This is a genomic window from Aureibaculum marinum, assembly GCF_003813905.1.
GTDB classification, from domain to species: domain Bacteria; phylum Bacteroidota; class Bacteroidia; order Flavobacteriales; family Flavobacteriaceae; genus Aureibaculum; species Aureibaculum marinum.
In genome coordinates this window covers 1-57,671 of sequence record NZ_RPFJ01000006.1, presented here as the reverse complement: position 1 = coordinate 57,671, position 57,671 = coordinate 1, and the positions used below count along the sequence as shown (strand labels likewise).

The 57,671-nt window shown below is 30.8% G+C and carries 46 protein-coding genes, 2 tRNA genes and 1 rRNA gene (1 of these 49 running past the window's edge); 16 read left to right on the top strand and 33 right to left on the bottom strand.

What is annotated here, in order from left to right; all coding sequences use genetic code 11:
• The 3 genes from EGM88_RS04780 to lysS form a co-directional block, all read right to left on the bottom strand.
• On the bottom strand, nt 1-343 hold the 5' portion of the coding sequence (locus EGM88_RS04780; protein ID WP_123896837.1) for an aryl-sulfate sulfotransferase. Its footprint begins 1,244 nt before the window's first position; the window shows 343 of its 1,587 coding nt (coding positions 1-343); the start codon lies at nt 341-343; its stop codon lies off the left edge, out of view.
• A 135-nt stretch (nt 344-478) separates the two neighbouring features.
• Nucleotides 479-1,081, bottom strand: coding sequence for a class I SAM-dependent methyltransferase (locus EGM88_RS04775; protein ID WP_123897176.1), 603 nt, complete (start codon nt 1,079-1,081; stop codon nt 479-481).
• A gap of 32 nt (nt 1,082-1,113) precedes the next feature.
• Nucleotides 1,114-2,805, bottom strand: coding sequence for a lysine--tRNA ligase (gene lysS, locus EGM88_RS04770; protein WP_123896836.1), 1,692 nt, complete (start codon nt 2,803-2,805; stop codon nt 1,114-1,116).
• 239 nt (nt 2,806-3,044) lie between these two features.
• Here lysS and EGM88_RS04765 point away from each other — a divergent pair, with 239 nt between their 5' ends.
• The 3 genes from EGM88_RS04765 to lipB are packed head-to-tail and all read left to right on the top strand — an operon-like array spanning nt 3,045 to nt 4,693.
• Complete coding sequence (locus EGM88_RS04765; RefSeq protein ID WP_123896835.1) at nt 3,045-3,203, top strand: YqaE/Pmp3 family membrane protein; 159 nt, start codon at nt 3,045-3,047, stop codon at nt 3,201-3,203.
• An 8-nt stretch (nt 3,204-3,211) separates the two neighbouring features.
• Nucleotides 3,212-3,943: a hypothetical protein gene (locus EGM88_RS04760; RefSeq protein ID WP_123896834.1), complete on the top strand. Its 732-nt coding sequence runs from the start codon at nt 3,212-3,214 to the stop codon at nt 3,941-3,943.
• A 45-nt stretch (nt 3,944-3,988) separates the two neighbouring features.
• Nucleotides 3,989-4,693: a lipoyl(octanoyl) transferase LipB gene (gene lipB, locus EGM88_RS04755; protein ID WP_123896833.1), complete on the top strand. Its 705-nt coding sequence runs from the start codon at nt 3,989-3,991 to the stop codon at nt 4,691-4,693.
• A 250-nt stretch (nt 4,694-4,943) separates the two neighbouring features.
• Here the strand turns inward: lipB and EGM88_RS04750 are convergent, their stop codons facing one another.
• The 4 genes from EGM88_RS04750 to EGM88_RS04735 all read right to left on the bottom strand — a co-directional run bounded on the left by EGM88_RS04750 (nt 4,944) and on the right by EGM88_RS04735 (nt 8,181).
• Nucleotides 4,944-5,471 (bottom strand): hypothetical protein, encoded by a 528-nt coding sequence (locus tag EGM88_RS04750; RefSeq protein ID WP_123896832.1) that lies wholly within the window; start codon nt 5,469-5,471, stop codon nt 4,944-4,946.
• Nucleotides 5,459-5,659, bottom strand: a complete 201-nt coding sequence (locus EGM88_RS04745) for a hypothetical protein (RefSeq protein WP_123896831.1) — start codon at nt 5,657-5,659, stop codon at nt 5,459-5,461. Before EGM88_RS04745 ends, EGM88_RS04750 begins: the two co-directional genes overlap by 13 nt.
• Nucleotides 5,660-5,957: 298 nt before the next feature.
• Complete coding sequence (locus tag EGM88_RS04740; protein ID WP_123896830.1) at nt 5,958-6,680, bottom strand: DUF6623 family protein; 723 nt, start codon at nt 6,678-6,680, stop codon at nt 5,958-5,960.
• A gap of 778 nt (nt 6,681-7,458) precedes the next feature.
• Nucleotides 7,459-8,181: a hypothetical protein gene (locus tag EGM88_RS04735; protein WP_123896829.1), complete on the bottom strand. Its 723-nt coding sequence runs from the start codon at nt 8,179-8,181 to the stop codon at nt 7,459-7,461.
• 724 nt (nt 8,182-8,905) lie between these two features.
• Between EGM88_RS04735 and EGM88_RS04730 the strand changes: the two genes are divergently transcribed.
• Nucleotides 8,906-10,810, top strand: a complete 1,905-nt coding sequence (locus tag EGM88_RS04730; RefSeq protein ID WP_123896828.1) for a sensor histidine kinase — start codon at nt 8,906-8,908, stop codon at nt 10,808-10,810.
• The gene (locus EGM88_RS04725; protein ID WP_123896827.1) at nt 10,810-11,565 is read left to right on the top strand and encodes a LytR/AlgR family response regulator transcription factor; all 756 of its coding nucleotides are present in this window, start codon (nt 10,810-10,812) and stop codon (nt 11,563-11,565) included. Before EGM88_RS04730 ends, EGM88_RS04725 begins: the two co-directional genes overlap by 1 nt.
• A gap of 66 nt (nt 11,566-11,631) precedes the next feature.
• Here the strand turns inward: EGM88_RS04725 and EGM88_RS04720 are convergent, their stop codons facing one another.
• The 3 genes from EGM88_RS04720 to EGM88_RS04710 all read right to left on the bottom strand — a co-directional run bounded on the left by EGM88_RS04720 (nt 11,632) and on the right by EGM88_RS04710 (nt 14,154).
• The gene (locus EGM88_RS04720) at nt 11,632-12,684 is read right to left on the bottom strand and encodes a nucleoid-associated protein (RefSeq protein ID WP_123896826.1); all 1,053 of its coding nucleotides are present in this window, start codon (nt 12,682-12,684) and stop codon (nt 11,632-11,634) included.
• 71 nt (nt 12,685-12,755) lie between these two features.
• Nucleotides 12,756-13,439, bottom strand: a complete 684-nt coding sequence (locus tag EGM88_RS04715) for a TapB family protein (protein ID WP_123896825.1) — start codon at nt 13,437-13,439, stop codon at nt 12,756-12,758.
• Between the two features lie 130 nt (nt 13,440-13,569).
• Nucleotides 13,570-14,154, bottom strand: a complete 585-nt coding sequence (locus EGM88_RS04710) for a ribonuclease HII (RefSeq protein WP_123896824.1) — start codon at nt 14,152-14,154, stop codon at nt 13,570-13,572.
• 94 nt (nt 14,155-14,248) lie between these two features.
• Between EGM88_RS04710 and EGM88_RS04705 the strand changes: the two genes are divergently transcribed.
• A complete protein-coding gene (locus EGM88_RS04705; protein WP_123896823.1) occupies nt 14,249-16,222 on the top strand; it encodes a putative porin in 1,974 nt (657 codons plus the stop codon).
• Between the two features lie 76 nt (nt 16,223-16,298).
• Here EGM88_RS04705 and nhaC read toward each other — a convergent pair whose 3' ends face one another.
• The gene (nhaC, locus tag EGM88_RS04700; protein ID WP_123896822.1) at nt 16,299-17,780 is read right to left on the bottom strand and encodes a Na+/H+ antiporter NhaC; all 1,482 of its coding nucleotides are present in this window, start codon (nt 17,778-17,780) and stop codon (nt 16,299-16,301) included.
• 169 nt (nt 17,781-17,949) lie between these two features.
• Here nhaC and EGM88_RS04695 point away from each other — a divergent pair, with 169 nt between their 5' ends.
• The gene (locus tag EGM88_RS04695; protein WP_123896821.1) at nt 17,950-18,528 is read left to right on the top strand and encodes a DinB family protein; all 579 of its coding nucleotides are present in this window, start codon (nt 17,950-17,952) and stop codon (nt 18,526-18,528) included.
• A 31-nt stretch (nt 18,529-18,559) separates the two neighbouring features.
• On the opposite strand, the gene EGM88_RS04690 is transcribed toward EGM88_RS04695, so the two are convergent.
• The 8 genes from EGM88_RS04690 to EGM88_RS04655 form a co-directional block, all read right to left on the bottom strand.
• Nucleotides 18,560-18,988, bottom strand: coding sequence for a DUF6526 family protein (locus tag EGM88_RS04690; protein WP_123896820.1), 429 nt, complete (start codon nt 18,986-18,988; stop codon nt 18,560-18,562).
• A 43-nt stretch (nt 18,989-19,031) separates the two neighbouring features.
• The gene (locus EGM88_RS04685; protein ID WP_123896819.1) at nt 19,032-20,123 is read right to left on the bottom strand and encodes an acyltransferase family protein; all 1,092 of its coding nucleotides are present in this window, start codon (nt 20,121-20,123) and stop codon (nt 19,032-19,034) included.
• A 17-nt stretch (nt 20,124-20,140) separates the two neighbouring features.
• Entirely contained in the window at nt 20,141-21,457 is a 1,317-nt protein-coding gene (locus tag EGM88_RS04680) for a sugar MFS transporter (protein ID WP_123896818.1), read from the bottom strand.
• A 372-nt stretch (nt 21,458-21,829) separates the two neighbouring features.
• Nucleotides 21,830-23,986 (bottom strand): alpha-galactosidase, encoded by a 2,157-nt coding sequence (locus tag EGM88_RS04675; protein ID WP_123896817.1) that lies wholly within the window; start codon nt 23,984-23,986, stop codon nt 21,830-21,832.
• An 84-nt stretch (nt 23,987-24,070) separates the two neighbouring features.
• Entirely contained in the window at nt 24,071-25,444 is a 1,374-nt protein-coding gene (locus tag EGM88_RS04670; protein WP_238988377.1) for an alpha-L-fucosidase, read from the bottom strand.
• Nucleotides 25,422-27,788 carry a glycoside hydrolase family 95 protein gene (locus EGM88_RS04665; RefSeq protein ID WP_123896816.1) on the bottom strand — a complete coding sequence of 789 codons (2,367 nt, stop codon included), beginning with the start codon at nt 27,786-27,788 and terminating at the stop codon, nt 25,422-25,424. Before EGM88_RS04665 ends, EGM88_RS04670 begins: the two co-directional genes overlap by 23 nt.
• Nucleotides 27,789-27,792: 4 nt before the next feature.
• On the bottom strand, nt 27,793-29,196 hold the full coding sequence (locus tag EGM88_RS04660) for a sialate O-acetylesterase (protein WP_123896815.1): 1,404 nt from the start codon (nt 29,194-29,196) through the stop codon (nt 27,793-27,795).
• Between the two features lie 64 nt (nt 29,197-29,260).
• Complete coding sequence (locus tag EGM88_RS04655; protein WP_123896814.1) at nt 29,261-31,423, bottom strand: alpha-L-fucosidase; 2,163 nt, start codon at nt 31,421-31,423, stop codon at nt 29,261-29,263.
• 428 nt (nt 31,424-31,851) lie between these two features.
• Between EGM88_RS04655 and EGM88_RS04650 the strand changes: the two genes are divergently transcribed.
• A complete protein-coding gene (locus EGM88_RS04650; protein ID WP_123896813.1) occupies nt 31,852-35,154 on the top strand; it encodes a glycoside hydrolase family 2 TIM barrel-domain containing protein in 3,303 nt (1,100 codons plus the stop codon).
• 146 nt (nt 35,155-35,300) lie between these two features.
• Here the strand turns inward: EGM88_RS04650 and EGM88_RS04645 are convergent.
• The 8 genes from EGM88_RS04645 to EGM88_RS04610 form a co-directional block, all read right to left on the bottom strand.
• Nucleotides 35,301-35,375 (bottom strand) — tRNA-Val (locus EGM88_RS04645).
• A 225-nt stretch (nt 35,376-35,600) separates the two neighbouring features.
• Nucleotides 35,601-35,675: transfer RNA gene (locus EGM88_RS04640), tRNA-Val, on the bottom strand.
• Nucleotides 35,676-35,775: 100 nt separating this feature from the next.
• The gene (locus EGM88_RS04635; RefSeq protein ID WP_123896812.1) at nt 35,776-36,993 is read right to left on the bottom strand and encodes a bifunctional folylpolyglutamate synthase/dihydrofolate synthase; all 1,218 of its coding nucleotides are present in this window, start codon (nt 36,991-36,993) and stop codon (nt 35,776-35,778) included.
• A gap of 3 nt (nt 36,994-36,996) precedes the next feature.
• Nucleotides 36,997-37,953, bottom strand: a complete 957-nt coding sequence (locus EGM88_RS04630; protein ID WP_123896811.1) for a cell envelope integrity protein TolA — start codon at nt 37,951-37,953, stop codon at nt 36,997-36,999.
• 1 nt (nt 37,954) lies between these two features.
• Nucleotides 37,955-38,347, bottom strand: a complete 393-nt coding sequence (locus EGM88_RS04625; RefSeq protein WP_123896810.1) for an ExbD/TolR family protein — start codon at nt 38,345-38,347, stop codon at nt 37,955-37,957.
• Between the two features lie 163 nt (nt 38,348-38,510).
• Entirely contained in the window at nt 38,511-39,212 is a 702-nt protein-coding gene (locus EGM88_RS04620) for a MotA/TolQ/ExbB proton channel family protein (protein WP_123896809.1), read from the bottom strand.
• A 281-nt stretch (nt 39,213-39,493) separates the two neighbouring features.
• Nucleotides 39,494-40,726 (bottom strand): Glu/Leu/Phe/Val dehydrogenase dimerization domain-containing protein, encoded by a 1,233-nt coding sequence (locus EGM88_RS04615; RefSeq protein WP_123896808.1) that lies wholly within the window; start codon nt 40,724-40,726, stop codon nt 39,494-39,496.
• 110 nt (nt 40,727-40,836) lie between these two features.
• A complete protein-coding gene (locus tag EGM88_RS04610) occupies nt 40,837-41,907 on the bottom strand; it encodes an anhydro-N-acetylmuramic acid kinase (RefSeq protein WP_123896807.1) in 1,071 nt (356 codons plus the stop codon).
• A 181-nt stretch (nt 41,908-42,088) separates the two neighbouring features.
• Between EGM88_RS04610 and EGM88_RS04605 the strand changes: the two genes are divergently transcribed.
• Entirely contained in the window at nt 42,089-43,231 is a 1,143-nt protein-coding gene (locus EGM88_RS04605; RefSeq protein WP_123896806.1) for an acyl-CoA dehydrogenase, read from the top strand.
• 106 nt (nt 43,232-43,337) lie between these two features.
• Here the strand turns inward: EGM88_RS04605 and EGM88_RS04600 are convergent, their stop codons facing one another.
• Nucleotides 43,338-44,120, bottom strand: coding sequence for a tRNA pseudouridine synthase A (locus EGM88_RS04600; protein ID WP_123896805.1), 783 nt, complete (start codon nt 44,118-44,120; stop codon nt 43,338-43,340).
• 441 nt (nt 44,121-44,561) lie between these two features.
• On the opposite strand from EGM88_RS04600, the gene EGM88_RS04595 reads away from it, so the two are divergent.
• From EGM88_RS04595 to EGM88_RS04570, 6 genes are all read left to right on the top strand, one after another.
• Nucleotides 44,562-45,581, top strand: a complete 1,020-nt coding sequence (locus tag EGM88_RS04595; protein ID WP_123897174.1) for an outer membrane beta-barrel protein — start codon at nt 44,562-44,564, stop codon at nt 45,579-45,581.
• Nucleotides 45,582-45,607: 26 nt separating this feature from the next.
• Nucleotides 45,608-45,958, top strand: coding sequence for a P-II family nitrogen regulator (locus EGM88_RS04590; protein WP_123896804.1), 351 nt, complete (start codon nt 45,608-45,610; stop codon nt 45,956-45,958).
• Nucleotides 45,959-45,966: 8 nt separating this feature from the next.
• Entirely contained in the window at nt 45,967-47,208 is a 1,242-nt protein-coding gene (locus EGM88_RS04585) for an ammonium transporter (RefSeq protein WP_123896803.1), read from the top strand.
• A gap of 213 nt (nt 47,209-47,421) precedes the next feature.
• Nucleotides 47,422-47,661: a hypothetical protein gene (locus EGM88_RS04580; RefSeq protein ID WP_123896802.1), complete on the top strand. Its 240-nt coding sequence runs from the start codon at nt 47,422-47,424 to the stop codon at nt 47,659-47,661.
• Between the two features lie 174 nt (nt 47,662-47,835).
• A complete protein-coding gene (gene gltB, locus EGM88_RS04575; RefSeq protein ID WP_123896801.1) occupies nt 47,836-52,347 on the top strand; it encodes a glutamate synthase large subunit in 4,512 nt (1,503 codons plus the stop codon).
• A 4-nt stretch (nt 52,348-52,351) separates the two neighbouring features.
• Nucleotides 52,352-53,806 carry a glutamate synthase subunit beta gene (locus EGM88_RS04570; protein WP_123896800.1) on the top strand — a complete coding sequence of 485 codons (1,455 nt, stop codon included), beginning with the start codon at nt 52,352-52,354 and terminating at the stop codon, nt 53,804-53,806.
• A gap of 180 nt (nt 53,807-53,986) precedes the next feature.
• Here EGM88_RS04570 and EGM88_RS04565 read toward each other — a convergent pair whose 3' ends face one another.
• Complete coding sequence (locus EGM88_RS04565) at nt 53,987-55,522, bottom strand: serine hydrolase (protein ID WP_123896799.1); 1,536 nt, start codon at nt 55,520-55,522, stop codon at nt 53,987-53,989.
• Between the two features lie 126 nt (nt 55,523-55,648).
• Between EGM88_RS04565 and EGM88_RS15745 the strand changes: the two genes are divergently transcribed.
• Nucleotides 55,649-55,798, top strand: coding sequence for a hypothetical protein (locus tag EGM88_RS15745; protein ID WP_162497546.1), 150 nt, complete (start codon nt 55,649-55,651; stop codon nt 55,796-55,798).
• 2 nt (nt 55,799-55,800) lie between these two features.
• Here EGM88_RS15745 and EGM88_RS04560 read toward each other — a convergent pair whose 3' ends face one another.
• From EGM88_RS04560 to rrf, 4 genes are all read right to left on the bottom strand, one after another.
• A complete protein-coding gene (locus tag EGM88_RS04560) occupies nt 55,801-56,607 on the bottom strand; it encodes a phosphodiester glycosidase family protein (RefSeq protein WP_162497545.1) in 807 nt (268 codons plus the stop codon).
• Between the two features lie 76 nt (nt 56,608-56,683).
• Nucleotides 56,684-56,911 (bottom strand): family 16 glycoside hydrolase, encoded by a 228-nt coding sequence (locus EGM88_RS15990; RefSeq protein ID WP_238988376.1) that lies wholly within the window; start codon nt 56,909-56,911, stop codon nt 56,684-56,686.
• A gap of 79 nt (nt 56,912-56,990) precedes the next feature.
• Nucleotides 56,991-57,131 carry a hypothetical protein gene (locus tag EGM88_RS15985; protein ID WP_238988375.1) on the bottom strand — a complete coding sequence of 47 codons (141 nt, stop codon included), beginning with the start codon at nt 57,129-57,131 and terminating at the stop codon, nt 56,991-56,993.
• A gap of 432 nt (nt 57,132-57,563) precedes the next feature.
• Nucleotides 57,564-57,671, bottom strand: a 5S ribosomal RNA gene (gene rrf / locus EGM88_RS04550).

Below are 57,671 nucleotides of genomic sequence, written 5' to 3'. Positions count from 1 at the left end.
CAATATCATGATGTATACTAAAACCTAGCACATCCATAAAATTTATACCCCAGAGAACATTATTGTTCCAATCTCTTATATCAGCTCTATTACTATTACTTTGTAATAAATTTCCATTTTCTAAGAGGTAAGCTTGTCTACTTATATGACCTGAGAAATCCCATTGGTTAATTGCTTCTCCACAGTTATTAATAAGATAAACTCTATCGTCTGACAACGTATTAAACAATGTATAACCATTTGATTTGGACGCATTAACATCGTTATAAACCAAACCTATTGTTTCTTGAGCAATAGCGAGCTCAAAACTTACTAATGTTAATAATAATACAATGTTTTTCATATGCCACAAACGAATTCCAAATATAATTAACTTATATAAACTTATGAATTTCAATTTAGGGCATCATCTACAACGCTGCTAACAGCTATTGAAGAGAAATCAATAGAGCTTCAATAGACTAAAAAAGGTAGCTTCTTATTTTTTACGACCTACAAATCGAACAACAGATCCTATACCAATATGAAAAAGACCTTCATTTAACTCAACTTCTTTTTCTTCTAGTTCAATAATGTCGAAATTTTTAAAGTCTCTTTTAAATTCTTCAATAGAACATAAGGATTCTAAATCTCTAGGCCCACCAATTTTAGGGTTTTTAATTCTATACTCTAAGTTTTTTTTACTAAATGCCTCAATAATTATAAAACCATCTTTTCGCAAATAGGAAGCCAACAATTTATGATAGTTTGACCTTATTTTAACATTAAAATGAGCAAAAACCAAAGCTATCACGTCAAACTGGTCTTTTTGGTAATCTAATTTTGGCAATTCTCCAAGTTGGTAATCAATAGTCACTTTATTTTCATCTGCTAACTTAAGAGCCTTCTTTTTTCCCTCTAAACTTAAATCAAATGCCGAAACATTCCAACCCAATTTGGCTGCAAAAACAGCGTTTCTACCTTCACCTTCAGCAGGTAAAAGTATTTTACCAGGTTTCAGTTTCTCTAACTGTTCTTTAAAAAATAAATTGGGTTCTGTACCATAAACAAACTCTTGTTTACTATACCTTTCATCCCACATATTGGGTTGTTCCGTTTTCACAATTTCAATTATTAAATAATTTCTACAAATAACCCATCATCTGTTTTATTTACAACTGCCAATTTGTTCTTAGTCAATCCCTTAATCGCTTTATCCCATTTTTTATTACTTAAGCCTGATTTTGACTTTAGTTCAACTAAATCTATTGGCGATTTTTCTTTTAATAATTTTAACACAGTTTTTTCTTCATCAGTCATTTCTACAACTTTCTTTTCGGGACGCATTTGAGGGAAAAATAATACCTCTTGAATGGATTGTTGATTGGTTAAAAACATAATCAATCTGTCCATACCAATACCTAATCCAGATGTTGGAGGCATACCATATTCCAACGCACGTAAAAAGTCATAATCGATAAATTCTGTAGCTTCATCATCTCCTTTTTGAGCCAATTTCAATTGATGCTCAAAACGCTCTCTTTGGTCAATAGGATCGTTAAGTTCTGAATAAGCATTTGCTACTTCCTTACCACAAACCATTAATTCAAAACGTTCAGTTAAATCAGGATTTGTCCGATGTTCCTTACATAATGGGCTCATCTCTTTTGGATAATCTGTAATAAATGTTGGTTGAATATAATTTCCCTCACATTTTTCTCCAAAAATCTCATCAATTAATTTCCCTTTCCCCATAGTTTCATCCACTTCAACGCCCATTTTTTTAGCTGCATTACGAATCTCTTCTTCTGATTTACCAGTAATATCAAAACCTGTAAATTGTTTAATAGCATCTGTCATGGTCACCCTTGGGTAAGGAGCTTTAAAGTCTATTTCATATTCTCCAAATGTTGCTTTTGAAGTTCCATTTACCGCAATGGCACAATATTCTAAAAGATTTTCAACAAACTCCATCATCCAGTTATAATCTTTATAGGCTACATAAATTTCCATAGCAGTAAACTCAGGATTATGAGTTCTATCCATCCCCTCATTTCGGAAATTTTTTGAAAATTCGTAAACCCCATCAAAACCACCAACAATTAATCTTTTCAGATATAATTCATTGGCAATTCTCATATATAAAGGAATATCTAAACTATTGTGATGTGTAACAAAAGGTCTTGCCGCTGCACCACCTGGAATTGGTTGTAAAATCGGAGTTTCTACTTCGAAATAGCCAGCATCATTAAAAAATTTACGCATGGCATTAAAAAGTTTTGTTCGTTTTACAAAAACTTCTTTTACATGAGGATTTACAACTAAGTCAGCATAACGCTGTCTATAACGTAATTCAGGATCATTAAATTCGTCATGGATATTTCCTTCAGCATCTACTTTTGGCAATGGCAAAGGCCTTAACGTTTTACTCAATAAAGTAAAATCTTTAACTTTAATAGTTTTTTCACCTACTTTGGTTAAAAACAACTCTCCTTCAATACCAATAAAGTCTCCAATGTCTAATAGTTTTTTATAAACATCGTTATATTTACTTTTATCATCACCAGTACAAATTTCATCACGTTTAAAATAAACTTGAATTCTACCTTCACTATCTTGTAATTCTGCAAAACTTGCATTTCCTTGAATACGACGCGACATTAATCTACCAGCAACAATAACTTTTTTACCTTCTTCAAAATCAGATTTTATTTGTTTTGAAGTATGATCTAATGGATATAAATCCGCTGGATATGGATTAATATTTAATTCACGTAATTTTTGTAATTTTTCTCTCCTAACGATTTCTTGTTCTGACAATGCCATAAAAGTACTATTATATTTGGCGGCAAAGATAGTATTTTGAGATTGAAGATTTAAAATTTAAAATTTAAAATTTCTTAATTACTCTTCCACTACTTCCAGCTTTGTAACAATTTAAAGAAAAACAAGACTTATCGAGTACATTATATAAGTTATTTGGTGTTAAGAGATAAAATAGAAAACTCTACAATCACAAATCTGCACTAATAACTTTTTAATATATCTTTGTAAAAGAAATTATCATGGGTTGTTTTCGTGTATTACTTTCAATTATTTGTCCTCCGTTGGCTGTTTTAGATAAAGGTTGCGGATCAATAGTAATAGTATTTCTATTAACATTATGCGGATGGGTTCCTGGCATAATTGCAGCTTTAATTATTTTAAATAATCCTAAAAACTAAAAATTATCATGTTAAAAAATTTATCAATTGCTATTGCCTTATTATTTTTACTTACTAGCTGTGCCTTTACTGAAGAAATGCATATAAATAACGACGGAAGTGGTACTTACAATTTTAAAATGGACATGAGTGAGATGATGCTAGAAATGCAAAATTTGGGTACAAAAGACTCTACTGCTCCTTCGAAAAAAATAGACACCATATTCAATTTTAAAGATATTTTAGAAGAGAAAAAAGACAGCATTGCTCAATTGCCAGAAAAAGAGCAAATGGCTATAAAAGCAATTGCAAATATGAATTTACATATGCAAGTTGATGACGAAAAGGGAAAAATGTTAATGGATTTCGGGTTTAACTTTAAGGATGTTTCTGAAGTAAAAAACATTGAAGAAAAATTATCAAAAGCAATGAGTATTAACAAAAATAATAGTAAAGCTTCTTTGACAAACAAATCAAACGTTACTTTTGAGTTTGATGGTAAAAATTTTACCAGAAAAACAATTCCTAAAAAATTGTCTGAAGAAGAAGAAATTAATGCTGATAAACAACTACAACAATCTGGATCATTTTTAGATGGCAGTGTATATAAACTCATTTATCATTTTGAAAGAAAAATTAAAAATGTTACACACAAAGATGCCATAATTAGTAAAGATGGTAAAACCCTAATATTAGAAGTTCCAATGGATTCTTTGGTTAAAAATCCTCAACTACTAGATTTTACCTTAAAACTAAAATAATTTAGATTTTTCAAGTAAATTTATATAAACAATTAAAGTTACACTTTGAAAAAAAATAATAAGAACATACACCTGCAAGACCTCGGCACAAAAGAGTATAAAGAAACTTGGAATTATCAAGAAGAATTGTTTGACAAAATAATCCAAGTAAAACGTAAAAACAGAAATGAAAACTTAAACCTGCAAACTCCAAATTACTTTTTGTTTGTTGAACATCCACATGTTTATACGTTAGGTAAAAGTGGTGATTTAAATAATTTACTACTTAACCAAAATCAACTAAAAGAAAAAGGCATAGCCTTTCATAAGATTAATAGAGGTGGTGACATTACGTATCATGGATTTGGACAAATAGTTGGTTACCCTATTTTAGATTTAGATAATTTCTTTAATGATATTGGTAAATACATGCGTTCTTTAGAAGAAACCATTATTCGAGTTTTGGCTGAATATGGAATAAAAGGAGAGCGAAGTAAAGGAGAAACTGGAGTATGGTTAGATGTGGGCACTCCTTTTGCCAGAAAAATTTGTGCTTTAGGTGTACGAACTAGTCGGTGGGTAACCATGCATGGTTTTGCTTTGAACGTAAACACCAATTTAGGTTATTTTGATCATATTATTCCCTGTGGCATTCGTGGTAAAGCGGTTACCTCTATGGAAGTTGAAATTGGAAGAAAGTTAAAGGTAGAAGAAGTTAAATCTAAAATTTTAAAACACTTTGAGGATGTTTTTGAAGTAAAAATAGTTTAAAAAAATCCTCTCACTTGGAGAGGAGCCTTAATTGAACTTATCAAATTCAATAAACGCATATAACAAAATGAAATTATAGTTTTATTTATTCGCTATATTTTCATTTTTCATGACAATTCATCTAGTTAAAATAGTAGCAATATCTTTTTTTGCGATGCTAACCTCAGTAGAAAGTTTTTCTACCTTATTATGTTGCACATTAATTATTTCTTGTTGCTCTTGAACAACTTTTATAAGAATGGGAATTAACTCAGTATCCGATAAAGTTAACAAGTCTTGTTCTTTTACATAATACGTTATACCCAGAAGCTTTTGTCTCAATTCCCATAGCTATGGAGTTAATTCCCGTGGCACCAAACGTAGAGTATGATACACCACTAACTATAGAAGAAAGATCTATAGCATCCCCGCCTGTAGTCACATAGTTATTTGGATCAGTACCTTTTAACCGCCAACCTGTAGAACCCTCTTCTGTAATTTTTTCTAAGCCTGAGCTGCCATTAACATCCACATACGCTTTTACAACTTGTTCCGTTGGTATCGCTTTATCACTATTTCCAGACAGTGTACCGTCAACTGAAACTTCATTGACTATTGAACCTAATGTCAACTTAATAGTACCGTCAGCTTCTAGACTATTTTTTACTTTAACATTACCTGCATTTCTATTTTCAATATGTTTACCAATAGTATACCATTGCACATTGCCTGCGTTAATAGCATAGGGTACGGCGTTTAATTGGGTTGTACCAATTTCAGTACCATTTATAGAAACCATTTTACCGAACTTGCTCTACTCGTATTCATAAAAGTATTGTAATCTGTAGTAGGGCCAGCACCATCACCAATACGTAAGCTAAAAACACCATTAGCATCAGTGGTAAGACTATGGCTTTCAGCATAACCTACAGCTCCACTACCGACATCTATAAGGGCAATTCCCACGGTTATGTTCTCATTCGCCATGACCTGGCCCGAAGCATTGCTAGCAACCCCTTGATAATTAATAAATTTTGATTATTCTGTTTGTGAGAAAGTTGTTATGCTTATTCCTAAAAGGAAAAAGATGATTAGATGTAGTATTTTTTTCCATGGTTTTAAAATTATTTAGTGTCAATTATATACATATGGCTTTGACTACTGATTATTTTTCTATGTGAACATCAAAAGGATAGAGTGCATTTAATTGTTAAGTTCTAATAGCCAACCTCATTGCAATAAATAAAAATAGTCAATGTGTAAAATCTTAAATTAAAATTTTCTTTTAAGCCATTAGATCGACACCAACACCGCTAATTTCAAAAATTCGATCGGCAGAAACGCGTTCACCCTTTATCTTTAAAGACAAACAAAGTCCATAAAAAATTTTTTTTGGGTTACTTCTAAATGAAAATGAATGCATTTTATCTGGCCCCCATATTTTTTGATTATTTCTATTAAAAATTCGTTTATTAGCATCCCATAGTTCAATGTCTGAAATGTAAAAATTAGCATCGGTAGAGGCACACTTAACTAATATATTTGATATTCTTACGCGAACGTTATTTGCAATTACAGGAGTTGGAATTGAATAGTGAATCCAAAATTCACCATTTTTCGCTTTTGATTTAGACCCACTATCCCATATTGTAATTTGTGCTCCTCCTGAAGTTGGTATTGCGGTGGCTGCTGCTTCACCGCCCAATGAAATACTATGACCACTCATACCTCTCCCTACAATGCTTCTTGCATAACCAGCGGAATGAAAGTTTCTCATCTTATTAATCATTTTGGTTGCTATTTTTATTGAATCTTTACCGCTATGAAAAACACCTTCCATTTTCCCTTCACTCCCATGGATCCACATAGCATAATTATTTGCAGCAATAATTTCTCTTTCTTTAGCAACTATTTTATTCGGATATAATAGTCCTGCTATACCTACCAAGGCAGAACTTTTTAAAATTTTGTCTATAAACCCCCTTCTGTTTGTTTCTTTTGTTTCCATACTTATTTGTTTTAAAATTTTAATTAGATTTCCATTTTTCTCTAATTTTTAATTCTTTTTATACGTTCTTAATGTTTACTCTTTGGTGGGTAATTATTGCTAAATATGCTTAAATTATTCTTTAATAATTTTAAACGTTTTAATTGTTTTATAATCCCTAAAACGAAGCTTTACCAAATACAATCCACTTTGTAATTTTCTTATGTTTAGATTGTTGCTCTTGTTTTTAAGTTTTTTTCTTCTACTGAAACACCACTTGAATTATAAATGATTAATTCAGCTTCACCCGAAACATCTGTAAAATCTATACTTAAGATTTCTGACACCAGATTTGGGTACAACTTAATTGCTGTGCTTAATAGTTGCTCATCAACAGCCAAAGTACTACCAGTAATAGCTGCGGATAAAACCCTTGGTTGACAGTATCATCATTGTTTTCTATTTCACCCACAATGGACTCACCAATAGTAAATGTAATCTTATGACTTGTATTACTGACGGTTCCTCCACCTGATGCAACAACAATAAGAGTTTTCGTTAAATTGCTTAACAATTCAAAGTGCATTATTTCTTCCTAAAATATAACCTATGAACGGCTCCTATACTTTGACAAATAAACCTTCAGCAGCATCAACACCATCAAACAAATATTTTGTTACCGATATCTCAGTAATTAAATTATTACTAGACATTTTAAATAAATCACAATCGTTTCCCATTATATTTCATTTTTCATAACCAGTTAATAATGACATTTTTGCGACTATTTTCCATATTTTTAATTTATACGGTCAATTCTCACCCCATATGTACTGACATACTCCCAATACCCCCTACCATCATTGAATCCACTATTAATTAGAGGTATTCCCGAAAATGAAATAATAACTTCTCCAGATTTTGTCACTTTGAAAACATAATTAAACACATTATTATCATTATTTATTTTAGAAATTGAAACATTATTATCTGTTAAAGTACTCATTGCCACATATATATAATGTGATCTCGACTCAGGAAAAGCATAATGTTGCTTAATTTTCAACCTGTATTCGACACCTGCCGTTACTCTAAACTTAATTTTAAATGGAAAAAAATCGTATCTCTCATTTTTGGTATCTCCAGAATTAACTTGATCTAGTGAACTCTGTAAATCACGATCAACATTCCGCCCCCATAGCCATGTGTCTTTATAAAATGCCCCTTTAATTGATTCAAATTTTAGAAATCCATCATTTAACTTTTGTGGGGTGATTTGCCACGTTTTGATTGGTTTAGCTCTCAGTTTTTCTTGTGTCATCCTATTTAAAGGTATATTGAGTTTATTCAAATCTTCAACAGATTTTAATTTATTTAAATCTGTCATTCTTAAGCTTTTATTAACTTTAGTGACTTTAGATTTAGAAGTTTTTACAGTTATCTTTGGTTTAACTTGTGCCACAGCAGTTATAGTTATAAATAGCAACACTGTTAATGTGGTGGTAATTACATTTTTTTTCATAGTTTTTTATTTAAGAAAATGAATTTTAAAAAGTCATTTTTTATAGATTCTAAACGGCTATTAAGTACTTTTTCTTCATCCTTATATTCTACCAATGTCTCTTATTTGTTTATGTATTTTATTTACCTTTCAAAATCAATCTCTTATCATCAATTTAGACAATGAGAGTTAAGTAACTTTTAATAGCTATATTTTCCATGAAACTAAAAAAAATATTTTCGAAATATTTAACAATTTAGCATTCAGTAGAAATTCTCACTATTTTAGTGTCAATGATTTAGTATTTGGTTTTTCCGTGTAAATACTCTAAATGTTTTTTTAATCTTAACGTTCAACTACCTTTTACCAAATACTCAACGAAACTGTCTAAATTGGCATATATACCTCTGTATTAATAAATAAGATTTTATTTTATTTAAAATAATACTACTTTTACATTACACATATAATTTTATTTATCAGAACATCCTTATATAATATTACATTAATTATTGTACCCTTACTGGCATGTTGGGGGCAAAAACCTGTAATAAGTAATTTAGAACAAATTCAATTTGAACAGATTTCTATTTCATCCGATGACGGGCTACAGTCATGGGAAAATATTAACAACTTTTATGAGGACAATGACGGTATTATATGGGCTATAATTAAAGATGGTTTATATAGATACAATGGCCATAGTGCTATAAATGTTAGCAGTTATTTATTAAAAACCTATAATGTGAGCACTGGTGATCAATCTGGTATCTGTTTCTTAAAAGACGATGAAGAAAATATTATTTGGTATGGTGGACGAAAAGGACTTTATAAAATTAATTTAAACACCTTAACTTCGACCAAAATTTTTCTAGAAGAGCCTTTATTTCATGCAAACTGGCGAAATTTTATTATACAATTAGAGCATGAAAAAGACACGCTTTATGTAGGTACAGCAAATGGAATTTATTTATTAGATAAACATTCGAACAAATTATTGGCTAAATATTTAACTAATGGGTATGATTTTGGACATCGCGAGAGTTCAAATGCTGTACAATCAATTTATCCAACCATTGAAATTGATGCTTTTTGGGTCGTTATGTACTCAGGGCTTTATAGAATAACCAAAAAAGAAGGTATTATTGAAAAATTTACATTAGATGAAGCTCCATATATTTTACCTCACAATTTTTTCAAAGGACATCTTTTTGGCGATAATAATTTACTGTTACCTTCTTGGGGTTTAGGCTTAGTTAAATTTAATTTGGACACAAAAAAATTCACTCATTTTGTAACACAGCCCAATAAAAAATGGTTGCGTGAAGATAATATAATGCGTTCAGTAATTTCTTTAAATGACAGTATTTCATTAACCAATGTCGCCATTTATGGAAATTCATTATTTAATAGAAATACTAACATGTATAATTGGTTAGAAACTCCTAAAAGTATGAAAGAAGGGGTTTATTTAAATGTTGATAGAAGTGGTTATATATGGAGTTCAAAAAGGGGACGTATATTTAGAACAATTTCACCAGTAATAGAAACTGCACTACCAGTTAAACACATTATTGATGTTTCAAGTTTTAGAGTTAATGATGAACTAAAATCTAGACCTAATCTAGAGGGCTATTCTCTTATAAACTTGGAAGAAGCAGAACGAAATATTCATTTAGAATTTAGCATTTCCAGACCATATGTGCTAGATTCAATAAATTATCAATATAGAATTGATTCTAATGACTGGATTACCGTAACCACTCCAAATCACCTTAAAATATATGGCCTAAGCTCTGGAAAACATCAAATATCTATTCGAGCTCTGAATCATAAAAATGATACTTTAGCAGAGCGAAACTTAGCCTTCATAATTAATTTGCCATTTTATAAATCACCTATATTTATCGGAGCTTGTTTTTTTAGTCTTTTAGGCACAATGTACCTTTTAGGTAGATTTAAAAATAATCAAAAAATAAAAGCAGAAAGAATTAAAAGTAATTATGAATTAAAAGTATCAAAATTAGAATCCGAAGCCTTACGCTCTCAAATTAATCCTCATTTTATTTTTAATACCCTTAATAGTATTAAGTTTTATACCTTAAAAAAATCTAAGGAAGAAACTATGGATTTTATTTCTAAATTTTCCATTCTTATTAGGCAAATTCTAGAAAATTCACGTCAAAATCTGATACCTATTGAAGCTGAATTGGAAACGATACGCTCATATCTAGAAATTGAAAAATTAAGGTTTGACAAATCCTTTGATTTTACTATAGTGATTGCTAATAATGTTAATCTTAGTTTTTCAATTCCCCCTATGATTATCCAACCTTTTGTAGAAAATGCAATTTGGCATGGATTAATGCACAAAAATGGAGAACGAAACTTAAGTGTCAGATTTACTCAAATAAATGCAACAATTATTTGTGAGGTGGAAGATAATGGCATTGGAAGAATAGCAGCTCAAGAAATATCAAAACGTAAACCTCATAAATCTAGTTTGGGCATGGAAATTACAACAGAAAGGTTAACACAATTAGAAATGGTATACAATATAAAATGTACTTTTGATGTAATAGACTTGTATTCACATAACAATAAGGCCAAAGGAACTAAAGCTATCATTCGATTTAAAAATTTAAACTAATGTATCAATACAAAACCATTCTAATTGATGATGAAATTAGCAGCTTAGATATTCTTGAATATGAGCTTAAAAATGTAAGTGCAAAAATTGATATAATCGAAAAGTGTTCAGACGCACGTATAGCAGCTAAGCTTATAGACAATGAAAAACCAGATCTTGTGTTTTTAGATATAGAAATGCCATGGCTTAGCGGTTTTGAGGTCCTAGATCAAGTTTCTTTTTTAGATTTTAATCTTATATTTGTTACAGCATACAATCAATATGCCATTAAAGCTTTTAAATATTTAGCATTTGATTATTTACTTAAACCCGTAAATAGAAATGAACTTGTTAACACCCTGAAGAGAATCCAAAGTAAAACTACCAATCAGCAAAATACTGCTTTAAAGGATGTAATTCGCTTGATAAAAAATGGCGATTTTAAAACTGAAAAAATTCCTTTTACAACTCTTAAAGGGGTAGAATTTTATAGTCTTAGCGAAATTATTCATTGTAAAGCTGATTCCAACTACACAGAAATTTATACAACAAATAAAAAAAAAGCAGTTATTTCTAAAACACTAAAAAATGTTGAAAAGCTATTAGATAATGATCGTTTTCTCAGAGTTCATCAATCACATTTAATAAATTTAGATCATCTTGTAAGTTATTTAAATGAGGATGGTGGTTACCTTAAAATGTCTAATTATACTATTGTACCCTTAGCTCGGTCAAAAAAAACTGAGTTCTTTAATCGGATTAATCATAAAAATTAATACATCATACTGAGGCTTTAGTAATTTTAAGATTAATTTAAAATAAACTCAATTTAACAATTAGTATCAATCTTCTTCATTAAAATAAACTTTATAATATTTCATTTTACGTTCCTCGTCATAGCCTTTTTCTAAATATTCTTCGGCAGCATCAGGAGCATCTATATCTAATTTTATTTGAATATTCGTATCTAGTTTTATTTCTGTTTTTATCTTTTTCTTTTGCTTTTTTACAACAGCTTCTGAAATAGAAAATTGATTTCGAACTAATACACCATTATTTTCTTCAAATTGCTTTTTATAATCATCAAACAACTCTTTTTTATCTTCTTCTTCAAAAATAGTTTCTTTAAAATCATGAACATTTACAGTTTCATTTTCTTTAAAAAAGTCTATTGTTTGTGCTAAAAATTGATTCTGTTCTTGATTTCCAAATTCTTGTTTTATTACTTCTTCTGAAAAATCTTTACACAAATCGATATATACTTGTGTATGACGATTACTATCGTCTGCAAATTTTATATTAAGAAAATTTTGAATCCAATATTGAGCATCGTAATTATTATTATCTACCGTTAACACTGTGTAGCCTGCATCATCTTGTGAATTTATCACCAAACATCCTTTGTCAACTTTTTTAGTACTAATTCCCTTTTGAACAAAAACATCAAAACTATTATTCTCTAAATAGGTCTGAAAAAATTCAGCTTTATTTTCTATTTTAAATATTCCTAATGCTTGTGTATTTACCTCTCTATATTCAATATCTTCAAATAAAGCAATAATAACATCTCCAGTTTTTATCTGTGCTGAATTTGACTGTTCGTAAAGATGATTTACTATGTTTTTAGAAATCTCAATAAAACTATCTTCATCATCTTTAAATAATTGTTGAGCATAACTATTTATCTCATTTAAATTAATATCAGCATGATGATTAAAACGATAACTCTCTGTAATATTACCAAAAGGTTTTAACAAAAACGGTTGCATTAATTTATAGCTATCTTCATCAAACGTAACTACATCTTCTGAAAATACATTTTTAGCCTCATTAAACTTATTACCTACTTTATGAATTATAAATTTAGAAATAAATGCCTTGTTTCTTTTAATCATGATATTGAAAATTACAGGACGGCAAATGTAAGGTTACCATTCCGAATTTTCAATTTGTACAGTAGATTTTATTAATTGATTTTTGTCAACTCTTGATATCCTGTGAGTTTACCCTTTTTATTATAGGATTCAGATTTTACAACAACTTTATCTTTATTATACCATTCTACACCACTTCCTTTAACTTTTAAAAATCCTATTCTACTTTCAAAATCATAAGCTATTTTGGTACATGCAAAAGATCCTGCTGAAGTTGTAATCTCTTCTTTACCTAAAACTTTTCTATTGCTGATATTTAGAGTTGCTGTAACTATTTTTATATCATTATTATATACTTTTACTGTAATTGCTCCTTCGTTTAAATTGACTGTAGACTCCATATTATTTGGAAATTCGAGTAAATTTCCCTGCATTTCAACATTAAAATCATTACTACTATAATTAGCAATTTGATTGTTATCAAAAAAGCGAATCATATCTATAGCAATTATACCATCAGCACATAAGACCTTGTATTCTGAACTTACTGTAGTTTCTTTATCTGTAACTGTTGTAAATTCAATTACGGCTGTAATTTTACCTTCTAAATTACTTACAGTTTTGGTTTTATGCGAGTTTTTTGAAATTTCTTTACCTTTTTTGTCAAATTGAGTATATTCTAACAAGGTTCCTTCTTTAAAAAACAAACCATTACAATCTTGAGACATTGTAGTGAGTGTAAAAAATAGAAAGAACCCAAGTAATACATTTTTCATGATTAAATATTTAATTCAGTATAAATTTTAGGTAATAATACTGATGTTAACAAACTTAACTAAAGAATTACACTATATCTAGTAGAAAAGAAAAATAGGGGAAAAATCCCCTATACTTTTAAACAGCAAATTATGAATTGGTAAGTAACCGAAATGTTTTACGATGATGGATTGTAACCCCAAATTCTTCAATAGCTAAACGATGCTGTTTTGTAGGATATCCTTTGTTTTTCTTCCAATTGTATTGAGGAAAATCACAATGAATTTTCTCCATATATTCATCGCGATACGTCTTTGCTAAAATAGATGCAGCAGCAATGCTCATAAACTTACTATCTCCTTTAACAATTGTTTGATGTGGTATTTTTTTATAAGGCTTAAATTTATTGCCGTCTACAATTATAAATTCTGGCTCAACCTTTAGCTGTTTTATAGCCTTATGCATGGCTAAAATAGAACTTTGTAAAATATTAATTTTATCTATTTCATCTTGCCAAACAAAGCTAACTCCATAAGCTATTGCTTGTTTTTCAATAAATGGCCTTAATTCTAAACGTTGTTTTTCTGACAATTGTTTAGAGTCATTTAAAAAAGAATGTTCAAATTTCTCTGGTAATATAACAGCAGCCGCTACAACAGGCCCAGACAAACACCCTCTACCTGCTTCATCTGTACCAACTTCTAACTTTACCCCTGAAAAATTTAGTTTTAACATAGTTTTCAAAAATAGTTTAATTGTTAAAATGAATATAAAATTTTAGCAAAAATTTATCAAACAATTATTTTACCTTTGTCGCAATTGTTATTCTATGAACAAATTCTGTTTTCTAATTTTTAGTTTACTTTTTAGTAGTTTGGTATCTGCCCAAATCATTCCGGGAGATCCAAATAATATTAATGGTGGTTATGGGGAAAAAGAAAGAGACTCTATTGATGACAGAATGATAGATGTACAAATTAGTGGAAAAACACATTATACAGACTATAAAGTTATTTCTCCAAAAGGTGATACTACATATGTTGACACCACCTTAACAATACAAAAAGACTATAAGTTCAATTATTTACGTAAAGATAATTTTGAACTAATGCCTTTTCATAATCAAGGACAAACATTTAATAATTTAGCTTATGATTTTTCTGAAGTTTCTTTATTTCCTAAAATGGGAAATAGAGCAATTCATTATAATTATTATGAGATAAAAGACATTAATTATTACAAAGTACCTACACCAACATCTGAATTGGCTTACAGAACAGGACTAGAGCAAGGACAATTTTTAGATGCCTTTATCACTTTTAATACTTCAAAACGGCAAAATATTTCTATTGCTTATAAAGGCTTACGGTCTTTAGGAAAATATAGAAATGCATTAAGTAGCCATGGAAATATGCGTTTTACATATAGTTATAGAACAAAAAATGATGCTTACGAACTAAAAACTCATATTACGGCTCAAGACTTAACAAACCAACAAAATGGAGGCTTACCTGAGTTATCTTTAGAGTATTTTGAAACTAAAAATTCTAATTTTAATGATAGAGGAAGACTTGAAACTAATTTTACTGATGCTTCAAATTCATTGAGAGGTAACAGATATCATTTGGAACATGATTATAAAATTTGGCATCGAAACGATACTGTAAAAAACAAAATAAGTTATTTAAAAGTTGGGCATATTTTCGATTATGAACGCAAGCATTATTACTATACTCAAGATTCTGAAAATTCAATGTTTGGTGATGCTTTTGATTCTACCATTGAAGATAAACTTAATTACATTACACTGAGAAATGATGCTTTTGTTGCTTTGAAATCTCCATTAGTTTTAGGTGAAGTACAATTTAAGGCATCACATTATAACTATAATTACAATTATAACAGTGCCGCTGTTCTTGGTGATAACAACATTCCTTCCTCAATTAAAGACAACTCTATTTCAGTTGGGGGTTCATGGCGAACCTACTATAAAAAATTCAATATAAATGTTGAAACAGCAACTACGTTAACAGGAGAATTCACAGGGAATTATTTTAAAGCTTCTGCTAGCTTTAAACAAGATAGTCTTTTTACTTTTAAAGGAACTATATTAACCAATAGCAAATCTCCAAACTTAAATTTTCAATTAAATCAAAGTAATTATATTAATTTTAATTGGTTTGAAAATTTTAAAAATGAAAGAACCAGAACACTATTGTTCGATTTAAAATCAGACAAAATTTTAAACGCCACTGCACAAATTACACAAATTGACAATTACACTTATTTTGGGGACACTATTAGCAATAATATTGCCGAGGTTAAACCTTTTCAAGCGGATATAACTATAAATTATCTAAAACTAAAAGTTTCTAAAGAATTAAGATTAGGAAAATTTGCCTTAGATAATACCATAATGTATCAAAAAGTAGCTCAAGGAAGTTCTGTTTTTAAAGTGCCTGATTTTATAACTAGAAATACCTTATATTTTTCAGATTATTTATTTAAAGGAGATCCGTTATATCTGCAAACAGGTGTAACCTTAAAGTATTTTACTGAATTTAATGCTGACAGTTACAACCCTGTATTGTCAGAATTTTACCTTCAAAACGAACAGAAAATTGGTGGCTATCCTATGTTAGATTTCTTTATAAATGCACAAGTTCAACGAACAAGACTATACCTAAAATTTGAACATTTTAACTCAAGTTTTAGCAAAACAGCCAATTACTACTCTGCTCCAGATTATCCATATAGAGATTTTGTGATACGTTTTGGATTAGTTTGGAATTTCTTTATTTAATTTTAATTAAACCTTCAGCAAGACTTTTTAAATAAAGTTAGCAAGTAAAAATTAGTTAAATCTTGTCAAGAAAAGATTATTTTTTATCTTTTAGCATCTTAATTTTAATATTTAATGCTGCAAATAGCAAGCTCATAAAAGGGCTTAACCAATTAAAAATAGCATAGAAAAAGTACTCACCTACTCCAACACCTAATACACTTGATTGGTATGCTCCACAGGTATTCCATGGAATTAAAACTGAAGTTACAGTTCCTGAATCTTCTAAGGTTCTACTTAAATTTTCAGGAGCCAAACCTTTATCTTCATATGCCTTTTTAAACATTTTACCAGGAATTACAATTGCTAAATATTGATCTGAAGCAACAATATTTAACCCAAGACAGCTAATGACTGTACTTGTAAATAATCCAAAAATTGAAGAAGCTAAACTTAAAAGAGATTTTGTAATTCTTGCTAAGGCTCCAATTGCATCCATTACTCCACCAAAAACCATAGCACATACTATTAGAAAAATAGTCCACAACATTCCTTTCATACCTCCAGAACTAAATAATTCATTTAATTTTTCATTTTCTGTAACTATTTCTGTATCAACAAAAATGGCATTAACTATTGATTTAAAATTACTTTCTGACAAACTATGTAACACATCAGATTGAAAGATAAATGCAAAAACTGCCGCAAGCAATACCCCAACTGTTAATGCTAATAATGGCTTAGTTTTCATCAATATCAAAGCTATAACAACTAATGGAACAATAAACAAATATGGTGTAATATGAAATGTAGAATTTATAATACTTAGCAAACCACTAACATCTGCACTTCCGCTTGTATAGGTGGTTACACTTAGTATTCCAAAAACTATTAAAGTAATTAAAATTGTAGGTACGGTTGTTATTGACATATACTTAATATGCGTAAACAAATCAGTACCTGCCATTGCTGGAGCAAGATTTGTAGTATCACTTAAGGGAGACATTTTATCGCCAAAATATGCTCCTGAAATTACAGCTCCAGCAATCATTCCTGTAGGGATACCTAATGCTGTGCCAATACCAACTAAAGCAATTCCTACTGTTGCAGAAGTAGTCCAAGAACTTCCTGTAGCTATAGAAATAACTGCTGCAATAATTACAGACGCAGGTAAAAATATACTAGGACTCAACAATTCCAAACCATAATATACCATTGCGGGAATAACCCCACTGACCAACCAGGTTCCCGCCAAAGCTCCTACTAAAAATAAGATTAAAATTGGTACAAAAACACTTTTCCAATTTTCCCAAATTTCTGCAATTATTATATTTAATGCAACCTTATTGTAAAATCCAACAACTGCTGCTACACCACCTCCCATTAGTAGAATAAACTGATTAGAATATTCTCCTAACCACTCTCCATCCCTATAGAAAATATTATAAGCCAATAATGCCACTAAAATAATAACTGGAATTAACGCTTCCCATATATTTAGTTCTTTATTATCTATAATATGTTGAATAGACTCTTTAGATGCAATGTCTATTTCAGAAATATTCTTTTTATCTTCCATTGGGATTGTTTTGCATTGTAATGATACGAAAAAAAATGAAAACAGGTAAATAATCTAAAAAGGAGAATTATATAAAAAAACATTCACATGTTTAGAAAACTGTAAAAACACTCATTATCAACAATTTATTTATAATTATTATCTTTAATGCAAACAAAACTATTTTATTATGAAAAAATTTAGCATTTATTTCACCCTTGGATTACTTGTAATGAGTACAATTGCTTTTGTAAAATTTGAAAGCAAAACTACAAAACCGGATAATACCAAAACTTATTTTAAGATGTTAGTAGAGTCTAAATCTTATACATTACAAATAGCTGAAGCTATGCCTGCTAATAAATACAGTTTTAAGCCTACTGATTCTGTACGAAGTTTTGGAGAACAAATGGCTCATATTGCCACCTCTTCTATATTTTTAATTGATTTATTTGTAAAAGGAAAACCGATGCCAAGTCAAGAAGATTTTGCTACAGCGGCTACAAAAGAATTAGAAGTATCAACTTCTAAAGAGGCTTGCATACAAGCTCTTAAAGAATCTTATGACCTCATTATTAATACTTATAAAAACATGAGTGATGATGAACTAAATGAATTTTTTATAGTTCCATTTGACCCTGAACAACCAGCTTTTACTAAGGATAAGGCCTTTCAATTTGTAAACGAGCATACTGCTCATCATCGAGGACAAGCTTTAGTATCTTTAAGAATGCAAGGTATTAAAGCCCCAAATTACAAATTGTACTAATTTGTTAGACTCCTCTTAATGAGGAGTTTTTTTATACTCTGTAATAATCACCTTTCCAATTAACTATTAATTTTTTAATTTTTTTTGAGGGTAACTTTTCTTCAACTGCTCTTCTTGCTAAATTAGGAAACTCATCATCAGATGCAAACCGTAAACTAATAATTTGCGACATTTCTAATTTAGTATCTAAAGGTTTACCTGTTAGTAAATAATGTCTAAAATTTTCTTCTGCTTTTATTGCTCTATCTTGAGCTTTTAATGCTGATAAGCGTGCTAGTAGCATAACCACAAGCATCAAAAATGCAAGCACTACTAATAAAGAAGAACTAAACAAATTTCCTTCGGAGAAATATACCAGATTAACTATAGAGCTAATAAGAACAATTAAACCTAATGGTATAGCCAAAAAATGAAAAAGAGGATGGAAACGTGAGTGATTTTTATAATTCTGAGTGTTCATAATCTCAAATTCTAAATTGTAGCATAACAACGAATATACTCAATTAAACTTTAATAAAAATCTTTTTCTTATACATTGTATACCCTAAAGCCAAGAAAAATAAAACTACAGTTAAAGCATAAAGTAAAGAAGCTAATTTATCTATAGAAATCCAACTGGTATAAAAAGTTTGATACAACCACGTATGAATATTTAAGTTTTCTCCTATTTTAGTACCATAAAAAGTTTTTGCAATAAACCCTGATAAGAAAAAAATAGTAATTGCATTAGTGCCTACATATTTAAAAATATTTCCCCCATTAATTTTCTTAACATCTGTAATATAGTATACCAATGCTAAAATAACAGTTGCCCAACCGCTAGTTACTAATACAAAACTACTAGACCAAATTGCTTTATTTAATGGAAACCAGAAACTCCATATATAACCAACAATTAATAATGCAACGCCTGTGGTTAACAAATACATTGTCTTTTTTAACTCTTGTAACGCTAAAATTTTCCCTATTAATATTCCTGAAATAGTAGAGGCAATAGCGGGTAATGTACTAATTATCCCTTCAGGATCATAATCTTTTTGCCACATGTGCTTACCTAACACATTTAAATCTATATAGTTTGCCCAATTATTAGGAGCTCTATCAAAGGTTGGTGCAGAACCATCAGGTAATGGCACAAAGCCAAGAAACAACCAATAGCCTATTAAAATTGTAATTGCTATACCAAGCAATTGCTTCCAGTTAAAATTAAGAAATAAAATTGCTGATACAAAAAACACAATACCTATTCTTTGCAATACGCCTGGAAAACGTAAACTTTCAAAATCTTTAAAAAAAGGCCAATATGGTAAAAACAAACTCAAAAACAATCCTAAACCAATTAATTTTAAACTTCTAACCGTAATTTTTTTATAAGTAGACCACGTATTTTCTTTATTTTTATAAGCGTAAGAAATTGAAATACCAACGATAACTAAAAAGAAGGGAAATATTAAATCAGTTGGTGTTAACCCATGCCATTGAGCATGTCGTAATGGTGGATAAATATGCGACCAACTTCCTGGATTATTTACTAAAATCATAGCAACAATAGTCAGTCCTCTTAGAATATCTACCGATTCAACTCTATTTTTCATAATAAAGATGTTAAAAATTATTTCTTTTTAAACCCTAATTTATGACCCCAAATAGAGTAATAAAGTATTATCGCATAACAAGGTAACAATATCCAATAACTACTATTTGCTGCAGTTGCCATAGCATCAGGCTCAGCTACACCAGTTGCCATTAACGCATGTTTACTTGAATCAACTATTCTACCATATAACGGAGGTATTATTGCCCCACCAGAAATAGCCATTACTAATAATGCAGAAGCAGTTTTAGTAAATTTACCTAACCCATGTAAGGTTAATGGCCAAACTGCAGGCCAAACCAATGCATTAGCAATACCTAAAGCCGCAACAAACAGTACTGAAGTAAAGCCCGTAGTCATTAATACACATGCAGAAAAAACAATACCTAGTGCTGCACTAATTTTTAGGGCTAACCCTTGGCTGAGATATTTTGGTATTAAAACAACTCCCAAGGCATACATAAATACCATAGCCATTAAAGTATAAGATGTAAAACTTTTAGCTTCTTCACCCGGCAATCCTATAGATATACCGTAATTAATAATAGTATCTCCTGCAATTACCTCAGCACCAACATAAACAAATAAGGTTAGTACCCCTAACCACAAATGTGGAAATTGAAAAATACTAGTTTTAGCAGTTTCACCTTCTGCAACTTCTTCATCAACATCTCCTTCAACTTCAGGTAGAGGAGCTTTTAGAATTAACAACGCAAAGAGGAATAATACAACCGCCATAGCAATATATGGCATTACAACGCTATTTGCCATAGTATCTAACAATTGCATTTTTTCATTTGCAGAAACAGAATTTAATTGTTCATTTACATCGTCTATACCAGACAGTAATAAAGCCCCAAAAACTACAGACCCCAAAGCTCCGGCTACTTTATTTGCAATTCCCATCATTGCAATTCGTTTCGCACCACTCTCAATAGGGCCTAAAACGGTTACATAAGGATTAGCGGCAGTTTGTAATAATGTCATTCCTGTTCCTTGAATAAATATACCTGCCAAAAACATCCAATAGGTTCTGGCTTCAGCTGCTGGAATAAATACCAAGGCTCCAATGGCCATTATTATCAAGCCAATTGACATTCCTTTTTTATACCCTACTTTATTCAATAAATAAGAAGATGGTAATGCCATAACCACAAAAGCTACATAAGAAGCTGTTGCTACCAAGTAGGCTTGTGTTTCAGTTAATTCATTAATGGTTTTCATAAATGGAATTAAAACTCCATTAATCCAAGTTACAAATCCGAAAATAAAGAACATAGCTCCTATTATGAGCATAGGTATTAGGTTGCTATTGCTTTTAGAAGAGGTTGACATAAATTTAATTGTTTAGGTTAATTTTAAAAGGACGGTAATTTACTAAATAAATTGAATACAATATACTTTTTTCTACAATTGACATTACAATTTCGTTAGACAGTAATCTATCAAGGTTTTACAAATTTGTTTTTACCTAAAAACTTTAAAATGAGCTATCTTTTTAACAGTTATTTTAATTGAAGATTAATTACAAATCGGTTTTAGACCTAGTTTTAACAAAATTTAGTATATATTATTACAAATTGTCAGTATCAACCAATTCTAAAATATAAAAGGAATATTTAAAATTAAATTTTAAATATTCCTTTTATATAAATCTACCGAATTAGAAATAAATATTTCAGTTATTTTATAAAGTTTATCGTTTGATTATTTAATTACAAACCACGTATAACTATTTGCTGGAATTTTCACTTCTAATTCTACCTCATACTTTCTATTTAATTGATATTTCTTTCCTTTTTTCTTTCCTTTTTCTGAAATAATAGCCTCTTCAGTAATACCTGTATAATACAGTGGTACTTTAATTACCTCATCTATAGTAGTATTTGTAGGATTAAACAACATTAAAAATCCTTTTTCAGAAATATTAGGATTTGCATGCATAAACCCATCCCACGATCTACCATTTGGTCTTCGAATATGAATAATGTCAGAATTTAATATTTCTCTATATTTTTTATAATGATTAATTTGGTCAACAACTAATTCTTTAGTTTTTTCTGTATCATAAAGGCGTACACCTCTGTAAGCTGCTTGTACACCAGCTCCATAATTTTGAACCATATGAGCCTCATATGAATCTAAATGTTTATTTAAAGGCTCTATGGTTGCTTCCTTTCCTCCTCCATGATATTCTGTTAAAGGAACAAATATCCATCCCATAGATGGTGTTTTATCCCAAGTACCATCATAAATATTTTGCCTTCCTAATATAATTTGCTGTTCACGAGGTAACGACCAATTTACTTCTCTATAGCCAATACCACATTTATTAGAACCTTTTAAATAATAAAAATCAGGTGCATTTAAATAAATCCTTTTTTCTTTTAACCAATGGTAAAAGTCTGTAATCATTTTCCATTGTTCCCATTGAGAGTCTTCATAACCTTTATGATATTTATGAGTTGTAGAAGCACAAAAATCACCAGGATATGGACCATCATGTTCCAACACATCAAAACCTGTTTGGTCTATAAAATATTTTAATTTTTCTAAATAACTATGCCCCCATTCGGTAGCTAAACAAGGAGCATTACCGAATTTTGCACCTCCAGGTTGTCCTGTATTTTTATCTATAACATCAACCTCGTTACTAATTTTTCGACTAGAAAAAAGTGAGTATCCTCCTAATTTAATACCTTTACTATGTGCGTAATCGGTCAAATTTTTAAACTTTCTAATATTTACAGCAGTAGTATCTTCCATATTTAACCCACTTCCAAAACTTAAAATAACCATCTCGTAACCGGTCTCCTTACACTGATCAATAGCAGAAACCACTTCAGTAGAATCTGTACTAGTTAAATGCATAAAAATAGGATTCTCTGTAGTCCATGGAGCTAACAAACGATACATTTTACGTTTACTTAATGAATTTCTCTCTCTATCTGTACCATCTAATAACAGTTCATAAGTATGAAAACTTTCAAAACTTTCATTGGGTTGTAGTATTCTATCTGGTCCTACTTGTAATTTACTTTCTAACAAACATGGTATTTCTAAGTTATAATTTACTTGAGAAGTATATTCAGGATCTTTTTCGTAAAAAATAGTATGGTTGGCTGAACTAGCCGAAAATCCACCAAAAGCGTAATCACTTTCAACGTGTATGTTCGGTCGCATCCATTGTTCTGGTTTATCTACAGGATTTTCAGGCTCTGGAAAAGCTAAAATTTCATTTTTAAATCCATTTATTTTAATTGATTTAGAACTATTATTTTCAATGGTAATCCATTTAGAAATTAAAGGAGCTCCATTGTAAATCTCGTAATGTACAAATACTTTTATTTTCTTTAGATGAGGAGACTTATGTCTAAATTCTAAGACAATTTCTCTTCCTGTAGCATAAGCCTTAGTTGCTAAATTAAATTCTTTATTCTTACTCCATTTTATTTTTCTATCAATGGGTTTATCTGTATAATCTTTAAATTGAAATGCATTTTCATCTGCTTCTAAATTATCAATCCATTCATTTTTTAAATACCCATGTTCCTTAAGACCAGTTAATCCTCCAACAGCATAAGTTATTCCATCAATTGTAACCTCAGCTTCTGGTTTAATACTTCTTAACATGGTTTCACCAGTAACATCATTTTTAAACTCTACTGTGGCCGCATTGGGCGTCATCCTTATTTTTCTAGTTATTAAACCATTTGTTAAAACAACATCCTTCCCTTTATTAAAAACTTGAGCTTCGTAGACAGTGTTGTCTATCAGCCAATCGTTAGTTTTATTAATTATTGCTGTAAAACTAAGAATGAATACAACACCGATTAGTGCTGTTATTTTCAAAAGTGGTTTCATTATTTGTATTTATTAAAGTGTTTAGCTTAAATACATATAACGTCTCCTATAAATATTTGGTATTTAATCAGTGTAAGATGTTTTTTAATTACTTTCTATAACGGCTCCGTCCTCTCGGTACAAATCAATAACACCATCTAACAATAAGGCAATAACAGTCATATGATTATCCAAGACATATTCTGGAACTTGAATGTAAGTAATACCTGGATAATGACTCCAATATACTTTACTTACAACCTTATGTGCTAGTTTTGTACCTTCACCTACCACCCAAATACGATTAATTTTGTTTTTTAAACCACGAATAACCACTTCGCCTTTTGGATTTCCTTTTACAAATAAATAAAGTATGGTTTTATCTTTTGACAATGTAGTTGGACCATAAAAATGCTCTTTAGGAATTCCACCAATTGTACCATAAATAGCTTCTTTATGCTTATGTGTCCATTCTCCAAACTCTTCTAAAATCTTAACTTGTTCTTTAGGGATTGTACCATCTCCTTTTGGACCAATGTCTAATAATAAATTACCTCCATTACTGATAACATCGGTAAATATTCCAATAATTTGATCTGTTGTTTTGTAATTATGATCATTTTTTTGATACCCCCAAGAATCATTCATAGTCATACATAATTCCCAATATTTACTTTTAGGTGGGGTAATTGGCATACCTTGTTCTGGAGTAGCATAATCTCCATGTTCACTAAGACGTGAGTTTAATATTGCATTTGGATTTCTATCCAATAACATCTTACGCACTTTAGGAGCTTCCCATTCGTCTGAATTATGCTCCCAATCACCATCAAACCAATACAAATCAGGATTGTAATTGTCTGAAATTTCTTTAAGTTGCCCTTGATAATAATTTAAAAAATTTTGCCATCTTTTAGGTTTATCCTGAATATTATAACGAATAGAGTCTCTAGTAAAATGGGTATAATCTTTATAAGACCAATCAGGTAATGAATAGTAAATACCTACTTTTAAATTGTTTTTTCTTAAAGCACTAACAAAAGGTGTTAATATATCTTTTTTTGATGTAGCGGCATCCACAGAATTAAAATTCCCATATTTTGTATCCCATAAAGCAAAACCATCATGGTGTTTAGAAGTAATAACCGAATATTTTGCTCCACTTTTTTTTATCAATTCTGCCCAAGCAACCGGATTATAATTTTTAGCTGTAAATCCCTTTGTTTGTTTTAGGTAATCTTTATGTGAAATATACCCATTAAAAAAAGACCAAGACTCGTCTATTCCATTAACACTATATAATCCCCAATGAATAAAAATGCCCAGTTTTGCATCTTTAAACCACTGCATTTTTTCCTGCTCAACTTTTAATGAATCAACACTCTGAGACCAAGAAAACATTGTAGATAATAAAAATACGCAAATTATAGACTTTTTTATTACCTGTTTAATTCCGTTATATTTCTTCAAGATTTTCATCTAACAATGTTTTTTTATTTTTTATTAATTGAATTTCAACTTCCTTATTATTGTATTTAATTTTCACCAATTTATCCGTTAATGGCACCAAGTTTAATTGTTTTAACAAACCTTCTTCCCACACAATATCAACTGTAATATTACCTCTTGCCTTTAATCCTGTAATGTTACCATTTTTCCAATTATTAGGTAGCGATGGTAATATCCTTAAAAACCCTTCATGGGATTGTAATAAACATTCTGCAACACCTGCCGTGTAACCAAAATTTCCATCAATTTGAAATGGAGGATGTTCATCGAATAAATTATCAGCAACTGAAATCTGCATAAATTTTGTAATATTTTCTTCTGCAGATTTAGCATTCAACAACCTAGCATTCATATTTATCATCCATGCTCTACTCCAACCTGTACCAGCTCCACCGTGTTCTAATCGATAATCTATTGTTTTTTGAGCCGCAACAAAGGCTTCTTTTGTTTGTGATGTTATATCATTACCTGGGTGCAGTGCATATAAATGCGACATGTGTCTATGTCCTTTTTCAGGTTCTTCATAAGGTTCATTCCATTCTAAGATTCTACCATCATCACCAACAACTACACCTGGATGTAACTTCTCTTTTTTAGCTTTCACCTCTTTCACAAAATCATCATCTATTCTTAAAATTTCGGCTGCAGCCAGCGTATTATCAAAAACTTCTCCTATAATTTGATGTCCCATAGCACTACCAAATGATATTGCTGCAGGTTTTCCATCTAATGCTAGATATGAATTTTCAGGTGATGAATCTGGGCTAGAAACCCAAGTCTTTGATTTTTCATCCCAAACCAACCAATCTAAATAAAACTCAGATAAGCTTTTCAACGTAGGGTAGGCTCTCTTTTCTAAAAACACTTTATCTTCAGTAAATTGATAATGCTCCCAATAATGTTGGCCTGACCATCCACCTCCGTGAATCCAAGCCCCCCAATAAGCCCTTTCTGCACGCATCCATGGTGTAGCCCATAAGTCTGTAGCATGATGAGCAACTGTACCTCTTTCAATTCCATATTGCTCTTTTGCAGTACTCTTTCCTCTATCAAAAACCTTATCTAAAAAGTTAAAAAAAGGAATATGTAATTCACTTAAATTAGTAACCTCAGCTGGCCAATAATTCATTTGTAAATTAATGTTTAAATGATAATCTGCATTCCAAGGAGCTTGTATATGTTCATTCCATAACCCTTGTAAATTTGCTGGATTTGTTCCTTCACGTGAAGAAGCTATCAACAAATAGCGTCCGTACTTAAATAATTTGGCTGCTAAATCAGGATCTTCACTACCCTCTTTTATACGTTTTAAACGTACATCAGTAGGTAAACTATCTAAACTCGAATCACCCAGATTAAAATCAACTCTATTGTATAGTTCCTGATAATCCTTTACATGAGTATCAAGTAATTCCTTAATCGATTTTTCAGTAACGTTTGTTAGAGTTTTAGTATTTTCAGTCTCATAATCATCATGATAAAAAGAAGTATTTGCTACTACATATATCGTAGCTTGTTTGACATTTTTTAATTCTAAAATTTCATCTTTTGCAATTACCTCACCTGAATTTGTAGAAACTTTTAGCCGTGTTTCAAACTCTACACCATAATCTATAGGGAATGGTTCAGAAAACTTTTTACCACCATATTGAGTTACCATTCCTTTCATGCTTATTTCACTTTCAGAAGGGTTTGAGATTATAACAGTTTTATGCCCATTATCCTCTGGACGATTCATCTTTAAAGTAAAGCTTAAACCTTCGGGATTATTAGTTTCTAAGGTTATAATGAGTACATCATCTGGATTTGAAGCAAAAACGTTTTGAGTAACTTTATGTCCATTTGAATTATAAACAGTTTTAGCAATAGCATTGTCAAAATCTAAAGATCTTTTATAATTGGTCACTTCGCTCTCACCTTCAAAATCAATAAACAAATCACCCATAGTTTGGTGCGACCTTAAAACTGATTTATATGAAAATTTTTCTATTATTAGTTGATCAACTTCATGAGATTTTCCTACTGCCAAAAGTTCACGAATTTGTTCTAAATCATCCTTATTCCCTTTCGAATTACCCCAGTCTGGACCACCTGGCCAAAGTGAATCTTCGTTAAGTTGAATACGTTCATAGTTGGGATCACCAAACACCATAGCTCCTAAACGACCATTACCAACAGGCAAAGCTTCCATCCATTTAGTAGCAGGTTGGGCATACCAAATTTCTGTTATGGGTTGCTTTACTTCTTGCTTTTGACATGAGATTAAACCAAAAAGCACGAAGAATATTATTAAGATTTTGATTGATTTTATCATCTTATTACTTTAACTCAATTTCCCAATTATCAGTTCTAAAAGCTGATGCAGGCAATCCTTCTTTATTAAAAAGATTTGGCAATGCTCCATTAGAAAATGCAAAACGCACTGCAACAGGTTTTTTTACATTTTTAGATGAGACAACAACGGTGTTCTTCACAATTTTTGCTTTTGCAGGATAAAATTTTTGATCATCACCTGCAATGTAAAATTCTTTTAATTCCTTTCCTTTTTTTAGAAGTCCATTATCTGCGTAATCAAAATTCAAGATTATTTTTCTTTTATAAATTTCCATAGACTTATAAATAGGGCCACTGTATACTATATCTTTTTTACCATAGTGTTTTGTTAATGCCCATAATGCCAATCGGCTGGCAACATCTTGCTTATTTGTTGGATGAATATTTTCTAAATTACCAATATCATTAGTAACTACCATTCCTGTATTTGAAACGGCTAACATTGTTTTTAATTGAGCATCACGTATAATTGCAGCATCTACCCCTTTGGGATTATCATACTTATAGGGGGCTATTTGCACAAAATAAAATGAAAAATCTTTATCAAAAGCTTTACGCCATGAATCAATTAATAAAGGGAAAGATTTATAATAAGAAAATGCATTTTCTCTATTAGATTCTCCTTGATACCATATAACACCAGCAATATTAAAATTCAAAAGCGGATAAATCATTGCATTATAGGTAAGTCCTGTTTCATTTGGCCACCAAGGTTTTGGTGTAAGTTTTTTTGCTGCTTCTCGCAATGTCTTATTTTTATTCAATAACTGTTCGGATATCCAAGTTTCAATTGGAGTACCTCCCCAATTACTACTGATAAGCCCTACAGGAACGCTTAATTCTGTGTGTAATTTTCTACCAAATAAATAAGCAATAGAACTAAAATTTTTCATCGTTTCTGGAGTACAAACCATCCATTTACCTTTAGTATTTTCTTGTGGTGTTAGTGCTGTATGATTAAAAACTTGGAAAAATCGGATTTCAGGAAAGTTTGCATTTTTTATTTCTGTTTCTGCATTATCAAGCCCTTGAAGTGGAGTCCATTCCATATTTGACTGACCAGACCCCAACCAAACTTCTCCAATCAAAACATTCTTGAGAATCACTTCTTCATGTCCTTTTATAGTTATAGTATATGTACCTCCTGCTTTAGGAGTTGCTAATTTCCCACTCCATTTTCCTTGATAGGCTTGAATTTCAATGGCATGGGCACTCCATGACGGCGTAATGGTTATTTTTTCATTAGGATTCGTAGTCCAGCCCCAAATAGTAACTTCTGATTGCTGTTGCAACACCATATTATCTGATAAAATTGATGGTAGCCAAATTTCAGCAAACGAATAATTGTAAAACAATAATGTGATAGTAATAAAAAGAAGTTTTTTCATTTGATATGGTTTTATTATTAAATGTGAGGTTATAGCATTACAGATAATTTAAATATTAAAATTGTTATTCAATTAAGAAATCAATTTCTCCAATTGCGGCTGAATTTCCTCCTCCAGCAATTACGTTAGACTCAACTCTTATATATTGTGTATTTATTATTTCTTTAAAGTAATAGACTCTTGGTGTAGGATCATTTATTAAATTACCAAACTCAAATGGCTCTATCATCTCCCAAGTTTTACCATCTTTACTCATTTTTAAAACACCTTTTTCAATCATCCCTTCATTATGCTCTGTTTGAGGAGTGTAGGTAAACCCTTTTATATTATATTCTTCTCCCAAATTAATACTTATATAATGTAAGTCTCCATTTGAATTAGACTGCCAATAAGTTTTAGCGTTTTCATCTATTGCATATTCTAATTTGTTTTCCTTTAAAAAGCTATCAGCATCAATAACATTCCAATCTTTTTTTTTTATACCAAATATTTGAGTTTCTAAACTGCCTTTTTCACTATTTACCTCAGCTTTAGCTTTTACTTCCCCTGAAACTAATAAAAAAGGTTTCTTATAAGTTTGAGAATTAGATGTTGGCTCTGTGCCATCTGTTGTATATCTAATTTTAACTCCTGAATTAATATTATCTGAAACATTTTCTCCATGCGGATTCCAGCCAAAATCATGTTGTTTAGGTTGGATTGTTACCATGCCATTTAGAGCTCTAGTGATTGAAAGTTGTGGAGGTTTAGTTTTATAGTAATGTGCTGTAATATTAGAAATTGCAGGGTAAAAACGAGACTCTAATATTCTAATCCTAAATTTATTAGATTTTACTTCTGGAAAACGTAAAATTCGTTTATAACCAATATTTGTAGCTGTGACAACTTCTTCCCATTGATTATCTATCCAAGCATCTAACGCATGTCTTTCAACACGTTCTCCATGGGTTACAATTGCTTCTTGCAATACAATTCTATTAATAGTAACTGGTTTTCTTGTAGTTATAACAATGCTATTATGAATAGAGTCTAATGCTACAAAACTACCTAAATCATTATCCAATACATTAGACTTACCCAACGCTTCTTTAAATAAATTTTCACTATATGTTTCTTTAATACGTTTACCTACCTCTATTAACACCTCTACATCTTCATTCGAAAACATACCGTTTCTGTTTGGTGGTATATTCAATAAAAACGTAGTATTGCCCCCAACAGCTCGTTCATATATATCAAAAACATCATCAGCACTTCTAACCTTTTGATTCTCATCATCTCTATAAAACCATCCTTCTCGAATTGAAGTATTTGTTTCTGTCTGCTGATAATGTAAAAAGTTAGCTCTATATAATTTTTCACGACTCGCAATATCTTCATCCATAAGGTCTGAAAAAGTATTCATTTCGTGTGGATTATCTGAAAATGGTATTACATTAAATTCAGTATCTCGTGTTCTTCCTGCTTCGTTACCACACCATCGAACATCTTGTTTTCCAAAAATTACAGCTTCTGGTGCAAGGGTTGTAATCAGCTCTTTCCAAGCTAAGTAATTATATTTCTGTCCACCTTTTCTTTTTGGATGAGCACCATCAAACCAAACTTCATGAATGGGACCATATTCTGTTAACAATTCAAAAAGTTGATTGAGAAAATATTCATTATAATCATCAACTTTAAAAGTAAAAGTAGTTTTATTTTTAAACGGACGCCCCTCAACCGGTCTTGGAATAGTCCTTTTTGAATATTCGCTTAGGTTTCCATAAAGCCCCTCTTTACTTTCTATTTGAAATAAATCAGCAGGAGAAAGATAAACTCCCAATTTTAAACCGTATTTCTTACAAGATTCTGCCAATTCTTTTAAAATGTCTCCTTTTCCATCTTTAAAAGAAGTGGACATAATGCCATGTTTTGTATATCTACTTTGCCATAATACAAAACCATCATGATGTTTTACGGTAAGAATCACCATTTTCATTTTAGCAGCAACCATTGCTTCACACCATTGATCTGTATCTAAGTTTTTTAAATTAAATACTTTTGGATTTTCATAACCATCACCCCACTCTTTTTTTGTAAATGTATTTGGCCCAAAATGAATGAAAGTAATAAACTCATTTTTTAATGCCTCATATTGGTTTTTGGTGGGAGTTATGTGTGCTGCTTTTAAAATAATAGAATCTTTAGTATCATTATCATCAACTTTCATGGTGTTGGACACAGGCATTACTAAAGAATTAATTTTTAGCTCTTTCTTTGCACATGATGTTATGGCTAGAATTATAAATAGAAAAAAAACGCTACGCAATCCGCTCTTCAAAAATGTAAACAAAATTGAACTTGACTTATTAAATGAATAAAATTTCACTTATTGATTTTTAAAATTATTAATTGATGTAAAAATACAAATACCCCATATAAAAGGCTAATTTTAAATAAAAAATATTAGTATTTTATGACTATAATTTTTTGAGATTAAAAGACATTCAAACAGCAATAACAAGTAAAAAAAGACATCATAATACACCTCGTTAATTGGAAATTTTAATATAACTACGTTATATTTGTTCAGCAATTAAAACAACGCTATTAAAGTACTTTTTTAACTCTATAAGTTCTTTATAATGTTTCATTATTATTTAAAACCCATTCAACATGAAAAAAACATTTGCTCTACCCTTATTTCTTCTAACCATTATAATAAATGCTCAAACATTAAAAAAAGACATCTCATATTATATTGAAAACCCCGCTATAATTTCTGAAAACAAGGAAGATACTCATGCCACTTTTCATTCTTACCAATCAGTCAATGCAGCCTTAGACAATAACTTAAATAACTCTAAAAACTACCAACTACTTAATGGATTATGGAAATTTAAATGGGTAAAAACACCTTCAGAACGACCTTTAAATTTTATGAATCCCGAAATAGATGTCACCGCTTGGGATAACATTAAAGTACCTGCCAACTGGGAGGTTGAAGGTTATGGAATACCTATTTATGTAAATCACCAATATGAATTTTCTGATTTTAAAGCTCCAATCTCCGGTGAAATGGAGTTTATTGATGGTATATACCCCAAACACCCAGGTAAAGTACCTTCTGATTACAACCCTGTTGGCTCGTATCGAAAAGATTTTGAATTAAAACATAATTGGAGTAACAAAGAAGTATTTTTACATATTGGAGCAATGAAATCTGGTGGTTTTTTATGGGTAAACGGAAATTATGTTGGCTATTCACAAGGCAGTAAACTGCCTGCAGAATTCAATATTACCAAACATTTAAAACCTGGCAAAAATAGTATTGCATTGCAAATTTATAGGTTTACAGATGGTTCTTATTTAGAATGTCAAGATTTCTGGAGAATTAGTGGAATAGAGAGAGATGTTTATCTATATGCTCAACCTAAAACTCGAATTAAAGATTTTGAAGTACAATCGTTATTAGACGCGTCTTATCGCAATGGAAAATTTAACTTAAAAGTTGATTTTGTAAATCATAATAAAAAGAAGCAAAAAATTAAAGTCAATTATAAGATTCTTGATAGTAACAAAAAAGAGATTGCTGATAATACTAAAGAATTTGAGATTAAAGATTCGAACAGCATAGAGTTTTCAGCATTGATTAACAATGTAAAAACATGGTCAGCAGAACACCCCAATTTATATACTTTAATAATCACAACTTCTGATAAAAAAGGAAATACCATTGAATCAATTCCAACTAAAATCGGGTTTAGAACGGTTGAAATAAAACAAGGCTTACTGCTACTTAACGGCCAACGAATTACTTTAAAAGGGGTAAACACTCAAGAAGCAAATCCTGAAACCGGACATGTAGTTAGTGAAAAACAAATTATAAAAGATATTACTCTCTGGAAAAAAAACAACATCAATGCTGTACGTTTAAGTCACTACCCTCAACAAGAAAAATTTTATGAGTTATGTGATAAATATGGTATTTATGTTGTTGATGAAACAAATATAGAGTCGCACGGAATGTATTATGGTAAATATTCTTTAGCCAAGAAACCAGAATGGAAAAATGCCCATATTGATAGAATGACACGTATGGTTAAACGCGATAAAAACCATGCTTCAGTAATAATTTGGAGTATGGGTAATGAAGCTGGTAATGGCATAAACTTCTTTGATGGTTATAAAGCAATTAAAAAATTAGACGCTTCAAAAAGGCCTGTACAATATGAAAGAGCATATAAAGATGAAGACGGAAATTTATTTGACATGGAATGGAATACAGATATTATAGTTCCTCAATATCCAAGTCCTAATACTTTTGAAAATATTGGAAGTAATCTTACTGACCGACCATTTATTCCAAGTGAATATGCTCACGCAATGGGAAATAGCACTGGTAATTTTCAAGACTATTGGAATATAATTGAAAAATATCCAAATCTACAGGGTGGATTCATATGGGATTGGGTAGACCAATCCATTTGGAAAACAAGTGAAAAAGGAGAAAAATATTACGCTTACGGTGGTGATTTTGGCGAAAATATGCCAACTGATAATAGTTTTTTGAATAATGGTATTGTTTTTCCTGATCGCACCCCCCAACCAGCCTTATTTGAAGTAAAAAAAGCTCATGAGTTTATCAATTTTAAAAATATGGGATATACAAGAAAAAACGAAGTACGTGTTTTAATTGAAAACCTATATGATTTTACAAATTTATCACAATTCAACTTTGAAGCTAAAATTAAAGCTGATGGTGAAACTATTACAACTATCCCTATCAAAAATATAGAAGTTCAACCACATACTTCAAAAATAGTACGTGTATCATTAGACAGTATAAAAACAAAACCTAACACAGAATACTTTATTGAATTTTCTGCCAAAACGAAAAACAAGTGGACTATTTTACCTGAAAATTTTGAAGTAGCTCATGAACAAATTCAACTTCATAATAAAACAGAATGGAAACCCAAAACACAAAAATATTCTGAAAAAATTACTATAAAAGAAGACAACAATCATTTAACCTTATCAAATAATAATTTTAAAATTGTAATTGATAAAACACAAGGTAAAATTATCTCTTACTCATACAAAAACTTACAATACATAAAAGAAGGTAATGGACCAACTCCAAATTTCTGGAGAGCTCCAACAGATAATGATTTAGGTAATGGAATGGAACGCAACAATATAGCATGGAAAAAAGCTTCGTTAGAAAATAAAGTTTTAGATTTTAAAATTGACAAAAAAACGAATCCAAAAACACCTATAATTACTATTATTTTTAACTTACCAAGTGTTGCTTCTCAATTAAAAACCACCTATACTGTTTTTCCAACAGGGGTTATTGGTATTGCAAATGTTTTAAATGCGAGTAAAGAAAAGTCTGATATCCCTAGAATAGGGATGCGAATGCAAATTCAAAAACAATTTAATCAAATGACATTTTTCGGAAATGGACCATTCGAAAATTATCAAGACAGAAAAGCAGCAGCATTTACTGACTTATATAAATCATCAGTGAGTAATCAATATGTTCCCTATATTAGACCTCAGGAAAATGGTTATAAAACTGAAGTAAGATGGGCTGCTTTTACTAATAATCAGGCCAATGGCATTATGATTATATCTTCCAAAAAAAATCACCAAAACTTAGGCTTAAGTGCTTTACACATGCCCAACGAAGATTTTGATATTACTGATGGTTTAGACTATTCAAAAGATAATATAAATGCCAATTATAGTAAACACACTACAAATATTAAAGAAAAAGATTTAGTACAATTAAATATTGATATGCAACAACGTGGTTTAGGAGGTGATGACAGTTGGTATTCTAAACCTCAAAAAAAATATCAAATAGATCCTAGTAAAGAACATCGTTATCAATTTTATTTAGTTCCTTTTACTAACGGAAATGATAAAACGTTTATTAAAATGTTCAAAGAGTATTATACTCTAAAATAGTTTCTCAATTCTCAGTAAAAATCCCAATACCAGTCTTGTATTGGGATTTTTTTTTACAATATTAAATTAGCTACATTAATACAACTCCTTTTTTTCTAAACCACACTCTCTATAAATTATCATTGCTAATAAAATTGTTATTGATGTGGGCCATACTGGATTCGAACCAGTGACTTTTACCTTGTCGAGGTAACACTCTGAACCAACTGAGTTAATAGCCCTTTAACGAAATTAAGTTTACTTATTATTTAACACCTCTTGAGCATAAAAAATACCATTTCAATTTATATAAAATCAATCTATTAAAAATTGACCAATTCATCCAAAAAACTTTAAAATAACTAATCATTTAACTTTATCAGTAACACAACAAAACTCATTTCAAAAAAGTGCAAACAAAAAACATAAAAAAAACCTTGCAAATCAATGACTTACAAGGTTTTGTGTGGGCAATGAGGGATTCGAACCCCCGACCCCCTCGGTGTAAACGAGGTGCTCTGAACCAACTGAGCTAATTGCCCTATTTCAATTAAAGAGAACTAATATCTCTTAAGCGGTTGCAAATATAAATTAGTTTTTTATTATCACAAACATTTTTTAATAAAATATTTTTAAAAAATTTTAAACGACCTCTGCAACTACAAAAGTACTACCACCAACAAATATTAAATCGTTAGCACTTGAATGAAGTTTTGCAGCTTCTAATGCTTGCTGAACCGAATCATAAAATTCTCCCTTAAGTTGGTAACAAAAAGCCCGTTTTTGCAATTCTTCGGCATCTAAACCACGAGAAATATTAGGCTTACAGAAATAATAGTTAGCATCTTTAGGAAATAGAGGTAAAACACGTTCTAAATCTTTATCATTTACAACGCCTATTACAATATGCAACTCATTAAAATTTTGCTCATTTAACTGATTAAGCACATAAGCCAACCCTTCTCTATTGTGAGCTGTATCACAAATAATTAAAGGTTCTTCATTTAACACTTGCCATCTGCCTAGCAATCCTGTATTTTTTATTACGTTCAATAATCCATTTTTTATGTCACTATTGGAAACATGAAATCCTTTAGTATTTAAAATATGAATCGTTTGAACAGCCGCTTTACTATTTTTCTGCTGATAATTACCTTTCAGATCGCTTTGATAGTCCGAAACAATCTCGTCAGAGGCATAATATATAGATGTGTTTTTCTCTAGACTTTTGTTCAAAAAAACACTTTGTATTTCTTCTTGTTTTTCACTAATTACTACTGGAATATGCTCTTTTATAATTCCTGCTTTTTCTAAAGCAATTTCAGACAACGTATTACCTAACATTTGCACATGATCTAAACCTATATTGGTTATTACGGAAACTTCTGGAGTAATAACATTTGTAGAGTCTAACCTTCCTCCAAGACCAACTTCTATAATAGCAATATCCACTTTTTGTTTAGCAAAATAGTTAAAAGCCATACCAACAGTCATCTCAAAAAAAGATAACTGATGTTGCTCAAAAAACGTTTTATTATCATTAATAAACTGAACAACTTCCTTTTTAGAAATGCAATTCCCATTTATTTTGATACGTTCTCTAAAATCTTTTAAATGAGGTGAAGTATAAAGTCCAACTTTATACCCTGCTTCTTGAAGAATAGAAGCAATCATGTGACTAGTAGAACCTTTTCCATTTGTTCCAGCAACATGTACACTTTTGAATTTTAAATGTGGATTATCAAGGTGTTTTACCAATGCTAATGTGTTGGTTAAATCTTTTTTGAATGCAGTTTTCCCCTGACGTTGATACATTGGAAGTTGAGTAAACATCCAATTTAAAGTTGCTTTATATGTCAATTTCTAATTTGCTAATGTAAAATTATAAATAATAGAACCTACTTGTTTAGAAGGAGCATTACCATCTGCATTAAATTTAGTCTTTAAAGCGGCTTCTTCAGCTCTCTTAATTAAACATGGTGCAGTATTAGTTGTCCCCTTAATTCCTCCTTTGGCAGATAATACCTTTCCATTTTTATCTACTGAAATACTTACTACTACTTTTCCTTGTTCATTACAATCGTATGTTGGCTTTGGAGTAGATGTTGCTCTTCTGTTTCCTAAACGATAATTTCCACCACTACCTCCACCTCCATTACCATAATATCCACTGGCATTAGGATCTCCATTGGGATTTCCTTTGTCTCCAGCTTTATTATCATTACCATCTCCTCCACTTCCTGTACCTCCAGTACCAGTTCCTTTACTATCACCTTTATTTAAACCTCCCATTAAAGCGTCTAACTTTCTTTTTTTCTCAGCTTCTTCCTGTCTTTTTCTAGCTTCTTCAGCGGCCTTTTGTTGCCGTAAACGCTCCGCTCTTTGTTTGGCTTCTCTTTCTGCTTTAAGTTTTGCTTCTTCCACTCTTTTTTGAGCTTCTTCTGCTTTACGCTTGGCTTCCTTTTCTTTATTTATTCTAACGGTCTCAGCATTATCTGTGGTTATAACATCTTCTGCTTTTGTTGGTTGAGAAACAGTCTCAGTTGGAATTTCTTCAATTTCTTGAACTTCTTCAACTACTTCTTCCACTTGTTCTACTTCTTCTACCTGTTCTTGAGGTGTAGAAGACGATGGTGCCGGTTCCGATTGTGAGTTTCCACTACCTACATCAGAAGTACCAAAGTTTACAGCAATACCATATTCTTCAGGAGGATCTAAATATTTTAATCCTAAAGTAAAAATCAGAAACAATATTAACCCCATAATAATGGTAGTTAATAGTGCTGATTTACGTTTATATTCTGTATCTAAAAGTGCCATTCTAATTAGGTCTAACCGCTAAAATTACTTTATATTTATTTCTATTGGCAATATCCATTATGCTTACAGCTTTCTCTATTGGAACTCCTTCTTCGGCTCGTAAAACTATAGTTGGATTTTCTTGATTAGAAAGCAAAGACAACAAACTTTGTTCAATCTCATTCTCTCTAACTTTTTCTCTATCAATATAAAAATCTAATCCTTTTGTAATACTAACAGCAACTGATTTATTATTTTCAGTTTTTCCCTGAGCTTTTGGTAGTAATATATCTAAAGCATTTACTGTTACCAATGTAGATGTCAACATAAAAAATATCAATAACAAAAATACGATATCCGTCATCGAAGACATATTAAATTCTGGACTTACTTTATTTCTACCTCTAAAATTCATAGTTATGAATAATTAAATAATTAAAAGATTTCATTTAACAAGCAAAGATTTACAATTGCTTACAACTCCTTTTCTTGAAACTCAATCTTCAAAATATATTCTGTTTATAATATACTTTTTTAAAACAGATTTTACTATACCAAGAATTAAAATAATTCTATAATTATGCTGGCTCGTTCAATAAGTCTAGAAAGTCAACAGATTGTGCTTCCATTTGATAAACAACTTTATTGGTACGCACTACCAAATGGTTATAAGCAATATAAGCAATAATTCCAACGATAAGTCCAGCTACTGTGGTAGTCATTGCCGTGTACAAACCATCAGATAACATTTTTATATCAATTTGCCCTCCAGAGTTTGCAATTTCATGTATTGCAACAATCATTCCAATAACTGTACCTAAAAATCCAATCATTGGTGCTGCTCCAGCAATAGTCGCAATTACACTAACATTTCTTTCTAATTTATAAATTTCTAATTTACCAGCATTTTCAATTGCAGTATTAATGTCTTCTAGTGGTTTTCCAATTCGAGAAACCCCTTTTTCAATTAATCTTGCTGTAGGCGAAGAAGCTTGAGCACATAATATTTTTGCAGCTTCAAGTTTACCATTTGAAACATGATCTCGAATCTGATTCATAAAATTTTTATCAATTTTTGAAGCAGCTTTAATTGCTAAAAAGCGTTCAAAATAAATGTAAAGAGCAACGGCGAGTAGCACAACAAGAATAGCTATTATAATCTGTCCTCCCAAACCTCCATCCATAATAAGTTTGTATATGGATAACGTTTTTTCTTCTGGAATAAGATTTTCTAAATTTTCTTGAGTTGCTTCTACACCTTCTTGGATTGTAAATGACATATAATAATGTAGTTTAAGGGATAATAGATAGGTAACGAAACTATTTAATAAAAATTGTTTAATTTATCAAAAAAATAATACTTATGAACTGAATCTATTTTTTATAAAAACTTCGGTAAAAATAAAACAAAATGGCTTATTAAAAAATATAGAATTAACTACAATGTTGTCTTTTTAATAAAACCTAAAAAAATAACAATTTGCCAACATTTTAAATTTATATCATTGACTACATACGTTTTAAGTAAACAATGAGAATACTTAATTACATTATTTAAAAATTAAACCAATTGTTTTAGTGCAATTTCAAATCCAGTTTTACAAATATCTGTTTTATATGGATGTAAGTTGTATATTTTTTCCAAAGCCTTAAATATGGTTTTTGAAGTATCTTGGAAAATAGCCTCATCTCTCATAGGAACTTCTACCTTACTCTCCATTAAATATGCGAAAACACGTGCAATACCACAATTTGAAACAAAATCTGGCAATAAACTTATTTGTTTATCTGTATATTCCATTATTGGCCCAAAGAAAATCTCTTTATCAGCAAAAGGTACATTTGCTCCAGGAGAAATTACTTCGAGTCCTGTTTCAATCATTGTAGTAATTTGTTCTTTTGTAATTAACCTTGATGCTGCTGCAGGAATAAAAATTTCGGTTGGAATTTTCCAAATAAGTTGATTCATATCTTCAAAAGGAATCATTTTTTCGGCAACTAACATATTTCCTCTTTTATTCAGAAACATATCTCTAACTTCACTAGAACTAAAACCATCCTCATTTATAACTCCTCCACTTTTATCAATAATACCAACAATTTTTACTCCAAGTTGGTTCAAATAATATGCCGCTGCTGACCCTACATTTCCAAACCCTTGAATAATTGCTCTTTTACCTTTTATATTACCCCCAAAAATATCATAATAATGTTTAACAGCTTCTGCCACTCCATAACCAGTAACCATATCAGCTACTCTATAATTTCTAGATATTTTAGGTGTATACTTAGGGTCTTCTATAACTTTTATTACACCATGCCTTAATTGTCCAATCCGATTAATTTTCTCAGCTTCTGTTGGCTGAAAATGTCCATTAAAAACACCTTCTTGAGGATGCCAAACACCACATTCTTCTGTTAAAGGAATTACATCGTGAATTTCATCAACATTCAAATCTCCACCTGTACCATAATAATGCTTTAGCAAAGGAGATACCACTTTATACCAACGCTCTAAAACCCCTCTCTTTCTTATATCATCAGGATCAAAATTAATTCCTGATTTTGCTCCTCCTATTTTTGGCCCAGAAACTGTAAACTTTATTTCCATTGTTTTAGCCAAAGACAACACCTCATTCTTATCCAACCCTTTACGCATTCTTGTTCCTCCTCCTGCAGCCCCACCTCGAAGTGAATTTATTACAGTCCACCCTTCAGCATCAGTTTCTGTATCTTGCCAATGAAATACAATTTCTGGCTTTTTATTTTCATACTTTTTTAATAAATCTTTCATATTTACTACAATTCAATTAAACTTTAACACCTCTTACACATGACAAACTTATTGCCCTTAAAAAATCTTAAATGTAGCTACAACTGAGTCATAATAAATAGAATTATAAATTAAACTTTTGGATATATTATTTTGCCTGATGAATGATTTCTACTAGCCCCAGTTACAGAACTTAAAACATTAACTTTACCTTGAATTTTTAACAATCCTAATAAAGCAAAAATTAGAGCTTCTTTAAAATCAATTACTTCTTTTGATACCAATTCAATATGCTGATTTGTATAAAACTGAATACGTTGAATTAAAAAATCATTAAAAGCTCCTCCCCCTGTTATTAATATTTTAGAATCCTTATCAATTAATTTAGCAATCTGTATAGCTATATGTTCATTAAAAGTTCTTAAAATATCTTTTATTTCTAGTTTAAATTGATCAATTAAAGGAAAAATAGTAGCTACAACCCACTCTAACCCTAATGATTTAGGAGGACTTTCTTTATAAAAATTCAAATCATTTAAAGCCTTTAACAGCTCCTGGTTCACAGTCCCTGTCGAAGCTAATTGCCCTTTATTATCATAAGGCATCCCAATTTGATTTACGTAATAATTCATCACAATATTTACAGGGCAAATATCGAATGCAATACGACTACCCCCTTTTTCATATGATAAATTGGCAAAACCACCCAAATTAATACAATAATCATATTCTCCAAACAACAGCCTATCTCCAATTGGCACCAACGGAGCCCCTTGCCCACCAAGATTAACATCAGCTGTTCTAAAATCATAAATTACTTTTTTATTTGTAACATTTGCAATAGTTTGTCCATCTCCAATTTGCAGTGTAAATCCCTTATCTGGTTTATGAAATATCGTATGACCATGAGAAGCGATGAAATCAACTTGATTTATATTTTTTTCAGTAATAAATCTATTAATAACCTCACCTAGAAACTTTCCATATTCTACATCTAATAACTTCAGAACATCTTTATCAGAAGTAAATGCACATTTTAATTTACGCTTCCATTCATCTGAATATGAATAAGTTTTAGCATTACAAATTTCAAATTTATACCCATGAGTCACATCAAATTTCACATAACATAAATCAACCCCATCTAGAGAAGTTCCACTCATTACACCAATACAATAAAAATAACTTTGAACTTCTTTCATTTTTATACTTTAATTATCATATTTATTATTCTGCCAATCTACTACTAAATTGTAAATTAAAAAAACCAACATTAATAACTTAATAATACAATTCTTTTTCGGATTTGTAAAAATACAATAACATTTTTATAAATAATGTATATTTGAAGTCATAAATACTAATTCAAATAAATAATACGCAATGGATTTTAATCTTACTGAAGAACATATTATGATTCGCGATGCCGCTCGTGACTTTGCTAAAACTGAATTATTACCTGGAGTTATTGAACGTGACGAAAAACAAGAATTTCCTAAAGAACAAATAAAAAAAATGGGAGAACTTGGATTTTTAGGCATGATGGTTGACCCAAAATATGGCGGTGGTGGTATGGACACCATATCATACGTGCTAGCTATGGAAGAAATTTCTAAAATTGATGCTTCAGCATCTGTAGTAATGTCTGTAAACAACTCTTTGGTATGTTGGGGATTAGAAACTTTTGGAACAGAAGAACAAAAACAAAAATATTTAACAAAATTAGCAACAGGAGAAATTATTGGTGCTTTTTGTTTAAGTGAACCCGAAGCTGGCAGTGACGCTACTTCTCAAAAAACAACTGCTATTGACAAAGGTGATTATTACCTTTTAAACGGAACTAAAAATTGGATTACCAATGGAAGTACTGCAAGTGTGTATTTGGTAATTGCTCAAACAAACCCTGAAAAAGGTCACAAAGGTATAAATGCTTTAATTGTTGAAAAAGGAATGCCTGGTTTTGAAGTTGGTCCAAAAGAGAATAAATTGGGTATTAGAGGTTCTGACACTCACTCTTTACTATTCACAGATGTAAAAGTACCCAAAGAAAATAGAATTGGAGATGACGGATTCGGATTTAAATTTGCTATGAAAACCTTAGCGGGAGGAAGAATTGGTATTGCCTCTCAAGCATTAGGTATTGCCTCTGGTGCTTACGAACTAGCCTTAAAATATTCGAAAGAACGTAAAGCTTTTGGCAAAGAAATTAGTAAACATCAGGCTATCGCTTTTAAACTTGCAGATATGGCTACAGAAATTGAAGCTGCAAGACACTTATGTATAAAGGCCGCATGGGACAAAGATCAGCATGCAAATTATGATCTATCTGGAGCTATGGCTAAATTATATGCCGCTGAAATGGCCATGCGTATTACTGTAGAAGCTGTACAAATTCATGGAGGCTATGGATTTGTAAAAGAATATCACGTAGAACGTCTTATGCGTGATGCTAAAATTACGCAGATTTACGAAGGTACAAGTGAAATTCAGAAGATTGTAATTTCAAGAAGCGTTCTTAAAGATTAAAAGACATTATATATAAATTCCAAATATTAAATTTAATCAACCTACTAAATGTTTAAAATCTTTAGTATAATAAACCTTAGATTAATTTATTAATATTTGGAATTTATCAGTTTAGCATTGTAACATCATACAATTGCAACCCTGAACTAGGAGCAATTGTGCGTAATGGTTTACGATCATTATCCTCTAAAAGTGATTGCTCTATAAACTCCAGATCCAATTCCCCTTTACCTAATTTAAATAGTACTCCCATCATTAGTCGAATCTGATAACGTAAAAATCCATTTCCTTTTACACGCAGACAATAACTTTGTTCAGGAAAAAAGTTAGCGATATAAATATCATTTTCTACAATTTCACAACAATTAATAGTTCGTTTAAAAATAGTATTAGCTGATGGCTCTGTACAATATTTATGAAAAAAATGCTCTCCTTCAAAGAGCTTTGCTCCTTGTTTCATTAACGCTATATTTAAATCTTCTTCTACACCTATAATATAAGGAGCTGCAAAAGGATGATTTTTCGTTCCAAAAGAAAACAAATATAAATACTCTTTAATTTTAGGATGTTGAATGAGGTTAAAGTCACTTGAAATCTCTTCTATAGAAACACCTTTAATATCAGGAGGCAAATTTGAGTTAAAATTCACCATAAAAGAACTTTGGTCTATTTTCTCATCAATAAAAAGCTGAAAAACATAACTACTCGCAGATACTTTAGAGTCTGTCCTACCAGAACCTAATGTTTTAAAATTTTGATGTTTGAATACAAAAGATAATGTTTTATCTACCATTTCATGTACAGTTTTTACATCAGATTGCTTTTGCCAACCATGAAAACGAAACCCTAAAAATTGAATATATACTAAATAATTATACTTAAAACTCATATTATTTTCTATTTAATCTCATTCAAAAAAACTATATGTTCCTCTTTTATATGCTATTTACCAATCTATTACAATTATATCTCCATTTTTAGTTAAAATAACACACACTTTACTAAAATTAACACTTTTTTTCAAAAAATTGCATTTTTATCATATCACCACTTTTTTATCGTTTTTTTATATACCCCTTATTTTTATACCCGTAATTCAATAATTTATTGCTTTTTTATAATTTTAACCCCTAAAATATTATAGTGTAAATACTTAAAAATAACATATTTAAATGTTAACCCCCTCTATTATATAAAATTAATTTTTACATTTGACCGCTTGCAAGACAGAAAAATATAATTCAAATTAAAAATCAACTTTATGAAATTTAATACAAAAACACAGAATTCTTCAACTCTTAAAACCTTAAGACTAGGGAAGAATAGAAATATGAATAGTATTATTACATTAGTAATACTATTAAGCAGCTTTAACGCAATTTCACAAACAGAAGAACCTGAAGAAAAAAAGAGCAAATTTTCTTTTTCTGGTTCAGCTGATGCATATTACAAAACAAATTTATCATCTACAGACGTCGGATCACAGTCATTTGGAACATCATTTGCCAATCAGACAGGTTTTGCTTTAGGCATGGCCAATGTAATAGTAAGTTATGAGGGTGAAAAAACAGGAGCGGTTGCTGACTTAGCTTATGGAAGCAGAGGATTAGAAGCTGTTGGAGGAGATTCTGACATTTTTATCAACCAATTATATGCATATTGGAATGTATCTGAAGCTACCACTCTAACTTTAGGTAGATTTAACACATACTTAGGCTATGAAGTAATTTCTCCTGTAGGCAACTTTAACTACAGCACCTCTCACCTATTCTCTAATGGACCATTTTCTCATGTAGGCTTAAAAGCTGATTTTACTATTTCTGACGATTTTAGCTTAATGGCTGCTCTTATGAACGTTACAGATGTAAATAACAATTTCAGTGGAGATTACGCTATTGGTGCACAATTAGGATACAAAGGACAATACCTAAACTTATATTATGATGGTGCTGACTCTGATATCGGAATTGGATTTGAAATAGATTATACTGGTGGATTTGACATGTCTGATGAATTCTTCTTAGGAATAAATGCCGCATATAATGTAGAAAACGATGACGACCTTAGTTTTTATGGTTTTGCATTGTACCCTCAATATTCATTATCTGACTCTTTTGGTTTAGGATTAAGAGGAGAATACTTTGGAAATCACCAAAAAGATGTAGATGACATCCCCGCAGTTTTAGGTTTAACACTAACAGGTAGCTACTCTATTGAAAACTTAACAATCAAACCCGAAATTAGATTAGACTCTTGGAACAATGACTACGAACCTTTCATAGACAATGATTCAAATGCTACAAATAGCTTAGCCGCATTTACTATAGCAGCTATTTACAAATTTGACTAACTATAATTTAAATAAATATTAACACAATGAAAAAAATCGAAGCCATTATCAGGCAATCAAAATTCACAGAAGTTAAAGAAGCATTGCACAAAGTTGATGTTAACTTTTTCTCTTATTGGGATGTTACTGGATTAGGTAATGAAAAAGAAGCTCATGTTTATAGAGGTGTTAGTTATAGCACAAGTGATATCCAACGAAGATACCTATCTATAGTTGTTAATGACGACTTTGAAAAAATAACCATTAACGCCATTCTCAAATCAGCTGCAACAGGAGATGTTGGTGATGGTAAAATATTCGTATCTGACGTAACAGAAGTATATCGAATCAGAACAGGAGAAAAAGGTGGTGAAACTTTAAAAAAAATATCTAAATAGAAACAGCTATGGAATTATTAACAATAAACAATGTATGGATGATGATCTGTACTGCTCTCGTATTTTTTATGCATTTAGGGTTTTCTCTTTTGGAAATTGGCTTAACGAGACAAAAAAACACATTAAACATTTTATTTAAAAATATATTTATTATTACTATTGGACTATTGCTTTATTGTCTAGTAGGATTCAACTTAATGTATCCTGGTTTTGAAGAAGGTGCTTCCGGATTCTTTGGCTTTGCCGGTTTCGGATTAAGCTCTCCATTAAACGTAGAAGGCACACTAGATCTCGCTTATAACGCAGGCTATACATATTGGACCGACTTCCTTTTTCAAGGTATGTTTGCTGCAACTGCTGCTACAATTGTTTCTGGTGCTGTCGCTGAACGAATAAAAATTGGCCCATTTATGATTTTTGTAATTATCTATGTAGGTATCGTTTACCCAATTGCTGGTTCTTGGAAATGGGGTGGTGGATTTTTAGATTCTTTAGAAACTCCATTTTACGACTTTGCTGGTTCAACTCTTGTTCATTCCGTAGGTGGTTGGGCTGCTCTGGTAGCCGTATGGTTACTTGGATCTCGTATTGGAAAATTTAAAGACGGAAAACCACAAGCTATTCCAGGACACAACATCCCATTAGCAACCGCCGGAGTATTAATTCTATGGTTAGGTTGGTTTGGTTTTAATGGTGGTTCAGTATTGTCTGCTGATCCCGCTTTAACATCATTAACTCTAGTAACTACAAGTTTAGCTGCCGCTGCTGGCGGGGTAATTGCATTTTTAGTCTCTACCTTAATGTATAAAAACTATGATTTAACTATGTTTTTAAACGGTATTTTAGGTGGATTAGTGGGAATTACTGCAGGTGCCGACCTTATGAGCCCAACAGATGCTATATTAATAGGAGGCATTGCCGGAGCTATTATTGTATTCGGTGTGGCTTTAATAGACAAATTAAAATTAGATGATCCTGTAGGGGCTATTGCTGTACATTTAATTTGTGGTATATGGGGAACATTAGCTGTTGGAATTTTTGGCGAAAAAGCTGGAGGTGCACAAATAGTTAGCCAACTAATAGGAATAGCTTCTTATGCTGCTTTTTGTATTGTTACATCATTTATTATATTATTCGCCCTAAAGAAAACAGTTGGCATAAGAGTTTCTGAAAAAGAAGAATTAGAAGGCCTAGATGGCTTTGAACATGGTATGGATGCCTATCCTGATTTTAGATTAAATGAACATTAATAATTATATAATAATTAAGTTTTAAGAAATAGAAACATTACGCGGTCATCAAGCCAATTTTTGACCGTGTATTTTCTATTTTTATACAAAACACCAATTACACAACATACATAACAAACTGTAAATTAATACATTCTCTATATACAGTTTTATCTTTTCTGAGTAAGAACTATTCTACTTTAGTATAAAAATAGAACCTTAAAATCTTACATTATGAAAAGAATAACATTATTTAATTATGTAATTGGTATATTAATGATTACCTTATTCATGGGCTGCCCCTCTGAATGTGAAAATGATGATGGAGATTGTTATACACCATACGGACCTTGTGATGAACAACCTGAAAATTCATCTACTGAAAAACAAAATGACACAAAAAGTCAACAAAATTTTGCTTTAAAAATAATGAAGCCTGAACAAATAATAGCAAGAATGAATAAAAACATATAACCTATATAATAATTTTTTTTGATTATTAAAATAAGAAAATAAGCCATGAAAAATTAATCTATTTACATTTTATTCATAAAAATTTTAATAGATTTACATTTCCGTCTAAAATAGACTTATAAACCTGCATTTTTTTTAATTATTTACGTATTTTTGTGAAAATACTTGAATTTTATGGAGCAGCAAGGTCTTTACCTACCCGAATATGAACATGAAAACTGCGGAGCAGGATTTATATGTAATCTTAAAGGAGAAAAAACAAATCAAATCATACATGATGCGTTAGAAATTCTTGTAAAATTAGAGCATCGTGGTGGTGTAAGTTCTGATGGAAAAACTGGAGATGGTGCTGGTTTATTAATCGACATTCCTCATGAATATTTTTTAAGAGTTTGTGAGTTCGATATTCCAGAAGAGCGTCAGTACGCTGTGGGCATGGTTTTTCTTCCTAAAAACATAAATCAATACAAATATTGTAAAGATACTTTTGAAAAAGAAGTTACCAAACAAGGACTTACTATTTTAGGCTGGAGAGATGTTCCTGTAGACTCTTCTCATTTAGGAGAAATAGCTCTTGCTTCAGAGCCTAATATTGAGCAAATTTTTATTGGAAAATCTGAAGACATTGATGAAGCTACTTTTAAAGCTAAATTATATATGGCTCGAAAAATTACCGAGCATATTATACGAAAATCAAAAATGTCGCAAAGTAATTATTTCTATTTTCCAAGTTTATCTAATACTACCTTAATTTATAAAGGCATTATTATGCCTGAAGATATTGGCTCTTATTACTTAGATTTACAAGAGAAAGATTTAGTAACTCGTTTAGCTCTAGTGCACCAACGTTTTTCTACCAATACAATGCCAACTTGGGAGCTTGCTCAGCCGTTTCGTTACATGTGTCAAAACGGAGAAATTAATACATTACGTGGTAATGTAAGTAGAATGCGAGTGCGTGAAGAAATTATGAAAAGCGAGGTATTTGGACCTCAAATTGACAAGTTATTCCCAATCGTATTACCAGAAAAATCAGATTCTGCATCAATGGACATGGTTGTTGAACTTTTAATACATTCTGGACGCTCTTTACCTGAAGTGATGATGATGATGATTCCTGAAGCTTGGGAAAAACACAAAACTATGTCTCCCGAACGTAAAGCATTTTACGAATATAACGGGTGCATTATGGAACCTTGGGATGGCCCTGCATCAGTTCCATTTACAGATGGTGATTATGTAGGTGCTTTATTAGATAGAAATGGTTTAAGACCTTCACGATATACAGTTACTAAAAGTGGAAAACTAATAATGGCATCTGAAATTGGTGTTGTAGATATTTCTCCTGAAGATGTAAAAAGTCATGGGCGTTTAGAACCAGGAAAAATGTTCTTGGTAGATATGAATGAAGGTCGCATTATTGAAGATGAAGAAATAAAAAGTAAAATTGTTTCTGAAAGACCATATAAAGAATGGCTAGATAAGTGTAGATTACATTTAAAAGATGTACCTTATAACAACGAAACTTGTCCTATTGAAACTATTGATATCAAAACAAGACAACGTTTATTTAACTATACTTTTGAAGATATTCAAGAGGTAATAACTCCAATGGCTATTGCTGGTAAAGAAGCGTTAGGTTCTATGGGAATTGATACTCCTTTAGCAGTACTATCTGATAGACCTCAATTAATCTCAAATTACTTTAAACAATTATTCGCTCAAGTTACCAATCCTCCTTTAGATGGTATCCGTGAAGAAATTGTAACTGACATTAGCTTAAATCTTGGTAAGGATAGAAATATATTTAGTATTACAGAAAGACAATGTCGAAAATTAAGAATTCAAAATCCAGTAATTTCGAATGCTGATTTAGAAAAAATAAGATCTATTTCAATTGAAAGTTTTAAAGCCGAGACCATTGAAATTCTATACCCAAAAGCACAAGGACTTAACGGATTAGAAGATGCTCTAGAAGATATTATAAAACAAGTAGAAAAAGCTATTTCAAGAAAAACTAACATTATTATTTTATCAGATAGAGGAGTAAATCAAGAATTTGCTCCCATCCCTGCATTATTAGCTTGCTCTTATGTTAACCATCAATTAAACCGTTTACGTAAGCGTTCCTATTTTGATATAATTATTGAATCTGCAGAACCTCGTGAGCCACATCATTTTGCTACGTTGTTCGGTTATGGGGCTAGTGCCATTAACCCATATATGGTAAATGAAATTATTAGAATGCAGGTAAAACAAGGATTTATTAAGGGTATTGATGAAGATAAAGCTGTTGAAAATTTTAATAAAGCAATCGGAAAAGGAATTTTAAAGGTAATGAATAAAATAGGAATCTCTACATTACATTCCTACAGAGGTTCTCAAATTTTTGAAATTGTTGGATTTAACTCCCAGTTTGTCGAAAAATACTTTCCTTATACTACTTCTAGAATAGAAGGTATTGGACTATATGAAATTGAAAAAGAAATTAATCAACGTTACAAGAATGCCTATCCCGACAACAAAATTGATAAAAAACTAGGTTTAAATATAGGTGGAGAATACAGGTGGAGACGTAAAGGAGAACGCCATTTATTTAATCCAACTACAGTTGCAAAATTACAACAAGCAGTAAGATTAAGTGATCAAGCTAGTTATGATATTTATTCAAAAGCAATCAATGAACAGTCAAAAAACTTAATGACAATTCGTGGATTATTTGAATTTGATAACATAAATCCAATATCAATAGATGAAGTTGAACCTTGGACAGAAATAGTAAAACGTTTTAAAACTGGAGCCATGTCCTATGGTTCTATTTCTAGAGAAGCACATGAAAACTTAGCAATTGCTATGAATCGAATCGGTGGAAAGTCTAACTCTGGTGAAGGTGGTGAAGATAGAAACCGTTTTCAAAAAGATCTTAATGGAGATAGTCGAAATTCAGCCATTAAACAAGTAGCATCAGGTCGTTTTGGAGTTACTTCTCATTATTTAACCAATGCTAAAGAAATTCAAATTAAAATGGCTCAAGGGGCAAAACCTGGTGAAGGTGGTCAGTTGCCAGGAGAAAAAGTACTGCCTTGGATAGCTGCTGCTAGAAATTCAACTCCTTTTGTAGGGTTGATATCTCCTCCGCCACATCATGACATTTATTCTATTGAAGATTTAGCTCAACTTATATACGACTTAAAAAATGCCAATAGAGAAGCTAGAATTAATGTAAAACTAGTTTCTGAAGTTGGTGTGGGTACTATTGCAGCTGGTGTTGCTAAAGCCAAAGCAGATGTTGTACTTATTTCAGGTTACGATGGAGGTACAGGTGCATCTCCCCTAACTTCTTTAAAACATGCAGGTTTGCCATGGGAACTTGGTCTTGCTGAAGCCCAACAAACTTTAGTACTAAACAAATTAAGAAGTAGAATTGTAGTAGAGTGTGATGGTCAATTAAAAACAGGACGTGACGTAGCAATTGCTGCTTTATTAGGAGCTGAAGAATTTGGTTTTGCAACCGCTCCATTAGTTGCTTCTGGTTGTATTATGATGCGTAAATGTCATTTAAATACCTGTCCTGTAGGTATTGCTACTCAAGATAAAGAATTAAGAAAAAACTTTAAAGGAACTCCAGAACACGTTATTAATTTTTTCTATTATATCGCTGAAGAATTAAGAGGAATTATGGCTCAACTCGGATTCAGAACCTTAGAAGAAATGGTAGGACAAACCCATAAAATTAATGCAAATAAAGCGATTAAACACTATAAAGCTAAAGGATTAGACCTGTCAAGTATCTTACATAGACCAGAAGTTTATAATAAATTACCAGTAAGAAATACAGAAAAGCAAGATCATAATTTAGACAATGTTCTAGATTTTAAAATTTTAAGAGATTCTCACAGAGCTCTGTATAGAAAAGAAAAAATGACATTACAATATCCTATTAACAATATAAATCGTACCGTAGGAGCAATTGTAAGTAATGAAATTTCAAAAATATATGGTCATTTAGGATTACCTGAAGATACATTGAATATTAAATTTACAGGATCTGCGGGACAAAGTTTTGGAGCTTTTGGAGCTCATGGATTAACTTTTACCCTAGAAGGAAACACAAATGATTATCTAGGTAAAGGGTTGTCTGGAGCAAAATTAATTGTTAAAAAACCTGCAAAAGCAGATTTCTTAGCAGAAGAAAATATTATTGTTGGTAATGTTTGCCTATTTGGTGCTGTACAAGGCCAAGCTTATATTAACGGAATAGCTGGTGAAAGATTTGCCGTAAGAAATTCAGGTGCAACGGCCGTTGTTGAAGGTGTTGGAGATCATTGTTGCGAATATATGACAGGTGGAAAAGTTGTTGTTCTAGGTAAAACAGGAAGAAATTTTGCTGCTGGTATGAGTGGTGGTATTGCTTATGTTTACGATCCTAACAATAATTTTGTTAATGGTTTATGCAACACAGAAACTATTGAGTTTGAAAACATTTCTGAAGAAGAAGCTCTAGAATTAAAAAAATTAATAGAAAAGCATGTACTTTATACAAATAGTAAAAAAGGTGAAGAAATAATATCTGATTGGAAAAACAGCCTAAATAATTTTGTGAAAGTAATGCCAACAGAATATAAACGAGCCTTAAAACGCTTGGAAACAGAAGAAGAAATGGTCGAAGAATTAACATTAGCTTAGTATAATGGGAAAAATAACAGGATTTAAAGAATATAAAAGACAAGATGAAAATTACACGCCTGTAAAAGAACGTGTAACACATTATAAAGAATTTACTATACCTTTAGATGAACCAGAATTAATAAAACAAGGTTCTCGCTGTATGGATTGTGGTATTCCTTTTTGCCATAGTGGATGTCCACTTGGCAACTTAATACCAGATTTTAATCATATGGTACACCAAGGAGAATGGAAAAAAGCTTCATGGATACTTCACTCTACTAATAATTTCCCAGAATTTACAGGAAGATTATGTCCTGCTCCTTGTGAAAAAGCTTGTGTGTTAGGTATTATTGAAGACCCTATTTCTATAGAGAATATTGAAAAAAATATTGTAGAAAGAGCCTTTAAAGAAGGATGGATTAAACCACAACCACCAAAAACACGAACAGAAAAAACCGTTGCTGTTGTTGGTTCTGGTCCAGCAGGACTAGCAGCTGCCCAACAATTAAATAGAGCTGGTCACACTGTAACCGTTTTTGAAAGAGACGATGCTATTGGAGGCTTATTACGTTATGGAATTCCTAATTTTAAAATGGAAAAAGGTATTATTGACCGTCGTCTAGCCATACTAAAAGCTGAAGGTATCAATTTTAAAACTAATGTTAATGTTGGTGTAAATTATGATGTTAAAAAATTAAAAGATTTTGATGCTGTAGTTTTATGTGGTGGAGCAACAGTTAGACGAAGCCTTCCAACTCCTGGTATAGATGCTGACGGCGTTGTACAAGCAATGGACTTTTTAACCCAACAAACAAAAGCCATATTTGGTCAAAAAATTAAAAACCAAATATTAGCTACTGATAAAAACGTTATTGTAATAGGTGGTGGAGATACCGGTTCTGATTGTGTAGGAACATCTAATCGGCAAGGTGCAAAATCTGTAATAAATTTTGAAATTATGCCAAAACCACCTAAACATCGCTCTCCGTCAACACCATGGCCATTTTGGCCACTGCAGTTAAAAACTTCTTCTTCTCATGAAGAAGGTGTTGAAAGAAACTGGTTAATCAACACCAAAGAATTTATAAAAGATAAAAATGGTAAACTTACTGCTTTAAAAACTATTAATGTTGAATGGAAAATGATTCCCGGACAGCGTCCGCAACTTATAGAAATTGAAGGAACAGAAAAAATTTGGCCTTGTGAATTAGCTTTACTTGCTCTTGGATTTAACGGTCCTGAATCTACAATAAGCGAACAGTTAGGTATAGAAACTGATGCTAGAAGCAATTATAAAGCAACCAAGTACCAAACCAACATTCCAAATGTTTTTGTTGCTGGAGATATGCGTCGTGGTCAATCATTAATTGTTTGGGCTATTTCTGAAGGAAGAGAAGCTGCTAGAGAAGTTGACCTATTTTTAATGGGAAAAACAAATTTACCAACAAAAGGGGACGGAGATTTACTAAAAGCTTAGCTTAGAAAAAATAAGAAATACAATTCATAGACTTTCAACATTCAAATTCTATTGCTGAAAATTTTGGTAAATATCCATGTTTTTTGAACTAGTCTTGTAGTAATAGAATTTGAATTTTTATGTTCTATCCTTACTTTGTTAATTAGAGCAAATTGTGAGTTTAAAAGAAAACTCTCAACTCTACTTCACTCTATATGGTTTTAACTCCTCAAAGAAAATATCATCATTTGGTACATCAAAATCGATTCCCAATACTTTTAAATTATTATCTAAATTAAACTTAACTGTTCCAAAATTAAACCAAGCATGCTTTTTATCCCATTTAATTTCAAAAACATCATAATGCCAATGTTTTAATGTGGCCGACAAATCTGGTGAATGTTCAAAATCCAATTTTAAATCTTCTCCACTTATGGAAACAATAATATTTCCATAAATATCACTTTTATAAGACCCTACATAATCATTTAATGCTATAGAAGGTTTGGTATTAATCACTCTTTTCAATTTTCTATCGCTAACTCTAGTATCTTTTTGATCACCTTTATTTCTATTTTCCAACATTTTTGCAGACCAATCTACAGATTCTACTCCTAAAAATTGATCTAAACCATAATAAGTTGCTGCCATAATTGGACTTTTCATTCCATTTGTTAACACCACAATACCTAAGTTTTTATCTGGTATCATAGTAATTGCCGTAATCATACCATCATAACCGCCTGTATGACCAACACGTAAATTTCCACGATAATCACTGATACCCCAACCTAAGGCGTATGCATTAAAATGAGTATTAAAATTATTCTTTTTTGTCAGATCAACATTTCTATTGTTATGAGGTTGCCAAACCATGTTTCTCGTAGTTTTAGAAAATAACGTATCATTTTTAAACACACCATGATTCAAATTTAAAATCATCCACTTGGATATATCATTTACATTAGAAATTACTCCTCCTAATGCTCCAATCTCCTCCCAATTGACCCAATCAATTAGAATATTCTCATCATTCTCTCTTCCATGAGGCATTGCATAATTCCCAATTTCTTCTAATTTATTCGGATTAGTTAATGTCCTATCCATACCCAATGGATTAAATATGCGTTCCTTTACATTTTCTGCCCAGCTTTTACCAGTAACGGCTCTAATAACTTCACCAGCCGTAATATACATTACATTAGAATAACCATACCCCGCTCTAAAATCATAAGCCTTAGGTAGGTATTTTACCCTCTTGACAATTTCTTCTGATGATAAATCAGATTTATACCATATTACATCACCACTAAAAGTACCTAATCCTACACGATGACTTAGTAAATCTCGAATTGTCACATTAGCACTTACCCAGGGATCATAAACTTCAAAATAAGGTAAATAATCTTTTACCTTATCATCCCATTTTAATTTACCTTCATCTACTAACATCCCTAAAATAGCACTTGTAAATGCTTTTGAGTTTGATGCTATAGCATAATTAGTATTCACATCAGGTTTATCATTTTTTCCAATTTCTTTAACCCCATAACTACCCGAAAAAACAAGTTCTCCATCCTTTACAATCCCAATAGTTGCACTTGGCACATCCCAATCTTTTACCATTTTGGCAAAGTATTGATCTAATTTTTTAAGGTTTACTTTTGGAGATTTTTGAGCTTCTAGCGTAGTATTTATCAAACACAAAACCACGATAAGTGAAAGTAGTTTTTTCATTACTTGTGAATTTAAAGTTGTAGGTTAAATAAGTTTATCCGATAAAAATAAGCTTTTTCATTAAATTTATAAATTACATAGTAGGAAAGTTCAAAAATTAATTGTTATATAACAAACAATTAAATAATGAAGAAAATCTCTTACCTATTCGGACTACTTTTAATTCAATTAACAAATTTACCATTATTCTTTCTATTGTTTATTACTGGACAAAATAAAGAATTAGATAGATTACTTATAATTGCAAAAAATCCATTAAAATCAGGCAATAATTAAAATTAGTTTACATCAGCACTAGTCATTGAAGTAATCATCAAAATATTAGATACAGCTCTTTCACCATTTTTATCACTTGGTATATTAACCACACCCTTATCTTTAATCCACATGGTTGTTGATCCTCCGCCGTCAAGATTAATTGCATCTTTACATCCCAATTCGATTAGGTAATCTTGTAGTTCTAAAAGATTCATTCCTAAAGCAGATGACCTTCTCCCATCAACCGTTATAAGAAAAATTTCTTTCTCCGAAATAGCAATACATGTTCGAGGATGTCTATTGGTTACAAACGGAATGTCAGCTAATGCCAATGCCTTTCCATTTTTCAAAAGTACTGGTCCTGTTAACATAACTAAATATTCTTCTTTTGATTTTTCATAAAAAGAATCACTTTTGGCTATATCAAGTCGCAAATTTTTATTTTTATCAATAACTATAGCTCCATTCAAAAAATAGCTAGGTTTACTCCGCTGTATAGAATCAGCTACAGTCCTATAAATCGTTGAATCATTCTTTTCAAAATAGGTTACTAAACCACCTATTTTCATATTAAAAAACCCACCATTAACCGCAGCAATAGCATTGTATTTACGAGCAGTACTACTTGTTTTATTAAATTTGTCAGATACTATTACAGAATTTAATTCCAAATTATCTAAGGTACTATTTGGAAATTTTAAGATATTAATAAATTGTTTATACCCTGAAATACTATCAATAACAATTTTGGTATGAAATAAGTCTTTATCAATTTGAATGGTGTTAACATCAAATTCTTTTTGTCCAAAAGAAAATTGCGTGCCCAATAAAAAAATTAAGAATAAACAAGATTTAACATAATAATAAAACCTAATGTAGAAATAATAAATCATTCTAAAATAATTATAATTCAATTAAACTAATATTTTTCAAAGCTACTTTAATATCACCACCATCATGAATTTGTAAAGCTATTTTTCTTCTTGCTTCTCCAATCTTCACATCCTTTAAATTTACCATTTCATCTTCATTTAACCAAGTTGATACAGTATCTACTTTTACCCGAACTTTTAAATTATTCCACTCTCCAAAGATTAAAAATTTATCTTTATTTTCATCTGGCTTAATCAACCATCCACTTCAATATAATTCATAAATTCTGCCTGTATTATGTTTTGGTGGTGCAACTTTAACTTACTAACCACATATTTTAGTACTCGATATTGGCGAACAAAAAAACACTATATCCATCAGTATATTGTTTAAAATCCAATGTCAATTTAAAATCGACATATCCCTTTTCTAAACCTAAATATCCAAATTGTTTATCAGGTTCACTTTTACTGTCCATTTTTCAGTCCCATAAACTTCCCCAACCAAATAAAACTTTACCATTAAAAAGACTAGCTTTATTTTGAGAATAAACACAACTTTAAAAAAAATGCAAAAAACTAACCCTAAAATATAATTTTATAATTTAACATAAACTATATCATAAATGCTATCTTGTAAATTTAATAATTTACAATTTTAAAAGTAATACTAAATATTAGTATTTTTAAATCAATTCAATGAAAGGGAAGTAATACATATATTTACCTAGCAGAAATAATAAACAGAATGAATATTTATTACAGTTAAAAATATAAAAATCTAATCTAGATACAACATCTAAAACATTTTAAATATATAAATCAAATAGTACTATCTAATCTTCTAGATTTTATTATGTAAGTATTAAACAAAAAAAACCTTCATTAAATAAATAATGAAGGTTTTAAAAGAAAGGCGATGACATACTCTCCCACCATATGGCAGTACCATCTGCACTGATAGGCTTAACTTCTCTGTTCGGGATGGGAAGAGGTGAGCCCTATCGTTATAATCACCT

Bases quoted from the DNA above. Each gene is read 5' to 3' on its own strand.
- EGM88_RS04595 (WP_123897174.1), top strand. From the start codon at position 44,562: ATGAATAGTATTATTACATTAGTAATACTATTAAGCAGCTTTAACGCA.
- EGM88_RS04650 (WP_123896813.1), top strand. From the start codon at position 31,852: ATGAAAAAAACATTTGCTCTACCCTTATTTCTTCTAACCATTATAATA.
- EGM88_RS04735 (WP_123896829.1), bottom strand. From the start codon at position 8,181: ATGAAAAAAAATGTAATTACCACCACATTAACAGTGTTGCTATTTATA.
- EGM88_RS04745 (WP_123896831.1), bottom strand. From the start codon at position 5,659: ATGGCGAATGAGAACATAACCGTGGGAATTGCCCTTATAGATGTCGGT.
- EGM88_RS04670 (WP_238988377.1), bottom strand. From the start codon at position 25,444: ATGAAAATCTTGAAGAAATATAACGGAATTAAACAGGTAATAAAAAAG.
- EGM88_RS04760 (WP_123896834.1), top strand. From the start codon at position 3,212: ATGTTAAAAAATTTATCAATTGCTATTGCCTTATTATTTTTACTTACT.
- EGM88_RS04720 (WP_123896826.1), bottom strand. From the start codon at position 12,684: ATGATTAAAAGAAACAAGGCATTTATTTCTAAATTTATAATTCATAAA.
- EGM88_RS15745 (WP_162497546.1), top strand. From the start codon at position 55,649: ATGAAGAAAATCTCTTACCTATTCGGACTACTTTTAATTCAATTAACA.
- EGM88_RS04600 (WP_123896805.1), bottom strand. From the start codon at position 44,120: ATGAGTTTTAAGTATAATTATTTAGTATATATTCAATTTTTAGGGTTT.
- EGM88_RS04705 (WP_123896823.1), top strand. From the start codon at position 14,249: ATGAACAAATTCTGTTTTCTAATTTTTAGTTTACTTTTTAGTAGTTTG.
- EGM88_RS04715 (WP_123896825.1), bottom strand. From the start codon at position 13,439: ATGAAAAATGTATTACTTGGGTTCTTTCTATTTTTTACACTCACTACA.
- EGM88_RS04565 (WP_123896799.1), bottom strand. From the start codon at position 55,522: ATGAAAAAACTACTTTCACTTATCGTGGTTTTGTGTTTGATAAATACT.
- EGM88_RS04590 (WP_123896804.1), top strand. From the start codon at position 45,608: ATGAAAAAAATCGAAGCCATTATCAGGCAATCAAAATTCACAGAAGTT.
- EGM88_RS04750 (WP_123896832.1), bottom strand. From the start codon at position 5,471: ATGGTTTCTATAAATGGTACTGAAATTGGTACAACCCAATTAAACGCC.
- EGM88_RS04610 (WP_123896807.1), bottom strand. From the start codon at position 41,907: ATGAAAGAAGTTCAAAGTTATTTTTATTGTATTGGTGTAATGAGTGGA.
- nhaC (WP_123896822.1), bottom strand. From the start codon at position 17,780: ATGGAAGATAAAAAGAATATTTCTGAAATAGACATTGCATCTAAAGAG.
- EGM88_RS04620 (WP_123896809.1), bottom strand. From the start codon at position 39,212: ATGTCATTTACAATCCAAGAAGGTGTAGAAGCAACTCAAGAAAATTTA.
- EGM88_RS04630 (WP_123896811.1), bottom strand. From the start codon at position 37,953: ATGGCACTTTTAGATACAGAATATAAACGTAAATCAGCACTATTAACT.
- EGM88_RS04775 (WP_123897176.1), bottom strand. From the start codon at position 1,081: ATGTGGGATGAAAGGTATAGTAAACAAGAGTTTGTTTATGGTACAGAA.
- EGM88_RS04570 (WP_123896800.1), top strand. From the start codon at position 52,352: ATGGGAAAAATAACAGGATTTAAAGAATATAAAAGACAAGATGAAAAT.
- EGM88_RS04740 (WP_123896830.1), bottom strand. From the start codon at position 6,680: ATGGAAACAAAAGAAACAAACAGAAGGGGGTTTATAGACAAAATTTTA.
- EGM88_RS04625 (WP_123896810.1), bottom strand. From the start codon at position 38,347: ATGAATTTTAGAGGTAGAAATAAAGTAAGTCCAGAATTTAATATGTCT.
- EGM88_RS04680 (WP_123896818.1), bottom strand. From the start codon at position 21,457: ATGTCAACCTCTTCTAAAAGCAATAGCAACCTAATACCTATGCTCATA.
- EGM88_RS04655 (WP_123896814.1), bottom strand. From the start codon at position 31,423: ATGCCTGTGTCCAACACCATGAAAGTTGATGATAATGATACTAAAGAT.
- EGM88_RS04580 (WP_123896802.1), top strand. From the start codon at position 47,422: ATGAAAAGAATAACATTATTTAATTATGTAATTGGTATATTAATGATT.
- EGM88_RS04615 (WP_123896808.1), bottom strand. From the start codon at position 40,726: ATGAAAGATTTATTAAAAAAGTATGAAAATAAAAAGCCAGAAATTGTA.
- EGM88_RS04585 (WP_123896803.1), top strand. From the start codon at position 45,967: ATGGAATTATTAACAATAAACAATGTATGGATGATGATCTGTACTGCT.
- EGM88_RS04660 (WP_123896815.1), bottom strand. From the start codon at position 29,196: ATGAAAAAACTTCTTTTTATTACTATCACATTATTGTTTTACAATTAT.
- EGM88_RS04690 (WP_123896820.1), bottom strand. From the start codon at position 18,988: ATGAACACTCAGAATTATAAAAATCACTCACGTTTCCATCCTCTTTTT.
- EGM88_RS04675 (WP_123896817.1), bottom strand. From the start codon at position 23,986: ATGAAACCACTTTTGAAAATAACAGCACTAATCGGTGTTGTATTCATT.
- EGM88_RS04710 (WP_123896824.1), bottom strand. From the start codon at position 14,154: ATGTTAAAACTAAATTTTTCAGGGGTAAAGTTAGAAGTTGGTACAGAT.
- EGM88_RS15985 (WP_238988375.1), bottom strand. From the start codon at position 57,131: ATGGACAGTAAAAGTGAACCTGATAAACAATTTGGATATTTAGGTTTA.
- EGM88_RS04695 (WP_123896821.1), top strand. From the start codon at position 17,950: ATGAAAAAATTTAGCATTTATTTCACCCTTGGATTACTTGTAATGAGT.
- lysS (WP_123896836.1), bottom strand. From the start codon at position 2,805: ATGGCATTGTCAGAACAAGAAATCGTTAGGAGAGAAAAATTACAAAAA.
- EGM88_RS04765 (WP_123896835.1), top strand. From the start codon at position 3,045: ATGGGTTGTTTTCGTGTATTACTTTCAATTATTTGTCCTCCGTTGGCT.
- EGM88_RS04605 (WP_123896806.1), top strand. From the start codon at position 42,089: ATGGATTTTAATCTTACTGAAGAACATATTATGATTCGCGATGCCGCT.
- EGM88_RS04725 (WP_123896827.1), top strand. From the start codon at position 10,810: ATGTATCAATACAAAACCATTCTAATTGATGATGAAATTAGCAGCTTA.
- EGM88_RS04685 (WP_123896819.1), bottom strand. From the start codon at position 20,123: ATGAAAAATAGAGTTGAATCGGTAGATATTCTAAGAGGACTGACTATT.
- gltB (WP_123896801.1), top strand. From the start codon at position 47,836: ATGGAGCAGCAAGGTCTTTACCTACCCGAATATGAACATGAAAACTGC.
- EGM88_RS04665 (WP_123896816.1), bottom strand. From the start codon at position 27,788: ATGATAAAATCAATCAAAATCTTAATAATATTCTTCGTGCTTTTTGGT.